This window comes from Anaerocolumna sedimenticola, assembly GCF_009931695.1.
GTDB lineage: Bacteria > Bacillota > Clostridia > Lachnospirales > Lachnospiraceae > Anaerocolumna > Anaerocolumna sedimenticola.
On the sequence record NZ_CP048000.1, the window covers coordinates 5,383,601 to 5,441,271 of the forward strand.

Annotated in this window: 51 protein-coding genes and 3 pseudogenes (2 of these 54 running past the window's edge); 9 read left to right on the forward strand and 45 right to left on the reverse strand. The window is 36.8% G+C overall.

Features of this window, described 5'->3' with window-relative positions; all coding sequences use genetic code 11:
- The 3 genes and pseudogenes from tnpC to Ana3638_RS24035 form a co-directional block, all read right to left on the reverse strand.
- Positions 1 to 625: pseudogene (gene tnpC / locus Ana3638_RS25590) on the reverse strand (IS66 family transposase) (it extends 836 nt beyond the left edge of the window).
- An 831-nt stretch (positions 626 to 1,456) separates the two neighbouring features.
- The gene (gene rlmD, locus Ana3638_RS24030; RefSeq protein ID WP_161840280.1) at positions 1,457 to 2,896 is read right to left on the reverse strand and encodes a 23S rRNA (uracil(1939)-C(5))-methyltransferase RlmD; all 1,440 of its coding nucleotides are present in this window, start codon (positions 2,894 to 2,896) and stop codon (positions 1,457 to 1,459) included.
- Positions 2,897 to 3,327: 431 nt separating this feature from the next.
- Positions 3,328 to 4,371, reverse strand: coding sequence for a PocR ligand-binding domain-containing protein (locus Ana3638_RS24035; protein ID WP_161840281.1), 1,044 nt, complete (start codon positions 4,369 to 4,371; stop codon positions 3,328 to 3,330).
- Between the two features lie 576 nt (positions 4,372 to 4,947).
- On the opposite strand from Ana3638_RS24035, the gene Ana3638_RS24040 reads away from it, so the two are divergent.
- A complete protein-coding gene (locus tag Ana3638_RS24040; protein ID WP_161840282.1) occupies positions 4,948 to 6,201 on the forward strand; it encodes a glycoside hydrolase family 3 protein in 1,254 nt (417 codons plus the stop codon).
- Here Ana3638_RS24040 and pdxR read toward each other — a convergent pair.
- Positions 6,172 to 7,569, reverse strand: coding sequence for a MocR-like pyridoxine biosynthesis transcription factor PdxR (pdxR, locus tag Ana3638_RS24045; protein ID WP_161840283.1), 1,398 nt, complete (start codon positions 7,567 to 7,569; stop codon positions 6,172 to 6,174). The two genes, Ana3638_RS24040 and pdxR, sit on opposite strands and share 30 nt — an antisense overlap.
- 128 nt (positions 7,570 to 7,697) lie before the next feature.
- Here pdxR and Ana3638_RS24050 point away from each other — a divergent pair, with 128 nt between their 5' ends.
- Positions 7,698 to 8,615 carry a DMT family transporter gene (locus Ana3638_RS24050; protein ID WP_161840284.1) on the forward strand — a complete coding sequence of 306 codons (918 nt, stop codon included), beginning with the start codon at positions 7,698 to 7,700 and terminating at the stop codon, positions 8,613 to 8,615.
- Between the two features lie 60 nt (positions 8,616 to 8,675).
- A complete protein-coding gene (locus Ana3638_RS24055) occupies positions 8,676 to 9,362 on the forward strand; it encodes a hypothetical protein (protein ID WP_161840285.1) in 687 nt (228 codons plus the stop codon).
- A 29-nt stretch (positions 9,363 to 9,391) separates the two neighbouring features.
- Here the strand turns inward: Ana3638_RS24055 and Ana3638_RS24060 are convergent, their stop codons facing one another.
- On the reverse strand, positions 9,392 to 9,880 hold the full coding sequence (locus Ana3638_RS24060) for a GNAT family N-acetyltransferase (protein ID WP_161840286.1): 489 nt from the start codon (positions 9,878 to 9,880) through the stop codon (positions 9,392 to 9,394).
- 65 nt (positions 9,881 to 9,945) lie between these two features.
- Positions 9,946 to 11,319 (reverse strand): annotated as a pseudogene (locus Ana3638_RS26675) (aminotransferase-like domain-containing protein).
- Between the two features lie 238 nt (positions 11,320 to 11,557).
- Here Ana3638_RS26675 and Ana3638_RS24075 point away from each other — a divergent pair.
- A complete protein-coding gene (locus tag Ana3638_RS24075) occupies positions 11,558 to 12,811 on the forward strand; it encodes a diaminopimelate decarboxylase family protein (RefSeq protein ID WP_161840289.1) in 1,254 nt (417 codons plus the stop codon).
- Positions 12,812 to 12,834: 23 nt separating this feature from the next.
- Here Ana3638_RS24075 and Ana3638_RS24080 read toward each other — a convergent pair whose 3' ends face one another.
- The 14 genes from Ana3638_RS24080 to Ana3638_RS24140 form a co-directional block, all read right to left on the reverse strand.
- A complete protein-coding gene (locus Ana3638_RS24080; RefSeq protein ID WP_161840290.1) occupies positions 12,835 to 13,122 on the reverse strand; it encodes a DUF503 domain-containing protein in 288 nt (95 codons plus the stop codon).
- Position 13,123: 1 nt separating this feature from the next.
- Positions 13,124 to 13,912, reverse strand: coding sequence for a SagB/ThcOx family dehydrogenase (locus Ana3638_RS24085; protein WP_246240595.1), 789 nt, complete (start codon positions 13,910 to 13,912; stop codon positions 13,124 to 13,126).
- A gap of 264 nt (positions 13,913 to 14,176) precedes the next feature.
- Positions 14,177 to 15,070, reverse strand: a complete 894-nt coding sequence (locus tag Ana3638_RS24090) for an SDR family oxidoreductase (RefSeq protein ID WP_161840291.1) — start codon at positions 15,068 to 15,070, stop codon at positions 14,177 to 14,179.
- Between the two features lie 194 nt (positions 15,071 to 15,264).
- On the reverse strand, positions 15,265 to 15,717 hold the full coding sequence (locus Ana3638_RS24095) for a GNAT family N-acetyltransferase (RefSeq protein ID WP_161840292.1): 453 nt from the start codon (positions 15,715 to 15,717) through the stop codon (positions 15,265 to 15,267).
- A gap of 219 nt (positions 15,718 to 15,936) precedes the next feature.
- A complete protein-coding gene (locus tag Ana3638_RS24100) occupies positions 15,937 to 16,962 on the reverse strand; it encodes a threonine aldolase family protein (protein ID WP_161840293.1) in 1,026 nt (341 codons plus the stop codon).
- A gap of 144 nt (positions 16,963 to 17,106) precedes the next feature.
- The gene (locus tag Ana3638_RS25600) at positions 17,107 to 17,409 is read right to left on the reverse strand and encodes a homocysteine S-methyltransferase family protein (protein WP_330588060.1); all 303 of its coding nucleotides are present in this window, start codon (positions 17,407 to 17,409) and stop codon (positions 17,107 to 17,109) included.
- Positions 17,355 to 17,576: a hypothetical protein gene (locus tag Ana3638_RS25605; RefSeq protein WP_246240600.1), complete on the reverse strand. Its 222-nt coding sequence runs from the start codon at positions 17,574 to 17,576 to the stop codon at positions 17,355 to 17,357. Before Ana3638_RS25605 ends, Ana3638_RS25600 begins: the two co-directional genes overlap by 55 nt.
- 13 nt (positions 17,577 to 17,589) lie before the next feature.
- Positions 17,590 to 18,168, reverse strand: coding sequence for a manganese efflux pump MntP (locus tag Ana3638_RS24110; RefSeq protein WP_161840294.1), 579 nt, complete (start codon positions 18,166 to 18,168; stop codon positions 17,590 to 17,592).
- Positions 18,169 to 18,488: 320 nt separating this feature from the next.
- On the reverse strand, positions 18,489 to 19,859 hold the full coding sequence (gene hflX / locus Ana3638_RS24115; RefSeq protein WP_161840295.1) for a GTPase HflX: 1,371 nt from the start codon (positions 19,857 to 19,859) through the stop codon (positions 18,489 to 18,491).
- Between the two features lie 615 nt (positions 19,860 to 20,474).
- The gene (locus Ana3638_RS24120; protein WP_161840296.1) at positions 20,475 to 22,091 is read right to left on the reverse strand and encodes an ABC transporter ATP-binding protein; all 1,617 of its coding nucleotides are present in this window, start codon (positions 22,089 to 22,091) and stop codon (positions 20,475 to 20,477) included.
- Positions 22,085 to 22,636, reverse strand: a complete 552-nt coding sequence (locus Ana3638_RS24125) for an ATP-binding cassette domain-containing protein (protein ID WP_246240603.1) — start codon at positions 22,634 to 22,636, stop codon at positions 22,085 to 22,087. Before Ana3638_RS24125 ends, Ana3638_RS24120 begins: the two co-directional genes overlap by 7 nt.
- A gap of 35 nt (positions 22,637 to 22,671) precedes the next feature.
- Entirely contained in the window at positions 22,672 to 23,730 is a 1,059-nt protein-coding gene (locus Ana3638_RS24130) for an ABC transporter ATP-binding protein (protein ID WP_161840297.1), read from the reverse strand.
- A gap of 40 nt (positions 23,731 to 23,770) precedes the next feature.
- Positions 23,771 to 24,160: a hypothetical protein gene (locus Ana3638_RS24135; protein WP_161840298.1), complete on the reverse strand. Its 390-nt coding sequence runs from the start codon at positions 24,158 to 24,160 to the stop codon at positions 23,771 to 23,773.
- The gene (locus Ana3638_RS24140; protein ID WP_161840299.1) at positions 24,145 to 24,606 is read right to left on the reverse strand and encodes a helix-turn-helix domain-containing protein; all 462 of its coding nucleotides are present in this window, start codon (positions 24,604 to 24,606) and stop codon (positions 24,145 to 24,147) included. Before Ana3638_RS24140 ends, Ana3638_RS24135 begins: the two co-directional genes overlap by 16 nt.
- 359 nt (positions 24,607 to 24,965) lie before the next feature.
- Here Ana3638_RS24140 and Ana3638_RS24145 point away from each other — a divergent pair, with 359 nt between their 5' ends.
- Both Ana3638_RS24145 and Ana3638_RS24150 read left to right on the forward strand, forming a co-directional pair.
- Positions 24,966 to 25,952 carry a GIY-YIG nuclease family protein gene (locus Ana3638_RS24145; protein ID WP_161840300.1) on the forward strand — a complete coding sequence of 329 codons (987 nt, stop codon included), beginning with the start codon at positions 24,966 to 24,968 and terminating at the stop codon, positions 25,950 to 25,952.
- 72 nt (positions 25,953 to 26,024) lie between these two features.
- A complete protein-coding gene (locus Ana3638_RS24150; protein WP_161840301.1) occupies positions 26,025 to 26,663 on the forward strand; it encodes an SIMPL domain-containing protein in 639 nt (212 codons plus the stop codon).
- Positions 26,664 to 26,695: 32 nt separating this feature from the next.
- Here the strand turns inward: Ana3638_RS24150 and Ana3638_RS24155 are convergent, their stop codons facing one another.
- The 7 genes and pseudogenes from Ana3638_RS24155 to Ana3638_RS24180 all read right to left on the reverse strand — a co-directional run bounded on the left by Ana3638_RS24155 (position 26,696) and on the right by Ana3638_RS24180 (position 34,139).
- Positions 26,696 to 27,181, reverse strand: a complete 486-nt coding sequence (locus tag Ana3638_RS24155) for a GNAT family N-acetyltransferase (RefSeq protein WP_161840302.1) — start codon at positions 27,179 to 27,181, stop codon at positions 26,696 to 26,698.
- Positions 27,182 to 27,323: 142 nt separating this feature from the next.
- Positions 27,324 to 28,522 (reverse strand): annotated as a pseudogene (locus Ana3638_RS24160) (MFS transporter).
- Between the two features lie 111 nt (positions 28,523 to 28,633).
- Entirely contained in the window at positions 28,634 to 28,990 is a 357-nt protein-coding gene (locus tag Ana3638_RS25610) for a fibronectin type III-like domain-contianing protein (protein ID WP_246240606.1), read from the reverse strand.
- Positions 28,960 to 30,801: a glycoside hydrolase family 3 C-terminal domain-containing protein gene (locus tag Ana3638_RS24165; RefSeq protein WP_246240609.1), complete on the reverse strand. Its 1,842-nt coding sequence runs from the start codon at positions 30,799 to 30,801 to the stop codon at positions 28,960 to 28,962. The genes Ana3638_RS25610 and Ana3638_RS24165 overlap by 31 nt, the downstream gene beginning before the upstream one ends.
- Positions 30,802 to 30,985: 184 nt before the next feature.
- Complete coding sequence (locus tag Ana3638_RS24170; protein WP_161840303.1) at positions 30,986 to 31,678, reverse strand: LrgB family protein; 693 nt, start codon at positions 31,676 to 31,678, stop codon at positions 30,986 to 30,988.
- 96 nt (positions 31,679 to 31,774) lie between these two features.
- Positions 31,775 to 32,143, reverse strand: a complete 369-nt coding sequence (locus tag Ana3638_RS24175) for a CidA/LrgA family protein (RefSeq protein ID WP_161840304.1) — start codon at positions 32,141 to 32,143, stop codon at positions 31,775 to 31,777.
- Positions 32,144 to 32,429: 286 nt separating this feature from the next.
- Positions 32,430 to 34,139, reverse strand: coding sequence for a methyl-accepting chemotaxis protein (locus tag Ana3638_RS24180; RefSeq protein ID WP_161840305.1), 1,710 nt, complete (start codon positions 34,137 to 34,139; stop codon positions 32,430 to 32,432).
- Between the two features lie 453 nt (positions 34,140 to 34,592).
- Between Ana3638_RS24180 and Ana3638_RS24185 the strand changes: the two genes are divergently transcribed.
- Both Ana3638_RS24185 and Ana3638_RS24190 read left to right on the forward strand, forming a co-directional pair.
- Positions 34,593 to 34,808 (forward strand): hypothetical protein, encoded by a 216-nt coding sequence (locus tag Ana3638_RS24185; RefSeq protein WP_161840306.1) that lies wholly within the window; start codon positions 34,593 to 34,595, stop codon positions 34,806 to 34,808.
- A gap of 203 nt (positions 34,809 to 35,011) precedes the next feature.
- Positions 35,012 to 35,728, forward strand: coding sequence for a pre-peptidase C-terminal domain-containing protein (locus Ana3638_RS24190; protein WP_161840307.1), 717 nt, complete (start codon positions 35,012 to 35,014; stop codon positions 35,726 to 35,728).
- A 170-nt stretch (positions 35,729 to 35,898) separates the two neighbouring features.
- Here the strand turns inward: Ana3638_RS24190 and Ana3638_RS24195 are convergent, their stop codons facing one another.
- The 16 genes from Ana3638_RS24195 to Ana3638_RS24270 all read right to left on the reverse strand — a co-directional run bounded on the left by Ana3638_RS24195 (position 35,899) and on the right by Ana3638_RS24270 (position 55,280).
- A complete protein-coding gene (locus tag Ana3638_RS24195) occupies positions 35,899 to 36,414 on the reverse strand; it encodes a GNAT family N-acetyltransferase (RefSeq protein ID WP_161840308.1) in 516 nt (171 codons plus the stop codon).
- Positions 36,415 to 36,458: 44 nt separating this feature from the next.
- Entirely contained in the window at positions 36,459 to 38,024 is a 1,566-nt protein-coding gene (locus tag Ana3638_RS24200; RefSeq protein WP_161840309.1) for a hypothetical protein, read from the reverse strand.
- A gap of 190 nt (positions 38,025 to 38,214) precedes the next feature.
- Positions 38,215 to 39,501 carry a glycoside hydrolase family 125 protein gene (locus tag Ana3638_RS24205; protein ID WP_161840310.1) on the reverse strand — a complete coding sequence of 429 codons (1,287 nt, stop codon included), beginning with the start codon at positions 39,499 to 39,501 and terminating at the stop codon, positions 38,215 to 38,217.
- Between the two features lie 209 nt (positions 39,502 to 39,710).
- Entirely contained in the window at positions 39,711 to 41,066 is a 1,356-nt protein-coding gene (locus tag Ana3638_RS24210; protein ID WP_161840311.1) for a family 4 glycosyl hydrolase, read from the reverse strand.
- 2 nt (positions 41,067 to 41,068) lie between these two features.
- Positions 41,069 to 42,016, reverse strand: coding sequence for a carbohydrate kinase family protein (locus Ana3638_RS24215; protein WP_161840312.1), 948 nt, complete (start codon positions 42,014 to 42,016; stop codon positions 41,069 to 41,071).
- 156 nt (positions 42,017 to 42,172) lie between these two features.
- Positions 42,173 to 43,093: a carbohydrate ABC transporter permease gene (locus Ana3638_RS24220; RefSeq protein WP_161840313.1), complete on the reverse strand. Its 921-nt coding sequence runs from the start codon at positions 43,091 to 43,093 to the stop codon at positions 42,173 to 42,175.
- Positions 43,094 to 43,194: 101 nt separating this feature from the next.
- On the reverse strand, positions 43,195 to 44,949 hold the full coding sequence (locus Ana3638_RS24225) for an extracellular solute-binding protein (RefSeq protein WP_161840314.1): 1,755 nt from the start codon (positions 44,947 to 44,949) through the stop codon (positions 43,195 to 43,197).
- A gap of 37 nt (positions 44,950 to 44,986) precedes the next feature.
- Positions 44,987 to 45,940, reverse strand: coding sequence for an ABC transporter permease (locus tag Ana3638_RS24230; protein WP_161840315.1), 954 nt, complete (start codon positions 45,938 to 45,940; stop codon positions 44,987 to 44,989).
- A gap of 463 nt (positions 45,941 to 46,403) precedes the next feature.
- Positions 46,404 to 47,336, reverse strand: coding sequence for a metallophosphoesterase family protein (locus Ana3638_RS24235; protein ID WP_161840316.1), 933 nt, complete (start codon positions 47,334 to 47,336; stop codon positions 46,404 to 46,406).
- Between the two features lie 99 nt (positions 47,337 to 47,435).
- Positions 47,436 to 49,040 (reverse strand): response regulator transcription factor, encoded by a 1,605-nt coding sequence (locus Ana3638_RS24240; RefSeq protein ID WP_161840317.1) that lies wholly within the window; start codon positions 49,038 to 49,040, stop codon positions 47,436 to 47,438.
- Positions 49,041 to 49,042: 2 nt separating this feature from the next.
- Complete coding sequence (locus Ana3638_RS24245; RefSeq protein WP_161840318.1) at positions 49,043 to 50,830, reverse strand: sensor histidine kinase; 1,788 nt, start codon at positions 50,828 to 50,830, stop codon at positions 49,043 to 49,045.
- A 409-nt stretch (positions 50,831 to 51,239) separates the two neighbouring features.
- The gene (locus tag Ana3638_RS24250; protein ID WP_161840319.1) at positions 51,240 to 51,530 is read right to left on the reverse strand and encodes a putative quinol monooxygenase; all 291 of its coding nucleotides are present in this window, start codon (positions 51,528 to 51,530) and stop codon (positions 51,240 to 51,242) included.
- Between the two features lie 85 nt (positions 51,531 to 51,615).
- Positions 51,616 to 52,128: a nitroreductase family protein gene (locus Ana3638_RS24255; protein ID WP_161840320.1), complete on the reverse strand. Its 513-nt coding sequence runs from the start codon at positions 52,126 to 52,128 to the stop codon at positions 51,616 to 51,618.
- Between the two features lie 145 nt (positions 52,129 to 52,273).
- On the reverse strand, positions 52,274 to 53,929 hold the full coding sequence (locus Ana3638_RS24260; protein ID WP_161840321.1) for a SulP family inorganic anion transporter: 1,656 nt from the start codon (positions 53,927 to 53,929) through the stop codon (positions 52,274 to 52,276).
- A 423-nt stretch (positions 53,930 to 54,352) separates the two neighbouring features.
- On the reverse strand, positions 54,353 to 54,973 hold the full coding sequence (locus Ana3638_RS24265; protein ID WP_161840322.1) for an ABC-2 family transporter protein: 621 nt from the start codon (positions 54,971 to 54,973) through the stop codon (positions 54,353 to 54,355).
- Entirely contained in the window at positions 54,894 to 55,280 is a 387-nt protein-coding gene (locus tag Ana3638_RS24270) for an ATP-binding cassette domain-containing protein (protein WP_161840323.1), read from the reverse strand. Before Ana3638_RS24270 ends, Ana3638_RS24265 begins: the two co-directional genes overlap by 80 nt.
- Before the next feature lie 692 nt (positions 55,281 to 55,972).
- Between Ana3638_RS24270 and Ana3638_RS24275 the strand changes: the two genes are divergently transcribed.
- On the forward strand, positions 55,973 to 56,332 hold the full coding sequence (locus Ana3638_RS24275) for a hypothetical protein (RefSeq protein ID WP_161840324.1): 360 nt from the start codon (positions 55,973 to 55,975) through the stop codon (positions 56,330 to 56,332).
- Between the two features lie 6 nt (positions 56,333 to 56,338).
- Here the strand turns inward: Ana3638_RS24275 and Ana3638_RS24280 are convergent, their stop codons facing one another.
- Together Ana3638_RS24280 and Ana3638_RS24285 are read right to left on the reverse strand one after the other, a co-directional pair.
- Complete coding sequence (locus tag Ana3638_RS24280) at positions 56,339 to 57,280, reverse strand: AEC family transporter (RefSeq protein WP_161840325.1); 942 nt, start codon at positions 57,278 to 57,280, stop codon at positions 56,339 to 56,341.
- Between the two features lie 265 nt (positions 57,281 to 57,545).
- Positions 57,546 to 57,671: the final stretch of a valine--tRNA ligase gene (locus tag Ana3638_RS24285; RefSeq protein WP_161840326.1), read on the reverse strand. Its footprint extends 2,244 nt past the window's final position; only the last 126 of its 2,370 coding nucleotides appear in the window; the start codon falls outside the window, past its right edge — the gene reads right to left on this strand; the stop codon is at positions 57,546 to 57,548.

The window sequence follows — 57,671 nt, forward strand, 5'->3', positions numbered from 1 at the left end:
TAGAAAGGGGGATGCTGAATACACTCCCCAAAATCTCATGGGTGCGCTTTATACTTACCATACCTACCGTATTCAATGCCACTGCAAGTGCATTAAGGTTATCACCATACTGTACGGTAGCAGAAACACCTACAGGGAATGCTCCTTGTAATATCTGTCCCTCATGAAATGGACATTTCTTAAATGAATACTTCTGATGTTCTGTCACATGAACAGTGACCACAGCATCAATCACATGGCGCTTTTCTACAACACAAGCCCGTTGATCTATACATTTCGAGATATTAGGGCAGTTTATACAGGCTTTAGGTAAATGCTTTTTTAGTTCGTCAGGATTAGTAGTTATAGCAAGATGATTTCCATCGTGTCCTTGCTGTCCACCAGGCTTCTTGCCAGACTTCTGACGCAGGCTTTTGGTTACTGGTTTTTTTAATCCATCACTAGAAGGTGGTTTGGAGCTATTTTTGGAATTTTTATTAAGCTTTTCGTTTAATTCAGCAATGGTCTGACTTAATTGCTCGATCAAGGATGATTGTTGTTCCATAGAAGTATTTAATGAATGTAATAGCTGTTTTAACTCAGAATTCTCTTTCATTAGTGCCTCTATGAGTTTATCCTTTGACATCCAGACCACCTTCTTTCCTTGATTTCTATAGTATAATTATACTTGAAATTAAGGTAAAAAGCGAATTAGCTAAAAGGGTGTTACCGTCATTTTGACGGTGGATAAGTCCCGTAAAATATGGCTGAAACCTGCTGAAATCAATACATTTCAAAGTGTTATCCACGGTACTCGGAAACGCTAGAGAAGTAATAAGGTATAACTTTTTTATAGTGTAGGAGTGTGTGGATAAATACCTAAAAAGACTAAAAACATGAGTTTTTAAAAAAATAAAGTTCTATGTTTTGCACAAAATTTCATTATCCTGCTGATAGAATAATCAGGGGTTCTGAATAGTTACAATTTATTATAATTTATTTTAATCCTTTATAAGTATAAGCGTTGTTACGCCATAAGTCAATCAGATCCTTTTAATTCTCTCCTAGTCGCTATATACTTATATCAGATAGCTCTAATCCATACATACTTTTGGAGCGCCTACGCTCCTCAGTCATAATTAACACTCAACTGTATATACTATGAATATCACAGGAACAGAGATGCACTGAACCTTGTAGTTGCCATCAAGCAAATCAAAGGTCATGATGCCTTTCAGCTAAACGGGAGGAAACCTGTAAAAGAAAAGGCCATACATTAACAGTTCTCTAGTCTCAACCTACCCTTAAAACAACAGTTCCCTTGTCTCGCAAGGCAAAAAGCAGTTCTGTAGTCTCAACCCTGACTTACATTTTATGTTCCAAGCCATGCTCCCAGGATAAAAAATAAGGTTTTCATCAATCGGTGATTGTTACCGAAAGTTTGAAAACCTTTGATTTTAAGCTATTTAGAGGATATTTACTTATCTTTGCGTGACATCAAGACAACTGTCTCCACATGCACCGTTCCAGGGAACATGTCCACTGCACAAACTCTTTCCACCTTATATCCTCTCTCTTGAAATACAATCAGATCCCTTGCCAGGCTGGTAGGCTTACAGGAGATATATACGATCCTATCCACCCCGTAATCAATAATTTTATCCAATGCTTTCGGATGTATCCCGTCCCTTGGCGGGTCGAGGACAATAAGGTCCGGTTTATCTTCAATCGTATCAATAACTTTTAACACATCTCCGGCGATAAATTCACAGTTATCCAGGTTATTTAATGCCGCATTTTCCCTTGCAGCGACAACTGCCTCTTCCACGATTTCCACCCCGATTACTTTCCTGGCAACTGGAGCTAACAGCTGGGCGATGGTTCCGGTTCCGCTGTATAAGTCAAAGATAAGCTTGTCTTTGGTTTCTCCGACGAATTCTCTGGCTGTGCTGTATAATACCTCGGCTCCCAGGGAATTGGTCTGGAAGAAAGAAAAGGTTGAGATTTTAAATTTCAGGCCGAGTAATTCTTCATAGAAAGAATCCTGTCCATATAAGATATCGGTATGATCGCTTTGGACAACATCAGCCGGACTGTCATTATAGGTGTGAAGAATTCCCACAATCCTGCCGGTTAACTTTAGTTTTAATAACCTTGCTTTAAATTCGTCAATCACTTCCGTCTCTGAAAGCTTTACACCGGCATTTCTACTTTTTAGGTTATCAATATCCGTATCTTCTCTTTCCGATCCAGCATAAGTCCACTGGGTGGATGTAATCAGATTCACTAATATTTCTCCCGTCCTGGCTGCTTTTCTTACCAGCAGATGGCGCAAATAACCCACATGAGACAGCTTTTTATAAAAAGTTATCCCCAATTCGGAGAAGTTATTCAACACGCAGGATAGTATCTGATTATAATCTGAGTCAACAATCTGGCAGCCTGACGCGGTTATAATATCATGAAAACTTCCTTTTTTATGGAGTCCTAAGGAGAGGGGGCCGTCTTTGATTTCATCCCCGAAAGAGAACTCCATCTTATTACGGTATCCCCATTGCAAAGGACTGCCTTTAATACCCTCAAACTTATATTCCTTACATACCGGATCTAACAATCGCTTTACCTGCTCTCCTTTCATCTCAAGCTGGGTTTCATAAGGGATTGTCTGATACGTACAACCCCCACAAGGTCCAAAATGTACACATTTTGGTTCTACGGTTTCTAACGGAGATTTTTCTATCACTTCAATTAATCTTCCTTCACTTTTTCCTTTACGGGATTTATTAACTACAAAACTGACTTTTTGACCCGGTAAAGTGTTCTTCACAGAAACTTTTTCATCCTCTATCTGAATGAGCCCCTTGTTAGGGAAATCCACTCGTATAACATTACCTGTATATTGTATTCCTTTTTTCATTTTACACCATTACATATCACATCTGTTTCCGATATGATACTGCCATATACCCGGCAGCCCTTTCTAAATTTAATTTTCTATAAAACCACTAAATAATCGCATGCCGTCCATAAGTGCCGTTTAGTAATTCTATATAATTCTTTACGATTTAGTTATTATACGATATTTAATAACCTTTTGTCCATCTTTTATGCGTTAATACAAACCGGAAGAAACACGCTTTGGGAGTTTCTCCGGTTCGTGTGCGCGTTCGAATTATTGCAAGCAAGCTTGCTAATTCTCACTTTGCTTTCGAGGAAACCAAAGGCTGCCCTGAAGACATATCTTGATAATGCCATTTAAAGACACCATCAAAATATGTTTTCAGGACAGCCCCATTATTAAATTAATATTATTAACAAATATTAATAAAAATGTCTCATTCTTAACTATTAATTCTCATTAGCCATAACATTAAGTTCATTGGTAAATGACAGAAGTTCTTCCACTCCTGCGGTAGTCTGTTCCACTGCTGCGGACTGCTGTTCCGTATTGGACATGGTAGCTTCGGATAGTTTTAAGGTTTTCTGAACGGATGTTTCTATATCAGCATTTAATTTTACTATCTTTAATGCAGTTTCTTTGGAACTCTGGGAAAGATTTCGGATTTCAGTTGCTACTACACTAAAACCTCTTCCTGCTTCTCCTGCTCTTGCTGCTTCAATAGAAGCATTAAGACCCAGCATTTTCGTCTGGTCAGCAATACTTTTTATGGAATCCAATATTACATTGATTTCGGTGGATATATTTTTAACATTAATAATCTCTTTATTTAGAGCATCCTGGTTATAATTAATATCAACAGCCGTAGCTGCAAGCTCTTCCATGGTATCGGATATCTGTTTAAAACCCTCTAATAAATCCTTGCTCATATTTTTCAGTTTTAACTTTTGATACCCGATCTGTGATAATGAATTTGCAACAATAAAAAGTACTTCGGCCGCCGCCTTAATATTCTTCTCATTGGTAATATTTACTTTATTCACAGCTTCTATGTATTTGTCACCATCAACACCAATTTCATCTGCTACTCGCCGAAATCCTTCTTCCTCGGGTTTTGAGGTAAGTATCTGACCGCCGAGAATGGTTCCGATTAACGTTCCATCTACAATAATTGGTGCGGCAAAATCAATAAGTCCTGCATGACATTTATATATGTAAGGTTTTCCGGTCCTTGCAGCTTCTTCACCGCCTCTTTTATGGGATAATGCACATCGGTCATCACCAGTTTTGGTAGAATGGGTGTAATCAATGCAGAAACTCGTATAAGAACTTGGTTTTGTTACCGGATCTCCATTCACATCAACCGTTACACTTGCTATATCCATACTTTCGGCAAAATTATCCTGGAATTTTTGAAGAAGGTCTATATCTAATACATCCTTTAAGTGTATATTTGTTAAATCGTTTGTTTTTTTAGCTTTTATAGTATCCATTTATGTACCTCCAATCATTGTAGCCCTTCTGAATAAAATTTTACTATTAATCGGCTTTTATCTAATTGAATCTGTCCACCTCCTGCGACTGCATTATGGGTTTGAACCATAAATGAATACCGCCCATATATGAATGTAATTTCTGAATATTTAGCTAAATTCTAATTATTTACAGATAATTAATTAAGTTTACCCCTATATATCCGCCCTATTTTATATATTTATATAATATCACAAATTTTTTACGAAATCAATGTATTAATTTTGTAATAATTTAACATATCATGTTAAAACTTTCACACTAATTTGTATACTTCTTACAATATTTTAAGTTTATCATACAGAATATTATTTTCAGACAATAACAAATTTATCTGATATACTCCAATTGAAACTCTATTATAAATAGCAGAAATTCTACATTTTTATCAACTTTTAGCTATTTTTGTCGACTGTAACACTGACTGTTATATTATACCATACCCATGATATCTGTTTACAATAATACAAGAAGTGTTAAAATATTGTTAGCTGACTTTATCAATTTTTGTTAATAATTTATTTCAGGAGGAAAAAATGAAAATAAATACTTTAAAAATTTTAACCATTTTTCTTATATTATTATTTTTAGCAGGTTGTGAGAATAAACCTGATTCGAATGCCGCAACACCGGCAATTACTCCTGAGGTTACTGATGCTGCTGAAACTTCTGCTCCTCAGCCCACAACTTCTCCTACCCCTGCTGTAACAGAAACCCCTGCTCCGACACAGACACCAACGCCAACAAAAACCTTGGAACCAACCGCTCCGGTCACCAACGAAACGAAAGCGGAGGAAATGCTTAAGGATATGTCCCTGGAGGAGAAAGTAGGACAGTTGTTTTTTGTCCGCTGCATCCGGGAACAGGCTTTATCCGATATAGACAAATATTTTCTGGGAGGTTACATTTTATTTGGAGATGATTTTAAGGATCAAACAAAAAAAGATATAAAAACAACCATTGCGGGTTATCAGGACAAAACCAAAATCCCTATGTTAATCGGTGTGGATGAAGAAGGAGGAACTGTTAACCGGGTAAGTAAATATCCGGTATTCCGGGCTGTTCCTTTTAAATCCCCACAGGAATTATATAAAGAAGGCGGATTTGATTTAATCAAAAGTGATACCATAGAAAAAGCGGATTTATTATTAAGTCTGGGAATTAACGTTAACCTGGCTCCGGTCTGTGATGTTTCAACCGTTCAGAAAGATTTTATCTATCAAAGAGCATTCGGAAAAGACGCAAAACAGACTTCAGAATATATAACAACCGTGATAAGGGCAATGAATTCCAGGGGTATCGGAAGTACATTAAAACATTTCCCGGGTTATGGAAATAATGTGGATACCCATACGGGAATAGCCATAGATGAAAGAAGTTATGAAACCTTTGAAAACAGCGATTTTCTGCCCTTTAAAGCCGGTATCAGGGCAGGAGCAGGAAGTATATTAGTCTCCCACAATATTGTAAAATCCATGGATAAAGATTATCCTGCTTCCCTTTCACCAAAAGTTCATTCTATCCTAAGGGAAGAATTAGGTTTTACCGGAGTCATTATGACGGATGATCTAAGTATGGATGCCATAAAAGAATATACCAATGATGAAGAATCTGCCGTCCAGGCTATCCTGGCGGGAAATGACTTAGTGGTTGCCACGGATTATAACGTACAGATTCCTGCCGTTTTAGCCGCCGTAAAAGACGGCAAGATAACAGAGGACCGAATTAATGAATCCGTTATCCGGGTGCTTACCTGGAAGTTAAACCTGGGGATTATTAAATTTAATTAATTGATGCAGTACCCGGATGCCTTCCTGAATCTGTATATGGTTCAGATGCCCATATCCCATAAGCAGCTTATCTGTATGTTCGGTTTGTGTCAAACAATAACGGGGCAGCGGGGATACTCTAATTCCTGTTTCCCTGCAATCCCGTACAAACTGATATCCAAATTCCATTCCCGGAAACTGAAGTGCCACATGAAGACCGGAGTCATCCCCCCAGGGATGTGCAGAGGGGCCAAAAGTATGTTCTATGGAACTCAATAATATATTTCTTTTTTCACCATAAATCCGCCGCATATGCTGAACATGCTTATCCATTTTCCGTTTTTGCAGGAATTTGGCGAGTGCTGCCTGTTCAAAAACAGGATTTTGAACATCCATGTAATTACGGTAATGCTTCCACTTCCCTTGCAAAGGTTTGGGTATCACCGCAAACCCCAGTCTAAGGGCGGGAAACATCGTCTTACTGAAAGTCCCCACATATATCACATGGGAAGAATCCATGGAATAAATAGGACTGATTGGAGCCCCGGAATAGCGGAATTCGCTGTCATAATCGTCCTCAATTACATAAAAGTTCTTTTCTATTGCAAGACTTAAAAGCATAGCTCGGCGTCTGGCCGGAAGAATACCGCCTAACGGAAATTGATGGGAAGGTGTGACATAAACTGCTGAGATTTCTTTATCTTTTAGTATAGAAATATCTGCTCCCTGGCCGTCAACCGGCATCCATAACAGAGGATATCCTTTATCAGTAATAACTGTGCGGATTCCCGGATGAGAAGGATTTTCCAATGCAAAAGGTTGACCGTCTTTGTGAAGTATTTCCACAAGTAACCGGATTGCCTGCGTAGCACCTGATGTTATAAATATATCCTCGGGACTGACTTCCATACTTCTGCTGCGAAAAAGCCATTGTGCAATTTCCTCACATAAAGGCTCATATCCTTTTGGTCCGCTGTATTCCAGTTCCCTGATTGGCAGTTCACAGGCTGCTTCACGCATGATTTGACTCCAAAGCTGCCAGGGAAAATGAGTTAAATCCGGTTGTCCGGTTTTAAAGTCCCATAAGACCTGCGCCTGTTCTCTTTTCTTATCTTTCGGTGATTCCGCTTTTTTATGTTTAATATGAAGACCGTTTGCAACGCGTGACGGTGCTCCCTGACGGCTTACAATATAGCCTTCCGTCCAGAGCATATCATATGCTTCACAGACTGTATTACGGGAAACTCCTAAACCTTTGGCAAGCTCCCTTGTAGATGGCAGGGCTTCCCCCTGCTTGATTTCTCCTGTCAGAATACGTTCCATAAACGACAGAAAAATCTGACGGGACAAACTGATTTCGCTATTATAGATAAGTCTAATACCCCACATATTGTATCCTCCAACTGGTACTCTGAAAATAAAGCTGTACTGGAACTTATAACATTCCAGTTGCATCGGTATAATTATAACAAATATTGGTCTTGTTGTAATTATAAAGTATAATAAAGAGGTACAAAATGGAACATACGAAAGGGAAAATCTATTTATTGTCAGCTTTTTCTTTGGCTGGAACTTCTGTGATCACAGGTCACATACTTACCGGAAAGTTAAACAGTTTTACAATTACCACCGTCAGTTTGGGTATATTACTCCTGTGTTTATCACCATTTTATTATAGAAAAGTGGTTAAAACAATTCGTCTCCTTACGAATAATGATTGGAAAATGATACTCTTTCAGGCTATCTTTGGAATCTTCCTGTTCCGAACATTCCTGCTTTACGGAGTAAAATTAACAAGCACTGTGGAAGCGGGAATTTTAACCGGGGCAACGCCGGCAATCACTTCTTTGTTCGCCTTAATCTTTTTAAAAGAGCAGCTTTCGGTAAAAACAGCTTTCGGTATATGCTGTACTGTAATGGGTATTGTTTTATTACAGGCAATAAATTTACATTCTCTTCGGTTTTCCATGGAGCATTTTTACGGAAATTTATTGATTCTCTGTGCGGCGTCCAGCGAATCGTCTTTTAATATCCTTTCAAGAAAACATAACACAAAGGTGTCTTATGATAACAGTCTTTCCATTCATCCAATGGTACAGACGCTGCTAGTGTCTGCAATTGCATTCCTATTATCTCTGATTCCGGCTTATTTGGAAAATCCTTTAGAGTCAATTCAAACAATCGGATTGAGAGAATGGGTTGCTCTGGTATGGTATGGTCTTATCGTAACAGCGGTAGCTTTCGTGTTTTTCTTTGAGGGAGTAAAACGCTGTAGTCCATATACAATTGCCGCTTTTTCCGGAATGATTCCGTTTACTTCCATGCTTCTGTCCCTGTTTTTTCTGAAAGAAACAATAGGTGGTATCCAATGGCTGGGAGGCTTCCTTATTATCTTTAGCATGCTGTTAATAGGCACACAACAGAAAACCAAGTGAAGCAAGGAAAATGATGGTGTTAAGGCCCTTAATAAGTCTAAAATATAAAGGAGAAAAATTATGTTTCAATTTGATAAAAATATTGAAAATTCAAATTCGGGAGTTAAGATGGGGTTTCTAATTATGTCCAGGGTTTCTTCCGCTAACCCGTATAAAGAAGAGGAAACGGCCGAATTTATCTCTGTGTTACGAAATAAATTCGGCCGGCTTGATAGAAAAGAACTCAAAAAACTTAATCCCATTGGGACCTACGCAGCTTATTATAAAAAGTTCGGATATAGCTACCCGGTACTTGCACAATTAGAATCCGTAGTGCAGGGAAAAAAATCACTGGATGCCGAATCCGCCTTGTTACAGGTTATGTTCATTTCGGAACTGGATAGTATGCTCCTGACTGCAGGCCACGATCTGGCAGAATTACAGCTGCCCTTACTATTAAAGTCAGCCACCGGCGCGGAATCCTATCAGTCCATCTCCGGAAAAGAAGTAAAGACCGTAAATGGAGATCTGATGCTTTGTGACAGCATCGGTACGATATCAAGTATTTTAAGAGGTCCGGATTACAGAAGCCGTATTACGGCATCTACATCCGACGTTCTTTTCTCCACTTATGCACCACCCGGCATTGACGAATCTTATATCAAAGCTCATCTGGAAAAGTTAGAAAGCAGAATAAAGGCTTTATCACCCTCCGCAACAACCAAATTACTGCAGGTGTTTATTACTTCAAATATTCCTACTGGGTAACACCGCTGTTTTTAATCTCTTTACTTGTATCAACTAATTGCCAATTTATGAAGAGCCTCACCTTTCAGGCGGTAGATTCTCCATCCGCTCCAGTGGATGGCTCCGATACTTTCATAAAACTGTATGGAGGGTTCGTTCCAGTCCAGGCAAGTCCATTCCATTCCCCAACAATCTCGCTTAACTGCTAATTCGGCCAGATATGCTAATGTTATTTTTCCAAAACCATTTCCTCTGAATTCAGGCTTAATATAAAGGTCCTCCAGATAAAGTCCTGGTTTTCCAATAAATGTGGAAAAGTTGTAAAAATACATAGCATACCCTATGGGAATACCGTCATATTCGGCTATGAGCACTTCTGCTGCTTTACGGGCAAATATGGATTCCCTTAATATTTCTTCCGTTGCTGTTACATACTCTGACATTTTTTCATATGCAGCCAATTCTTTAATTAAAGATAAAATAAGGCCTGTATCTTTCTCTTCTGCAAATCTAAGCTTAAATCTTTCCGTATTTTTCATTGAATTTTCTCCTCGTATGTTTTTATGTGTTTCTTTTGTATTTCTTGTATAGTTCTTAAGTAGTTTTATATTATTTTGCTTTTATATCCATTTACTTTTTCTATTTCTCCTTTTATCAGTTTTTCTATTTCTTCTTTAATCAGTTTTACTGCTCTTAATAAATCATCGTCTTCACAGTTACATACACAGAGGCGGATTCCCTCCGAAACAGGAAAACCGTCCAGGAAGCTGCTCTTTATACTATTTAACAAAATATTCTGTTTTGACAGCCTGTTTACTATCTTCTCTGTTATGTTACTTGGGGTTTGGATAAAAGCATAAATACCTGTAGGTGGTATATGGTATATTATATTATCCTGAAAGGTAAGTTCGCAAGCCTTTCTTAAGACATCCATCTTGTGTTTGTAAAACTTTTTGGTCCGTACCACATGGGATTTATACATACTGCTTTTCAAATATATTTCCAGGGCACCCTGGGTCAGGACCGGTGTATTTAAATCTATACTCTGTTTATAAATCGTAAACTCTTTCTTAAGTGGGTCAGGTATAATTGCCATTCCAAGTCGCAGCCCCGGCAGCAAAGTTTTGGAAAAACTCCGAATATAAATGATTCGCTCCTTTTCCCCCATGGCATACAGGGAATCTGCCCGTTCCTTAAGTTCTAAATCCGCCAGATAATCGTCCTCTGTAATATAAACCCCATACTTTCCGGCAAGCCGTAAGATTTCCCGTTTTTGTTTCTCATTATAACTATAACCTGTGGGATTTTGAAATCTCGGCATGGTATAAAAAAACTTTATATCTCCTGCTTTAAAAACCTCTTCCAATTCCTTAATATCAATCCCCTGTTCTGTCCTTCATACGCCTATAACAGGTATTTTATTGCAATTCAGCGCCTTTAGCATAACGGAATAAGTGGGCTGTTCCACAACTACCTTAGTACCGCTTCCGGGAAAAGGCATGGCAGCCAGAATATATAAAGCCTGCTGAGCACCGTTCGTAATATAAATATCCTGTTCTTTTGCAAATATCTGAAAATTCATCAAATACCTGACCAGAGCAGCCCTTAATTCCTCCATTCCCATAGGATTGGCATATTCTAAAAGCTTATTTTTATATATGGAAATAGATTTCTCCATACAATGGTAAAAGTCCTTATAAGGATTAATACTATCCGGCGGTCTGACCGTACTTAAATCGATCACATCCATATTCTTTTTATTCCTGACCAGGGATTTTACCACGTAATAACCGCTTTTAGGAACCGAATAAATAAGATGTTCCTCCTCTAAAAGTTTATAGGCTTTGATTACGGTGTCTGAATTATAACCGGACTCTTTCACATAGGATAAAATGGACGGCAGTTTATCACCGGGCTTATACTTACCCTCATGTATTCTGTCCCTGATAGCATCGGCTGCATTATTATATTTATACATAAATCCTTTCCTCCCCTGTATTCCGTCTCAACTGTACCGGTATAGTTGTTAAATTCAATTCTTGTATTTTCAGTCCTGTTTTATTAGGATTACTATAACACAAAATACAGGTAATTGCGAAACTATTTCGTTTTATGAATATACCATACAATTCATATGAATTTTACAGCTTCAGCTGCCTTTTGGGCATTTTACTTCACAATTACCTGTAGCACATAATTAAAAGGAGAGAATTATTATGAAAAATTTTCCGCTGAGTTTTAATGATTTAAAACAGGTTACGGCAGAATACCCGACACCCTTTTACCTCTATGATGAGAAAGCCATTCGCGAAAATATACGCCGTTTATATAAGGCATTTTCCTGGAACAAAGGCTTCCGTGAATATTTTGCGGTTAAATCCACCCCCAACCCCCACATACTTCAATTATTCAAGGAAGAACACTGCGGTGTGGACTGTGCCTCTGAGACAGAATTGATTTTAGCAGATTCCTGTTCTTTTCATGGGGAGGAAATCATGTTTTCCTCCAATGTTACTTCCGAAAGAGAATTCATGAAAGCCAAAAGTTTGAATGCCATAATCAATCTGGACGACATCTCCCATATAGATTATTTACAAAAATGCACAGGTATTCCCGAACTGATCTGCTTCCGCTTAAATCCCGGAGGGACGATTTCTTACCAGGATAAAATCATCTTAAATTATGACGATTATAAGTTCGGGTTTACAAAAGAACAGTTAATAGAAGGAATTCATTATTTAAAAAGGACAGGAGTCAGCCGTTACGGCTTACATTCCCAGTTCGGCTGTCATAGAACAGAAGCGGACTATTTCGGGGAGAATGCCCGTTTATTATTTCAAAACGCAGTTGATATTTACAAAGAAACCGGTCTTAAACCTCAATTTATTAATTTGGCCGGGGGCTTAGGCATCCCCTACAAAGAAAATTCGGAAAGTGCGGATATTAATGACATAAGCCTTTCCATAAAAAAGGCCTATAATGAAGTACTGGGGGCAGCCGGTCTCACACCGGTTTCTTTATATCTTGAATTTGGTATTTTTATGACCGGCCCTTATGGGTACTTTGTCTCCTCCGTCCTTCATGTTAAAAAGAATAATAAGATTTTTCTGGGTCTGGATGCTTCCACCAACAGTTTTATGAGTCCCTCCAGATATACGGATTATCATCATATCACCGTTGCCGGTAAAGAAAACGAAACAGGTAACTGTATTTATGACATTACCGGAGCCTTATGTGAAAACCGGGACCGCTTTGCCGCGGGCAGAAACCTGCCTCATGCAGAAGCAGGTGATATTCTGATTTTTCACGATGCGGGGGCTTATACCTATTCCCATGCCAATAATTTTAACGGAAGACTCCGTCCTGCCGAACTTCTCCTTTGCCAGGATGGTTCCATTAAGCTTATAAGGCGGGCTGAAACCCCGGAGGATTATTTTGCAACTCTGAATTACCGGATAAAGTATAAATAAACAGAATAAAACGATAGCTCTCCTTATACCTGAATTATTTCCCGCCGGGTCTCAATAATTTCACCCTCCGTATTACCCTCAATAAAATTGATTACATGATCCAGTATACTGTCTGCCTGGGAAGTTTCTCCGGAGGTACAGGTTAGCCCTAATACCGTTATTTGATGAATATCCTGCTCATCAACCTCCGCTATGGATACATTAAATTTGTTTTTTACTTTTGCACATAAACTTTTAACCACCATACGTTTTTCCTTTAAGGAATGTACCCAGGGGGTGTGGATTTTTATTATTAAAGTTCCGATTATCATGTTACTCTTCCTTTTTAGCTACCTTACCAACGGATGCCGCATAGACTACAAATTCATTATCTTCCGCACTGGAAGGGTCTGAATTAAGACCTAATAATTCGTCAGCCAAAGCCTGCTCATAAGCTCCGATGCCGCAGGCTCCGCATCCGATGGACTCACTGGCAAAATATAGATTCTGGCACAGATGCCCGGCATCAACCAAAACATATTTCTGTGCATTTACAGTATAACGCCATTCACTGCGGTACGGGATTACGGTCCAAACAAAACTAACGGCTGCAGTAGCAAAAAAAATCTGTCCGCAAAAGGCTTCGCTAACCTTTTCGGTTTGATTTTCTATGGCGCCCAAATACTCCAGTTTATGTTCCAGGGGTAAATAATGATATAATCCCTGTTCCAATTCTTCCACCCGGTTAACAAAGAGATATGTTTCAAACGGATGTCTTGCACCGGCGGAAGGAACGGTACGAAAGGTTGCTTTTCTCTCCCTTCCAACTACCTGTTTTACTCCCTGTGTCGCCCAAAGAAGAAAAGCTAGTTCCGCTAAAGTAAGAAATTCCTCCGTATATTTGCGTTTACTGGTTCTGGTATTAAGGATGTTTAAAAAATGATTGTTCTTTATTACGGAATCAAAATCTTTAGTTAAGGATATCAATTTATTACTTACACTCGCTTTATTTAATGGCGGCTGGGGTAACCTCAAGTCCTGGTCGCTGGTATACTCTTCGCTCTGGGCTTTCATTATTTCTCTTAATTCCGTAATCATTGTATTTATTTCATCTTTGTTCATAGTTCATCTCCTCTTATTAAGAGAATTTATTAACTTATCCTCGTTAGTTATTATCCTCTTACTGTATTATCTTATTGTTATTAACTCCTTATTAATATTTACCCTTGTGCTTGCGAACTAAGATAGACCTGCTTATACCAAGACTTGTTACTATACTTTGATAATTTATTTAGAACCGGTTGTAAAATACTACATATAAATTATAAACCTTTACCATTTGGATATTCATTTATGATAATAAAAATCAAACCCTATGGCCTAAATTTATCTTGGCAATAAATTCTGGAGTTTTTCACCGGTTATCTTCTCACTTAAGATAAATAATTTCCTGGCTGCCTTTTTACTTTTCGCTGCTTTAGAGGTATTTGTCATCCAGCAGCGATAAAAATATTTCCCGGTAGCATGTTCTACATCCGGGCTGGTAGCAAGATATACCGCCGTACTGGCCCCCATTTCAGGAGTCAGAAAGTACGGTTTTAAAAGCTTCACGATTGTTTTACCAAACCCCGTGTCCCTGTTAATACCCATCGAAGTTGCAACTGCACCGGGATGGCAGCAATTAACCGTAATACCTCTCCCCCTTAATCGCTCTGCCAATTCTCTTGCAAATAAAATATTGGCAAGCTTTGATTGGCTATAAGCGGTGATTACATTAAAACCGTGTTTTAAGTTATAGTTATTAAAATGAATCTTACCGATTTTATGGGCTCCTGACGATACCACTACAATCCTGCTGCCGGGTTTCATTTTATCCAACAGGCGCAGCGTTAACAGAAAATGCCCTATATGGTTTACACCAAACTGTTCTTCCAAACCATCTTCTGTTTCCCGTCTTTCTAAAGAAATAACACCTGCATTATTTACCAGCACATCCAACCTGTCATAGTATACCTTAAATTCCTCCGTAAACCGCCGTATATCCTGCATACTTCCGAGATTACATAACATTAGCTTTAAGTCACGGTCTTTTTCGCTCTGAAGTTCACTTAGAGCTGTTTCCCCACGTTCCCTGCTCCTGCATAACATAACTACCTGAAACCCCTGATCAGCAAGGGCTGCAGCGGTAGCTTTACCCATTCCGGAATTGGCTCCTGTCACAAGAGCTATTTTCTTTTTTACTTCCTGATCCGGATTTGACTTTTTCGTTGCCTCCTCCATACCTGCTCCTTTCTTTTTAAATCTTAATCTAGGTAATTGCGAAACTATATGGTTTTTCGAATGTACCATACAATTGATACGAATTTCAGAGCTTCAGATGCCCTCTGGGCAAGATTCAGCTCTGAAATTGTATTAATTGCATGGTACATAGATACAATATTGGAGTTTCGCAATTGCTTATAAATCTAGATCTTCTACAATTTTATACTCATACAGATACTATTACTGTCTCCGCTATATTGCCCATAATTTTCCATAATTTGAAATCCCAGTTTTTTATATAATGCTATTGCAGTCTTCTGTTTGTAACCGGTCTCCAATATCATTCTTTTATAACCCTTTTCCTTTGCCCTGTCTAATAATTGCTTTACTATATATGTACTATATCCGTGTCCTCTATATTCCTTGTTTACATATACTCTTTTTAATTCTACCGTATTCCCTTCGAATACCTTAAACCCGGCACAGGCAAATGGAACATCTTTTGTATATAAAAGTATGACATCGTGTATACCAGCCAATCCATTGTATGCGGTATATTTCTTTTGTTCTTCCCCGTATAATTCATAAAACTCCTGCTCCACTTCATCTGATAGTATAGCAAAATCCGGATCCGAACCATCTGTAAATTTTATAATGAATTCCATAATTATCTCCTGTTTCTAAAAGGAAAGGAATAAGAATGTTTCAGACCTTTCTGAAGTAATTCTTATTCCTCATGTATATAGTAAATTATGTAACTATTCAGCTGTCTCGAGAAATTTTTTAGAATTTCGAGTTAGCCAGCACCAAAATAATCGTTTATGTTTGTTTCGTGTGTGCATAAACGTATTCATACGCTGCATATTGACTGAATAGTCACCAAATTATTTTATTCCGCGCAAAAACTCACACAAAGCATCTACACTTTTTTGAGTTGTAGCCCAGGAAGTAACAAAACGTACTGCACTATGTGTTTCATCCACCTTCTTTTGGAGGGAGAAAATAAATTCTTTTTCTAATTTTCCTATAGCTTCATCCGGAAGTATGGGGAATAACTGGTTTGTTCCAACCGGAGCAAAGAAAGGATAACCATTTTCTTTTAGGGTATCAGCGATTTGCTCTGCCATACGATTGGCATGGGCTCCAAGTTCAAAAAACAGGTTAGTTTCAAATAAAGCTTCAAACTGAATTCCCACAACAAATCCTTTTGCCATTAAGGCACCTCTTTGTTTTATCAGATAGCGGAAATCTTCCTTAAGTTCATCTTTGCAGATAATTAATGCCTCTCCAAGCAGTGCGCCGTTTTTGGTACCTCCGATGTAAAAAACATCCACCAGTTCAGCTATATCTCTCAATTCCAGATCATTTTCCTTACTGGTTAATGCTGATCCCATACGAGCACCATCCATAAAAAGAATCAGTCCTTTTTCCTTACAGATATTATGCAGAGCAGATAATTCAGCCTTAGTATAGATAGTTCCAAGTTCCGTTGAATTGGAGATATATACCATTTTGGGCTGTACCATATGTTCGTCGGTGTGATGATCAAGAGCTGACTGAATTACGGCTGGTGTCAGTTTACCGTCAAAACAAGGCATGGCAACTACTTTATGACCGGTGGCTTCTATTGCTCCTGTCTCATGTACGTTAATATGACCTGTTTCTGCCGCTATTACACATTGAAAAGGACGTAAAAAGGAGGATATAACCAGAAGATTCGTCTGGGTCCCGCCGGGAATAAAATGAATATCTACATTGTCTTTATGAAGCAGCTTTTTAATGGCTTCTTTTGCTTTCGCCGTATGGATATCTTCCCCGTAACCTGCGTTTTGTTCCAGATTTGACTTCATCAATAACTCTAATACAGCAGGATGTGCACCCTCGCTGTAATCATTCATAAAACTATACATATCTTTTTTCCTTCTATGAAGCTTTTGCAAGATCTTGTGATTGTAGATCTTTTCCTAAAGTATGCAAAAGCTCCCTTTCTTCCTTTCTATCATTATTTCAATCCAGATAATTGGGAAACAATATACTTGTTTCCCAATTGCCTGTTATTTTATCCTTTTTGCCACTTCTTCCATATAAATATGGTCCGTTCCACAGCATCCGCCTAGAATTTTTAGATTATATTCCTGATGTAATTTTATTATTCCATCAGCTAGTTCATTATAATCAGATATTATAATTTCACTGCCGCTCTCTAACTCTTCCGGTGCCATGGGTGATGCATTGGCCTGAATACCACAAAACCTCTTAAACACCTCAGGTACCTGATTAAAAGAACAATTTAGGGCTTTATTTAAAATATTCGGATGTACACGGGATATCCATATTTTAACCCAATTTCTACATATTGGCTATATATTTTTTTAAGTACCGGCCTAATATCTTCCCTATAAATAAGTCCGGCCAGTGCTACCTGTTTGTCCGGATAAATATTATACTCATTTTTTAACCGTTCTCCGACAGCGCCCTCCATTAATATAACCTCATTATTTTCAAAGCATTCTTTAAAATTCATATCTTACTCACCCTCAGCCCAAAATTCCAAGATGCTGTAATAATATCTTAATACCAAGACAGACTAATATAATACCTCCGGCTAATTCAGCTTTTGATTTAAATTTAGCACCAAAGATATTCCCGATTAAAACACCAATTACAGATAAAGTGAAAGTAACCAAGCCGATAAATGATACAGCCGGTATGATATCTACTTTTAAAAAGGCAAAGGTAATACCCACAGCTAAAGCATCAATACTTGTTGCAATCGCTAAAACCACCATATTCTTAAAACTTAAAGAGTTATCTTTCTCTTCCCCGCAGCAGGACTCCTCATCCTTACTTAAAGCCTCTTTCATCATATGTATTCCGATTATCCCTAATAAAACAAATGCAATCCAATGATCAATACTTGTAATTTTATCACTGAATTGTATTCCCAGTATGTAACCGATTAATGGCATAACAGCCTGGAATATACCAAAATACAATCCTACTGTTATCAGATGTTTAGGTGTAATCTTACGAAAGGATAAACCTTTACATACTGCTACCGCACATGCATCCATGGATAGTCCAACCGCTAAAATTAATAATTCCAATAAGTTCATTCTGATTTCTCCTTTGATTAAAATATAAGAATTGTAACATCACATGTAATATTCTCTTTACATCTGGGTGGCTAGTGTGATCCAGTTTTGTTGGACACACCGATAAAAAAAGACCTACCTACAGCCAAAAAGCTGTAGATAAGTCTCGTTATTTAAAACAAAACCAGATAGAAACTATCAGTATGTTGGCTTCGTTACACAAACATGCTAACTACTCCCTTATCACAATAAAAATATAATAGCTTATTGATAAAAGTCTGTCAATAACTTTTTTACTGCAAGGAAATGCTATAGAATAACCGTATTGTTTAAATATTCTGTTACAGGCCAGGAGCTGCTTCGTATACCTTTAGTTTCTCGTAATCCGTTTTCTTACACTCTGCCACTATCCATATACCGTCATTCTCATATTGACTGGACAGAATGGATGCGTGATCATTGAGATACGAAACCACATTTCCGTTTTGATAAGGGATACGCAATTCCAGTTTAACATAATCAGCAAAAACATGTTTCTTAATGGCTGCTATTAAACCATCCATCCCAATCTTTTTCTTTGCTGATATTATGACGGAATCTTGTATTGAAAGCTCTCTGTTTAAATCCAACAGTGTATTAACCATATCTATATTGTCCCCATCAGCATTATCCGTATCCATACCGTCTCTACCCATACTGTCCATATCAGCATTATCCTGGTATCCCTTTGCCAGATCCACTTTATTAAATGCATAGATAACGGGTATTTGATCAGCTCCCAACTCCTTTAAGGTTTCCTGGGTAACCTTCATTTGTTCTTTATAATTTGGGTTAGAATAATCAATCACATGAATCAGCAAATCTGCCTCGGCTACTTCTTCTAAGGTGGAGCGGAATGCTTTCACCAGATGATGAGGCAATTTACTGATAAATCCAACCGTATCCGTGAGTAAAAAGTTTTTATTATCCGGAAGTGTTATATTTCTTACGGAAGTTTCAAGGGTCGCAAATAACATATCCTTTTCAAATACCTTTTTTTCCGCATTCGGATTATAAAGGTCAAGCATAACATTCATGATTGTAGATTTACCGGCATTGGTATACCCTACTAAAGCAACAACGGGAATCTCATTTTTCTTTCTCCATTTACGCTGATTCTGCCGCCTTGATACTAGTAGCTCCAGTTCTTTATTAAGAGCACTGATTCTGTCTTCGAGTTTTCTGCGGTCTAACTCTAATTTCTTTTCTCCTGAGCCTTTGTTTTTTAATCCTGCGCCACCACCCTGACGTCCTAAAGCTTCTGCGGAACCAATCAACCTTGGCAGCATATACTGTAATTTTGCAATTTCAACCTGAAGCTGTGCTTCTTTGGTTTTTGCCCTCTGTGCAAATATATCTAATATTAATACGGTCCGGTCTATTACCCTGCACTCTACGGTTTCTTCCAGGTTTCGTACCTGGGAGGGCGATAATTCATCATTAAAAATTACTAAATCCACACCAATTTCTTTGGCTAATTCGCTGATTTCCAGGATTTTTCCTTTTCCCAAATAATATTGAGCGTTAATTCTGCTTAAATTCTGGCTCACTTCACTTACCGTATCAATATCACAGGCTTCCGCCAGATTTCTTAATTCCTCCATGGAATTTGTAAAGTCTTCGTTATCATTTAAGTTGGCTCCAATAAGGAGCGCCTTTTCTCTTTGTTCCATATAATATCCTCCATACAGATAAATGTGCAGACTTCCGCCTGTGACTGATAAACGGAGGATATTATAATTTTTATTATTATAAATAGTATAATAAAAGTCCCAATAAACTAAATAAAAATTAATTGTCTATTTCATTAGCCCTACCCCAACTTTATATTAATTTAATAAAATAAATTCCGTATTTGTTTCATATCTTTCAAACTTACTATTTTATTACTTTAATTTGCCAAGGGGTATAAAAAAGCATACAAAAAAGAGGGCAGATTATCCCTCCTTTTTCCAATATCCGTATTACATTCCGTAAAAGGTTATCTTAAAAATAGGCAGACCAATCCCGTTTACCCTGCACCAGGCAGAGTCTTTAAGCACTATTAAATTAGTTACATAAAGTTTTAAAACGAAATTTATATAAAAAAATACCCATTTTTAAGCAACCCTCCAATCCTAAAAGTATATATATTATACCATATTCTAAATATAATTCAATCTATTTTTCTGCATGGTTGTGGAGTTTTTTTCCTGTTACTGATTACTATTTCTAACAATCATTTTTGCACCCTAACGGTCCCTTCCTCTTTACCCTATGTATTTCTTCATAACATAACAGAATACTCCTTAATATGCTGTCTTTTTAACAGTGATCACTCTGTCGTACTTTGGTTTTGTATCTTTAAAGATTACATGACTTACATTGATAACCGTAATATCTTTAAGGTTTAAGATCGTATTTTCTATCTCCCTGGCTCTCTCCATATCCAAAGAAGCAAACGCTTCATCCATAAACAGGATACTTGCTTTATTTAATAACGCTCTTGCAATTACGATTCGGCTTCTCTCACCGCCGGATATATTTCGGCCGTTATCATAAATAACCGTATTCAGGCCATCCGGTAGATTTTGTATAAAGCCGTCAAGACCGGAAGCAGTTATTGCGGTGTTGATTTCTTCCTCCGAGTAATCTTTATACAACGTTATGTTATTCTTAATCGTGTCTTCAAAGATAAATACCTGCTGCTCAATATTGGCAACCAGAGAAAAATACTGTTCTTTCTTAATTTCTTTCATATTATAGCCATCAATCAATATATCTCCCCAGGTAGGATAAAAATATTTACGGAAGAGCTTTAATAAGGTAGATTTACCGCCCCCGCTGGGTCCCACGATTAGATATTTACCGTTCTTTTTAAACTCTAAGTTAATATCGGATAAAATGACCCTGTCATCATCTTCATAATGAAATCCCACATTCTGAAATTCAATCGTATCCTTAAATTCCGTAAGCTCTACTGTTTCTTCATGGGTATTGGAATTCTTTAAGGTATCTTCCATTTTCTTAATCAGGTTTCCTGAAGTAAATAGTTTTGGCAGGCTTTCACTGATTTCAAACAACGGCCAGGCCATACGTCCTAATCCTTCCACAACCAATAAGACGCCGCCGGGGGTTATATCACCCTTGACTGCAAAATAACCGATAAAACAAATAACTCCGTATAAGGAACCATTCATAACGAAATTCTCCGTACTGTTTATGAAGGATATCATACGCTCAATCAAAAAGCCTTTATACTGAATCTCATTACTTTTCTTATAATAATCATCTGTTACCTTATCCTGCAGGTTATAATTTTTAACAATGTGAAATGCCGATAATACTTCTTTAATATAAGAGGTGTAACCGTCAAACATATCACTTCTTTCTTTATATGCCTTTTTAAGAGGTCTTGCAGTTGTAACAGATATTAATAGGTTTATGGCAATGATTACAAGAGATAAAAGTATCATTGACCGGTTCACGGTAGATATCAGCCAGATACCTACCAGAAAGCTTACGGTACCATTCCCTACTGTATAAATACCAGCAATCAGATTATTTTCCAGCGTATTAAAATCATTGGTCATACTGGACAGATATTTTGCATTATTTTCTTTCTGAAATTCAGCTATATCTTTATGAAAAACCTTAGTGACATAATATTTTTTAAGTAATACATTTGCTTTCTTTTTGTATAAGTTATTGGTTAATGCTACGGTTATACCAAAAGGCAGTAACGCTGATGCGTTTAATAATAGTACAGGTGTTAAGGCTTTTAAGGTATTCACATCCCCTTTTAAGGCATAATCCAGGATTAACATCATTTTTCTTGAGACCTGCCCGTCTAAAATTGCTGTTATAATTGTAAAACCCATTGCAAGGATAAAATAAGGCAAAACCTGAACCAATTTTTTTACCATGTTATCACCTCATCAAAATACTCTTTCGCTGGATACCTGTTAACCAGGCCGTTTTTTAGTTCGATAACATAATCATAGCGGTCGGTTACTCCCTCATAAAACCTGTGGCTGATGGCAATAACCGTATTATTTAAAGATAAGAATACTTTCTCTATCTCCCTGCCAAGTTCTTCATTTAAGCTGGAAGTCCCCTCATCCACAAATAATATCTCCGCATTTTTAGCAATTGCTCTGGCAATGGAGATTCTTTGGCGTTGTCCTCCGGACAAATTTTTTCCGTTCTCCCTTAACCTTTCATTCATGCCGCCTTTATCCTCAATTATAGGCTCCAACCCGCATACTTTAACAGCATATTCCATCTGTTCATCCGAAATTTCTTTATAAAGACTGATATTATTCCTAATAGTATCCTCGAATAAAAATACGTCCTGATAGATAAATGCTACTTTATCATGAAAGGATTTTTCTTCTATTTCCCGATAGTCCATACTATCTACCGTTATAGTTCCCTCGTAATCATCATTTGCCATGGCAAGCAGATTCATTAAAGTAGATTTTCCGGCACCACTGACTCCTTTGATTAAATATTTTTTCCTTTCTCTATTGTAAAGGAAGCATTTTGCAAAATTGGCTTCTTATCATAGGAAAAGTTAACTCCTCTAACCTCTATCTTATCCTTAAAATCAAAAGTTTTACTGCTGTTATGCCTGCTTTCTTGATAACTCTCCGGTTTTGCAATCTTTTCATAAATGCTGACAGATGCCCTCACCTGATTCCACATCGGAAAAGCACTGATTAAAAAATTGCTGATAGAGCTGCACAACTGAAATGTCAGACCGGCCTCTGCCAGGGACAGCCCTGTCTGAAACTCATTAGCCAGGTAGATCAAAACCACTACAGATACGATGAAACCAGGAACTCGTATTACATTTCTCTGAAATTCATTAAAGACATTGGCTGCATACTTTTTCTGTTCCGTCCGGTTAATAGTACCAATGCTTTTCTTTAAAAATTTTTCTTCGATATTATTTAACTTTAATATCTCAATTCCGTTAAATGTATTAGACATATCCGTAGTAAACCGTTCGTTATATTCGGATACGGATTGCTCCAGGGCAGTCATTTTCCTGGTAAACAAATGGGCTAATAAAAATAATAACAAGGAAAATAAAAACATGCCTGCTGCCAGCTTATAGTCCAATAAAATTAAAAATAATACAGAGAAAACATACATACCCATGTTAATCAAATAATTTAATAAACTGATAAAGAATTTATTTTCAAAGGTATTTACATCGTTAATTAAATTCGATATGTATATTTCTTTGGATTTTTGAGTGAATTGTTTAAATGACAGATTCATAATTTTATCAAACGCTTGTTTTCTTACATCTAAAATCGTATCTCTCATATAACGTATCCGAAGCATTCTTGATAATAAAAAGTTTATCGGTGTATAGATGATGAACACTATTGTTACGATAACTACCGTTTTATAATATTTTATATCGCCCTTTTGAATTGCCCCTAAGATAAGGGCAAAGATACCCATCTGAACAAAATGGTCAATAATAAACAAAAAGGTGGCAAACAGGTATTGTATAAATTTAGATTTTCTCCTTAATAATAATTCTCTCATATATCTTAATCTACTCCCCTTTTATTTTACTTTTATTATTTTATAGAAAAGGTGCCAGACCTTTTATAGCATTAAATCCGTATTTTTTCACTAATTTGTCAGCCAGCTTATGTAAAGTATCCTCTTCCAAAAATGGATATAGTCCCGTACATTCCTCAATATTTCCATTGTCCAGGGCTTTCATAACTACCTTGTCCAGAGTCTCTTCACTTAAAAAAGGGGCCAGGCCAACTAAGTCTTTCATTCTTACCGTACCTGTTTTTACTACTTTAATTACTAATTTATCCAAGGTCTCTTCGCTTAAGTGAGGAGCCAAATTAGATATTTGTGATATATTAACTTCTTCGGTAATTTTTTCTGCCAGATAATCTAACAGATCTTCCTCTAAAAAAGGAGCGAGTTTTACTATATCGTCTATATTGTTAACCACATCAATTTTTTCACCCAGTATTCTAAAAAGTCTTCACTGACAAAAGGTGCGATACTTAGTAAATCTTTTGTATTAAGCAGTTCTTCATTGTCTCTGATAACCGTATCCATGAGATTTTCCGTCTGGCTCGGTTTTAATACCGGAGCCGCAGCAGCCAGGGTTTCAACTGATACTTTCTCTTCTTTAACAAATTGAGCTGCATCTCCTTTTATTACATGCTCCACTAACGCACTTTCTTTTTTATCAGATAAGAGACTATCTATACTACAGCCTAATAACTCCACCAGTTCCGGTAGTTTAGAAATATCCGGCATGGAATTTCCTCTCTCCCAGTTACTGACAGCCTGATAACTGACACCTAATATATCCGCTAATTCCATTTGAGTCATATTTTTTTCTTTACGAAGTTGTGCTATCTTTTTTCCAACATTACTGGTATTAAACATAAAAGATTCTCCTTATTAAATTTATTTTAAGTTTACAAAACGTTTTAAATGTATACCAAGTTTACCGGTAACTTGTGCTTTTATTTTAGCATTCTATGGAAAAATAAAAAGCAACTAATGCTTGAATGCGCTCTAAATCGTTCATTGATACAAATGTAACATGACCTTAAAGGCCTCAAATACTACATGAAAAAGAAACTGCGAAGCGGTTTCTTTTTCATACCAAAATCATAAACTCAAGCATTACTTTAGTTTTTTAAACTTTCATTACTGCTATTCCCATATTGTAACTTTATGGATTTCATTATAATATAGAATCAGGGAAATTAGAATAAACAAAATGGAAAAAGGTGACAAAATTGTCGGATATTACAAATGAATTAAAAGAAAAACTTAATACTATACCTGAACTTCCGGGCATTTATAAATTTTATGATGCAGGTGGTAATATTATATATGTAGGTAAAAGTAAGTGTTTAAAAAACAGGGTAAAATCTTATTTCACAAAATCACCCAAATGGGAAAAAGTAAAAAAAATGATTTGCTTTATACAGGATGTGGAATTTATCGTTACCGATACCCACTTAGAGGCCAGATTATTGGAATGTGAATTAATTAAAACACTAAAACCTTATTTTAATGCACAGATGAAAAACGATCAGAGATATGTTTATCTGAAGGTTGCAGAGTATAACTCTTATAATCCGTTAACCGTAATAGCTGAAAGGGAAGAGTTTTCGTTTGGACCCTTTCGAAGCAGATATACCTTATTGGATATTGTTAATTCCTTAAAAAATATATATCCTATAGCCAAAAAAGACCATACCTATGTATTTGAATATCATTTACTTCCGGTTTCTCTTACCAAAGATGAATTTGAAGAAAACAGAATTAATCTTCTTGAATTATTCTCCGATCCTCTTAAGTTCAGCTTATTTCTTTCCGAATTGGAAGTAAAAATGATGGAAGCGGCCTCTTTCTATAAATATGAAACTGCTTCCATGTACCGGGATATGATGAACGGTTTAAAATATATAACTCACGGAATCAGCGCATATGAAAATCTTTTAAACAGAAGTATACTCTTAAAAATTCCATATCCTGAGGGTACTAAACTATTTTATATCTCCGATGGTAAAGTCGTTTTAAAAGAAAAGTTCTCTATCCTCCAAGGGAAAGATATCAAGAAATTTATTAAAAAAGGAAAGTCAAATATGGAATTAACAAGGACCGTTCCAGACAGCAATTCGAATTTAGAAATAACAGAAAAGAAACACATTGATTTCCGCGATATTTTATGTTCGGAGATTATGGCTTTACCGGAGGATATGGTTATGCTTTTATAAAATTCTTAAATATAACATTTATCTGCAACCCTGTTTCATATACTTATATAAGCATATTATTAGGGGAAAGTAATGTCTAGATTTAATACAGACAGTCATCTGAGATATAAAACCATGACATTAACCGGTCAGGGTCAGATTACCGCTGTCCCGGATATAGCAGTTATCCGTCTTGGGGTTGAAACAACCGGTGATAATTTAATGGCAATTCAGGCGGAAAATGCACAGTTAAGCCAGGCTGTCATCCACGCCTTAAAACGACTTGGCATTACGGACATTAAGACATATCAGTATATAATTGAGAAACGTTATGATTATGAAAATGGTACACAAGTTGACAGAGGTTATGCCGTCCGTAATATTCTGGAGATCAGATTGGATAATATGGAGCAGGTGGGGATGGTAATTGATACCGCCGTAGCAAATGGTGCCAATATTGTAGAATTTATCTCCTTTGAGGTATCGGAGTTAGGAGCTTATTACCAGCAGGCCTTAAATCTGGCTGTTATGAGTGCCATGGATAAAGCAAAATCATTAGCTGAACTATTAGGTCTGCCTTTGGAGCCTTTTCCGGTACATATTATTGAAAACAGTACGCCGCCGATACCCTACTCCCAAAGCGCAGTCACCAGAGAGCGTACCTTTGTAACCCCGATTGAACCCGGAAATAAAATCATTGAAGCTTTTGTGACGATTGATTTTAATTACTGAATGCAACTTTAAAATTTTAATTTGTTCCTATATTAAAAATAATCCGGTATCCGGTTTATTGAGGTATTCTGCAGTTTCAACCATATGATATCTTTACACAATGCCATGCAGACTGCCTTCTTATCTTTTTGCAAATAAGAAGGCAGAATTTTAAAACCTAATCTTTCATAAAATACCGGGTTGATTTCTGAATATAAAAAGATAATGCTGTTTTCTCTATCAATTTTTCCCATGCAATCGTTTAATAAGCTGGTAGCATATCCCTTACCGGCAAATTCCAACGGTGTTAATACGGAGCCAAATCCATATACTTTATAACCGAACAGTTCTTTTAAATTCAGCATAATCAAGGAACTGACGATTTTCCCGTCCTCTTCTATTACATATCTTACACCAAATTCGTCTTCTTTACTGTTATCCGCCTTATATTGTTCAAAAGTCCTGTTTTTGCTCCATTCTTTATAAGCTTCCCGAAATAATTCCTCTCTTTCCGAGAGTTTGGCTTGTCTTATTAGCATGTTACAAATCTCCTGAATTAAAATCTTTTTATTATAATAGTAAAACCTATAGTAATTCATAAAAAATATATGTATTAGACATTTGATTTTACAATTTTCATTCTAAATATATCAAAATATAATCAATCTTACCTTATGCAACCTATAGATCATTTTTCACTTTTATAAATCTGCTATTAAATATAAGTCCCAGAATTAGTATGAACGGAAATATTGTAGCAGCCAGTAAACCATTTTGCAGATTTTCACCCGTTTTTTCTGATACAACTCCAACCAAACCCGGCCCTATAGAGCAACCGATATCTCCTGCCAATGCAAGAAAAGCAAATAATGCGGTTCCTCCTCTTTTTAAAGCTTTTGACGCTAAACTAAGGCTTCCCGGCCACATGATACCAACGGAAAGTCCGCAAAGGGAACATCCGACTAAAGCGAGTATTGGATTTTTAGAAAGAGCTGCCAATAAATAACTAACGATACATAAGATACCGCTGATAAACATAAATCTTTTCAGATTGATTTTTTCACTGTATTTACCGAAAAATACCCTGGTACTTCCCATAAAAAGTGCAAATGCACAGGGGCCGGCCAGATCACCTATCGTTTTAGATACGCCCAGTCCCGACTCGGCAAATGCAGAAGCCCACTGGCTCATACCAAGTTCCGATGCTCCTGCACTCATCATGAGTAATGCCAACAGCCAGAAAATTTTATTACTGAGGAGTTGTTTAATACTCATACTCTCTCCCTCTTCCACCAGTACCTTTATAGGAACCCTGCTAAAAAAGAAACAGTTAAACAAAGGAATGATTGCCCAAAGACATGCTAATATCCCCCAGTTCTTTAGTCCAAATACTGAAAAGAAAACCGTGCTTGCTATTACTACGAATACCTGTCCCCAGCAATAAAAGGAATGGAGTAAACTCATGGCAGCTTCTTTTTTCTCCGTAGGACATGCCTCAACAATGGGCTTACCAAAACTTCGATTAACCCTCCGCCAATGGCATAGAAAACAACTGCTATCAGAATTCCGATATAAGCATCAGGGAAAATATTAGGTAAAGCGGCCAAGCCGATCAGTCCGGCTGCCGCAAAGATATGTGCGGCAACTACTGATATACGATAACCGATTTTATCAATCCACATAACCGAGCAAAAATCAACGGTTAATTGAATTCCAAAATTCAGGGTAACCAGCAATGCAATTTTATCAAGACTGATATGATAGTTTTTGTGAAAGGTTATAAATAATAAGGGAGCAAAATTTACAATAATAGCCTGGGTGATATACCCAAGATAAGCGGCATAGATAGTATAATTATAATTTTCTTTTATCTTTTTCATTGGTTGACCTCGCTGTCATATAAACATGATTAAGTTAAATTTGTAAACGTTTGTTTCATTTTAGACGGATTAAAGCGGTACGCATACTTACCGCTTTAATCCTAAATTCTCTTATTTACTATATTTCATTTTGTTATTGATTTTAATTTTGTGTGTCTCAATTATATCCGCACTGGAAGTAGCGATATATATGGTATATTCACCCGGTTCTACGACAAAACATTTTTCAGTAGGGGAATAGTAGGCAAATGCACTGCCATCAAGGGTTTTGGTGACTCTGCCCCTCTCACCCGGATTAAGGCTGATTTTTTGGAAAGCTTTTAAATCTTTTTGCGGCCGCTCCACCGGTTTTTGCACATTTTCGGCACATCCGGTATAAATCTGTATAACTTGAGCACCTGGAAGTTTACCTACGTTCGTAATGGTTATTGAAACTTTTACCTGAAGTGTCTCTTCTGTCTGTTCCAATCTGACTTCCCCCCGGTAACAGAAAAATCCGTGTAGGACAGCCCAAATCCAAATGGAAATGCCGGTTTTATATGATTGGAATCATAATGCCTGTATCCAATAAAAACACCTTCGGTATATATTATTTCCTTATCGTCCTGGGAAATTCCCGATTGGCAGGCGGGTGTATCAGCCAGTGTCATAGGGAAAGTCTCCGGCAGCTTACCGGATGGATTCACTTTTCCAAATAATATTTCTGCCAGGGCATAACCGCCCTCCATACCGTTATACCAGGTCTGAACCAGGGTATCGGTTTTATCAAGCCAGGCGCTCATATCTACCGGTGAACCTGTCATCATAACTACAATGAGATCTTTCCTGACAGAAAGCAAGTCTAATATAAGAGTATCCTGACCATACGGTAACTTAAGGCTGCGTCTATCCATACCCTCCACATCATAATCATGGTTCAAACCTCCGATATAGATAACCACATCGGCATTTTTTGCCGCATCCAAAGCTTTCTGCCTGTATTCCCTGTTCTTTTCTGCACGTTCAGAATTTTTACTGTCTTCCCTGTTCCAGAATGCAGAATCTTCTTCCAGACTGTTTGCCTGCCAGCCCTCATCCCAAACGTTTCCCACAACAGAAGTATAATAACCGGGTTCATATTGAATTGTAACATTTCCTCCAAGAAGCATATGCATACCAAGCAACGGTGAAATCTCATACAGTGCTTTAATTTCCGCACTTCCACCGCCAAGGGCATGCAATCTATCCCCGTTGTCACCGACGATAAGAATATGTTTTATTTTCTTTTCATCAAGAGGCAGTATATTCTGTTTATTTTTTAATAGAACAATGGATTCTTCTGCTGCTTTCCGAAGTTGTATACGGTCCTCTGTATCATTATAAGAATCTGCTTTTCTTTCACCATCCAGCATATTAAGCCTATTCATAACCCGAAGAATATTTCTCACCTTATCGTTTATGATATTTTCCGGAATCTTCCCCTCTTCCACTAATTTCTTTAACGGAGCAGCCATATAATATTCATCAAAATTATCTGTTACGCTCATCTCCATATCTAAACCATGAAAGGCTGCTTCCACAGTGTCTTTTACACCGCCCCAGTCGGATATGACAAAACCGTCAAATCCCCAGTCTTTTCTTAACACTTCATTAAGCAAATAATCATTATGGCAGCAGTAAGATCCATTCAGTTTGTTATATGCTCCCATAACAGCCGCTGCTTTTCCCTTTTGCACGGCTGCTTTAAACGCAGGAAAATAGATTTCCTGCAATGTTCTTTCGTCTACAATGGCATTTACGGTTGTACGGTTTGTTTCCTGGCTGTTCACTGCAAAGTGTTTTACACAGGCTGCTATATCATTTTCCTGAATCCCTTGTATGAGAGGCACAACCATCTCTGCCGCCAGATACGGGTCTTCTCCCATATATTCAAAACTGCGGCCGCACAGGGGTGTTCTCATCATATTAATTCCCGGTGCAAGAATCATATCTTTACCTCGTCCCCTTGCCTCTTTGCCGAGTATTTTACCAGTTTCATAAGAAATATCCGGATTCCAGGTAGCTGCAAGTGCAGTGTTACTGGGAAGATAAGAGGTATAATCATAATTTTGTCCGATCACCTGCCAGCTGGCTGGTTTATAATCCATTCTGCATCCCATAGGTCCATCGGAACTGATAAACGGAGGAATCCCAAGTCTTTCTATTCCCTTTGTCTGAAATAACTGGTTTCCATGAATCATACCAATTTTTTCATCCAAAGTCATGATACCAATAAGTTCTTCCAGTTGATTTTCTTTCATAATTTTTATCCTAAATACCACACTCTTCTGTGTTTTACCACAGTAATTATTTGTGAAAGCCTATTGTGGTATCCTTTCTAATTTTATTCAGTCAGGCCAATATTTTTAGTCAACAAAAATAGTATACCATAATAAAAGCTATTATGGTATATTTTTACATGCAAAATTCTATTAAGTTTTTATTCTACAGAAAATTTGCAAATATTGAGGCGCCAACAACGGTTAATATACCGGAAACAGCAATAGCCAGACTGCTCATGGCTCCTTCAATTTCTCCTATTTCCATTGCTTTAGCCGTTCCGATGGCATGAGCAGACGTTCCGATAGCTAAGCCGATTGCGATAGGATTCTGGATCTTAAACACTTTACAAATAAGCTCAGCAATGATATTACCAAGTACTCCGGTAATGATAATGACTGCAACGGTAATTGTGGTTATTCCCCCCAATTCCTCTGAAACACACATGCCGATTGCTGTTGTAATGGATTTTGGCAATAAAGTAACATATTGCTCATGATTTAAACCGAATAGGTATGCTAAAGCCAATACACTAATCAAGCTGGACATAATTCCGGCCAGGATACCAAGTATCACTGCTTTCATATTCTTCTTTAATAACTCCAGCTGTTGATACAGCGGAATCGCAAGACACACCGTAGCAGGGGTTAATAAATAACTTAGATATTTCGCACTGGTATTGTAACTTTCGTAATCAACACCCAATAATAATAGTGCTGCCATTACTATAATAATGGAAATAAGCAAAGGATTGAATAAACCGCTTTTAAACTTATTTTTAATTTTTATTCCTATGATATATCCCGCTATACTGATTATTACTCCGAAATAAACGGAATTAGTCAGAAACTCTTTCATTTTTACACCCATTACATAACACATTTGCAGTCTAATGTGTTACTGCCATAAATAAAAATAGTTGAAAGAATCCAAATATGGCACCCTTTCTCTGTTTTATTTTCTTTCAACCTTCCTATCTTTATCCTTACTTATAATTGCCTGTACCGTCTTTCCCGTAACTGCCATAACGATGATTGTTGTTAAAATTGTAATTATTATAATCGTTATCCATATGGATTTTAAATCTTTCCAGGCGGTTAGGAGACCTACTGCCGCAGGTATAAACATTAACGGCATAATTTCAATAAGAAATCCTCCTGTTTGTTTTACATTTTCCACTTTAACAAGTTTAAAATACAAACAGAATAACATAATAATCAATCCATAAATACTTGCCGGAATTGGCAGAGGTATTATACTATGTATCATTTCACCAAGAAACGTAATACCCAGAATAATACCCACTTGATTCATATATTTCATTTCTGACACCATACCTTTCAATTTTTAGTGTTTGAAAAATTAAAAACTTCACAATATATTCTCTTATTGGTAGAACCAATTTAATAACCACAATAATTTTAGTACTTTCGTCAAAATGCGTCAAGTTATAAATTGCATATAACCAGGATTTGCGTGCACATGAGCATCCTGCCGGTCGGGCTTTTTGTTTCATAGGAAAGATTGGAAAACTTTCCTATGAAACAAAAAAGCCGCCATCTCAATGGAATGAGATTGGCAGCCTTTATTAGGTTATTTATTATATGTGTCAAACCTTAAACTTGGAGATTTCCTGTTTTAATTCATTAACATTTTCCTGAGCGTTTATTATTTTATTAAGAACATCCATTGACATACTGTTTATTCCCACAACCTTTTGGGCAATCTCCGTTGTTCCCTCCGAACCTTCATTTGCGGCGATTGCGACACCGTCCATTGTGGACATAATCTGTGTAATAGAGGATAATAACATCTGGGATGTCATTTTAAAATCTGTTACCATATTATCAACAAAATAAGCATCTTCGCTGTATTTACCTGCAACATCAAGGAACATCTTATAATCCTTTTCTATATTGGTAGACATAAACGACAGAAGATTATTGGAATTATCGGATAGACTGTTAACTGACAAAGTCACCTTGCTGGTTATATTCTGTATCTCTTCTACCGCATTTTTGGATTCCTCTGCTAATTTTCTGATTTCTTCTGCTACTACAGAAAACCCTTTACCTGCGTCTCCTGCTCTTGCTGCTTCAATGGCTGCGTTTAAAGCAAGGAGATTAGTCTGCTCTGTTATCTGCATAATGGCATTGGATAATATGCTTATTTTTTCTACAATCTTTGAATCTTGTATGGAATTCTCCAATTTACCTTTCGTACTGGACAATAATGTATAAGTTTCTTTCTGTGCAGCAGTTACATATGCTTTTACTTCATCAGCCCGGCTGCTTATTTCTCCCACTTTAACAGCTCCCTGTACAGATTTATCGGTGATTGTCTGAATGGATTTTACTAATTCCTGGGCAGTTGCAGTCATTTCTTCCGTAGAAGCAGCTGTTTCTTCCATACCTGCAGATATTTCCTCCGTAGTGGCAGAAATAGCCTCAATACTTTCATTCAGTTCTGTCATGTTTATCTTAATATGTTTAATAATGTTCTCCGTGCTGTCAGAGTTATCATTTACGGAAGCGACAATTAATTTTATATTAGAAATGAATTTATTAATACTGCTGGCTAAGTGACTGATTTCATCTTTTGATGGTACTTTTATTTCCTGGGTTAAATCCCCTCCTTTATCAGAAAGAAGATTCAATTCCCTCATTAATATACGAATGGATTTCAAAATGGAACTGATAATGACAGATACAATTATTACACTGAATAGTATTCCGATAATAACAAATACATAACTGATTTTAACTGCAGCGGCATATTGTTTGTCGCCGTCTACTTTCTCCGCATTTGCCTTATTCTTATTAAGCTCTACTAATTTAAGTAAGGCCCCTGAAGCCGCATCATAAGATGTCTTGGAATCCCCGTTCATTATTTGCATGGCTTCAATGGTTTTTAAATTTAAACTAAATTCGATTACCTTATCATGTAAGGATAAATATTGGCTCCAATTTTGCTCCACCGTCTGGATTAACTGTTTAACTTCTTGTGTTTTGGATGTATTTTTATAACTAGTAAGGGTCAATTGTATGGATTTTTTTAATGCTGCCATAGCAGCTTCTTTTTCCTGTTTTACTTTTTTGTCCTGGGTAATAATGTGTTCATATTCCAAATTACGAAAATTAGAAGTTGCCGTATTCAATTCTTCGGTACTGATAATATTGGGTAACATCTGGTTTGAGATAATTTCCGATTTTTCATTTACATTACGGAGAACCATTAAGGAATATAAACTTAGACCAATAATAAAGAACAATAAAATAAACACCAGGAAAATCATTTTACTCTTAATCGTTTTTAACAAATTATAAACCCCCATTCATTCGTGTAATTTATTATAAAAATTTGTAAATTATAGATATATATTACCACAATTTGACTATACATGCAATTTACTTTTTTTACATTTTAATTATTTTATACAATATTTTCACCCAGAAAATGATTTTATTAGACAATTTGCAGTTAATATGAGGAAATTTGTGATTTGATAAGAATATATAGGTATTTAGTTCTATATATGTCAAATTTTGTTGTATTAGGAAATAAAATACAATATAATAGTATTCGTATAAATAGGTAATTACGAGACTATTTATTTTTTGGATATATCATTCAATTGATACGAATTTCAGAGTTTTGGTTGCCCCTGGGACAGATTTGGCTCTAAAACGCATTGATTGCATGGTATATCGATGCAATAATGGAGTTTCGCAATTGCTTATATTTGTATAATAGGGAAAAGGAGATTTATATCATGAAGAAAAGATTTGGATTAGTTTTAGGGATTTTTATGCTTATTTTACTATGCATCCCCTCTATGAAAGCTTTTGCAGCCGGGTATGCGGAGGATCTTGACAGCGGTACTGCCGTTAATGAATTGTCATCTTATGTCGTTAATACCGGAAGTGATGCAGAATTTGACAAAATAAAAACCTATAAAGTATATGTACCGGGGATACGAAAGAAGTAGTTCTGCCGATCACTCTTGATCAAAAGGGACTCCTTATCTGCAGTGCACAGCTCTCTGAGGAATATGTATCCGCATATGGTTATTTAAACATTTATGCTGATGAAGCTTGTACTGAGGAAATCAGTTATAGTTCTTATAACAGTGAAGCAAAAATTCCGGAAAAAGGCACTTATTATCTTAAATTCACAGTAAGTGATTATACTTTGGATGAGGCTCCCGATAATTATATGTTTGCTTTTGCCTCCCAGTTTATTAATGGAAATGACAGAACTTTAAAAGACAAAACCTGGGTGTGTTCCGGTAATACGGATACCCAGAAACCGATTTACTACAAATTTACCGCTCCTAAAACAGGTAGTGTTACCGTTAATGTTGAATCTGAATACTCCAGTTACGTTACACTGTTAAACAGCAGTAAAAAAGCTCTTTCCGACAAAACATATTATTTATCCTCAACCGGCAAAGTTTGTTTTGCTGTAAGTAAAGGAACTTATTACTTAAAAGTTGACAGTTCCTCTGAGCTTTTCCGGGTAAAGTATACATTTAAAGCAATTTCCGACGTAAGCGGTACCACAAAAACCAAAGCTAAAAGTTTAACTGCAGGAAAATCCCTGGCCGGCGTTGTGACTGCAACGGATAAAACCGGTAAGGTTGACTGGTATAAAATAACACTTACCAAAACCCAGGCTGTTAAAATAACATTTACCGGAAGTGTTTCTTCAGGTAATGTAAAACTGGAATTCTACGGCGGCGGAATCAGCGGTTCTATTACGGAAACCTTGGATACCGTAGAAGAAGATGCTTCCTTTGCTGCTGAGACATGGACATCTACTAAACTACCAAAGGGTACTTATTACATTAAGATAACGAAAGGTACAAAAAATACATCCGGTTTTTATAATATCAAATTAAATAAATAAGTTAAAATTATGAACGAATAAAAACCTCCAATAGTGGAGGTTTTAAGGAAAAAAACAGGGCATACGCCATCCCAGGAATATGATAATATAAAGACGGATAACAACTGCGCGGATTAAAAGGCCGTTGTTATCCGTCTTTTGGATTATAAAAACTTTCAGATACTATAAAATTACCCTTTGAAATGTACCCTGTGGGCTAACTCTGCCAGTGCCTGTCCGTCCACACGGTAAACGGTCCAGTCGGACATAGCTTTTGCACCCATCTTTTTATAAAACCGGATAGATGATTCGTTCCAGTCAAGGCACCACCAATCCAAACGCCCGCAGCCACGTTCCATACATATCTTACCTAAACATCCAAACATTGCTTTACCAAAACCATGACCACGGTATTCTTCCTTTATATATAAATCTTCCAGATATAAATTAGCTTTTCCTAAAAAAGTGGAAAAGTTATGAAAATACAAAGCGAATCCTACGGGCAGGTTCTTATATTCACCAATAATTACTTCTGCCTGATGTTTCACAAATAAAGATTCATAGAGAATTTCTTCATTAGCAACTACTTCATTTGATAATTTTTCATATTCTGCCAATTCCCTGATAAAATTTAATATTAAATTTACATCCTTTTCTTCTGCTGTCCTTATTTTAAAATCAGGTATTGTTGTTTCATAAATTGTCATAAATTTAATCTCCTGTAAATTTACAAAGAAAGTTAGTAATATTGTTATTCAAATGTTTCTACTGTTACAATATTATCTAAAAAGGTGTAACGAAACTGTACCACCGTATTATCTTTCTCCACTTTAAAGTAACTTTTATTTGTAGATCCGCTTCTGGGATAGGTATCGGAAGAATAGGTTGCTGATAAAGTCCCATAAGTAGAAATTGCAAAATCATATTCTCCTGCAAAAGGAATAATGACAGAAAGGGTATATGTATTATTTCCTATATAATACATACGGGTTACATCGCTGCCTGAATCATTTTTCACCGCACCGACATAAGGTTGAAAACTGCCATATACCACTATCTTCTGAGGCAGTTTCATTCCGGTCTCTTCATCATATATATTTTTTCCGCCGTATTCAATTAAATCAGAAGGATTTCCCGCTTTTTTACGCAATTCATCTCCCATAGACCAGATTTCCTTCATTGTTTCTTCCTGACTAAATCCCATGGGACATTCCGAACTTTTTGTGTTAATCTGATAATAATCCTGGTAATCCATTTCTCCGTTATCAACTCGTTTCATTCGTACGGCCGCACTATCCAGTCCTCTTCGAAACGGTACCTCAAAATAGGCATTCACATTATTAATCTGAGTCCATTTATAGGTATACTCCAGAAAATGCTTTTGCCCTTCGTTATCCTGATTGGCGAACCATCCGATCTGGTCATAACCCCACCAGTCTTTAAATGCTCTCTCTTCATAGGTACAGGTATCAAAATCACCAGCCACTTTGCCTCCCCAGTTATCGTATTCCATGAGATAAGGCATAACATCCGCACTCCAGCCATTTGGATTTACCCCGCCCTCGCTGAATCCTTCCCGGACTAAGACAAGTTTTTCCCCTTCGCGGTCTAACACCGGATACCTTGTAAAAGGCATTGCATTATAATCGAGCAATAATCTTCCTCGAATACTGATGCCGTGGCTATGGGCATCCAGCAGTATTTTGTGACGTCTTGCATGTTCTTTCCCATAAGCTCGGATCATGTCGATAAGTTCGGACATTTTGACCATTCCCCGGTCATTGGCGGTATACAGGTGGATTTGGCCAAGATGAAGTGCTTCATACCCTGCATCGATATATTTCGTCGCACGGTAATAAAACCACATTCTTGTTTCCAACCGGTTAATATCCGGTAAGGCACCATCCTCTCCCCAGATGAAACCTTTCGGTTCTTCCGGAAATTTCATGGCATCAAAATGAAATCCTCTCTCTTCCGGTTCTAATCCAAAAGCTTCAAAGACATAAGCCGGTACTTTAAAACTTTCAATATGACGATAAACGGCTTCAAAAATACAGGCCTGTAAAATAATCTCTGTATCCACTTCATGTACCCGGTCTGCCAGATATTTTGATTTTCTAAAATGCTCTTCATCATCTGGGTCCGGTGTCCAGATTCCTGACGCCCTGCCAATAAATTTTACTCCCATATTTTTTATAGCCCTTAAATCATCTTCCAGGGTTTTCGTATGAATGAAAAATGCTGCCGTTACGGCCCTGGACAAATAATTCTCCAAAACTTCTTTCTCAATTGTAGTATCAAAGGTATAATTTTTCACTAAATCGCTACTCTCCTTCTATATGTTTATACATGATTTGAGGGTAAAAAGCCATACAAATAATTTACATTCGTTGATTTGTACATTCATAACTTTTATTCACGTTATGATTCATATAGTTTTATGAGTAATTGTGCAAATTGACGAAACCATAATATAAAATTGGCTTTTGACGCTTGAATCATGCAATCTATTTATTTAATTCCATCACAAATAAAGCAAATAAGGAATTCGCCCAGGCAAACCATTCCCTGGTAAATACTTCAGGATTGTTACAGTAAAAGCCCTCGTGCATAACCTGCTTACCACCATCCGTATTAAGTAAAACTTCTAATATACTCTCTTTTTCCGCTTTTGTTTCAGCGGTTAATCCCTGCATGGTTAGAGCTATATGCCAGATATACTGATCAGGAGTATGGGGACTTCCGATTCCTTTCGCCGATGTCCCCTCAAAATAATAAGGATTCTTTTTGCTTAAAATAAACCGTCTGGTATTCTGATATATTTCATCCGAGACATCGGTGTACTTAATCCAGGGAAGAGATAATAAACTGGGCACATTCGCATCATCCATCAGGTTGTAATTACCTAAACCGTCCGTTTCATAAGCGTAAATATCACCAAATTCTTCATGATGAAGTATTCCGTAATTTCTGATACCTGTTTGAATTTCATCTCTTAAACCGGCCGCCTGTTCTTTCAGGACAGAATCCTTAAAAATTTCCGAAGCAAATTCCTCTATATACCCTAGCGCAACCGCAGCAAACATATTGGAAGGAATGAGATAACCGTATTTGCAGGCATCATCACTGGGTCGGAATCCTGACCAGGTCATTCCTGTGAAACCGGTCGGTTCCCCCCGTCCCTCTCTGGTAAGAGTGTCAGACTCCGGACAATTAAGTCTTATAAATGAATATGCAGAGTCCTTATCATGATTCTGTTCTTTCTTCCACTGCTCAATAATTAGTCTGCATACCTGCTTAACTTCATCTGTGAAGATGCTTTTGTCCTTTAATAAAGACCAATATTCATGCAGCAGCCATACGGGATAACATAAGGAATCCACCTCATACTTTCTCTCCCAATCCCAGGGTGTTGAATCTGTTATATCCACATCCCAGCAGTTTCCGTTCGCTTCTTCATTAAAGGCATTGGCATACGGATCAATTAAAATGCAGCGCATCTGCCTTTTGATCAATCCCCGTACGAAATCCCCAATGATCTCATAATCTTTCATAAATGGGAGATAATGGACAACCTGGGCGGAAGAATCCCTGAGCCACATGGCAGCAATATCCCCTGTGAATACAAAAGCTTCTCCGTTATCTAAAAACTTAGTTGTGGTTTTCGCCGTACTCACAAAACAATTCTTGAATGTCTGATATAATTTCTTATTGTCTTTAAACTGAACTGCTATTTTTTCTGCAATCTCTTCCACTGCCTGGTTTAGTTTAAGTTTTTTTTCTTCCAAATTCATAATTCATATACCTCCCAATAATTAAATTTAATTAACAGGTAATTGTGAAACCAGATTCTCGTATTATAACCATGCAATTGATACAATTTCAGAGCTTAATTTTGCTCTAAAGCAACTGAAGCTATGAAATTCGTATCCATTGTATGGTATATTCAGAAAATAAAAGCGGATATTTCAATCCGCTTTATTTTCTGAAAGCCATTTCCTATTTAAAAAATCCCACCATAGGCTTCATCATATTTTCCCACCAGTTCTTTCGCCAAGGAATAAGAATTAATAAGAGGATGCAACGTAAGAGCCTGTATCGCTTTCTCTTTTGATTTGGTTTTAATAGCCTGCACCGTGAGTTTTTCATACAACTTTATGAAACGGATCAACAGATAATTTGATTCCGGTACTTCTCCGATTGGTACCGGCTTTATACCTGCCTTGGAAACCTTACAGGTAACTTCTATGACATCTTCATCCTCAAGTCCTGTGATACAGCCATTATTTTGAACGGATAATACCAGGTAATTACCCTCTTCACTTTGCAGTCCTTCAATACAGTCTAACATAACTCCGGCATAACCCATACCATCCGGTACTTCCAGGTTACCTTTTTCAATTACTTCTTTTTTATCACTTCCGGTTTCGATACTCATATAAGAATTTTCACGAACCGCCATGTAATATAAAAAGATCTGTAAAGCTCCTTCAGGATCCGTATCCATATCCATGGATTTAAGTTCGTCCATCATCCGGATATTCACCTCTTCAATGGTTTTTCCCCTTGTGGCTCCGGATTTTAAGATATTTTCAAGAGCTTTTTCTCTATGATAGTAATAATATAAATATTCATTTGGAAGAAAACCAATGGAACGAAGTAATTCGGGGTCGAACATGGAAAATTCCTGAATGCCCTTTAAGAATTCATCATCCTTTAATAAATCCGGTAAAATTTCAGTTTCGTATTTTTTCACGCTGCGGATCCAGGATAAATGATTTAATCCAAAGAATTCGACATAAAGATCTTTTTCATCTACATTAAGGTGTTTGGCCATTCGGAATTTCGTACTGCTGGGCGCATCACAGATACCGATGATCCGGTCATAACCCGCATTTCTTAAGGCCTGGGTAACCAGACCGGAAGGATTTGTAAAATTAAAAATCCAGGCATTCGGTGCATACTGCTTAATTAATTCGCAATATTCAATCAGAACCGGAATCGTACGTACTGCCATGGAAAAGCCGCCCACACCTGTGGTTTCCTGTCCTATGACCCCTGTTTTCAGTGCGATGGTTTCATCTACTACTCTGGAATGATCTCCGCCAACTCTGAGTGTAGTTACTACATAATCGGCATCTTTAATTGCATCTATGGGATTATCAGCCGTTTCCAGCTTAAGATCTTTATGGTTACGGTTAATTACATGTGTACATAATTTACCGATTATCTGCAGCTTTTCCTGATTTATGTCATAAAGCACTACTTTATCTATATTTAAAGCTTTATAGCGGTTTAGCAGACCGTTAATAAAAATAACTGTCCTTACTCCGGCTCCGCCTATTACTGTTATCTTCAAATTTAACCCAACCTTTCCTCCTGCTCTTTTATGAAGCGCAATAATTCATGTTCAGCAGGAAATCCCGTATTACCGCCTAATTTCGTAACGGATAAAGCACCGCAGCCATTCCCGTATTTTAAACATTCCGTTATCTCTTTACCTTTTATGTACCCGTAGATAAATCCTGCATTAAAAGAATCCCCGGCACCTGTGGTATCGACTGCTGTAACAGGGTAGGAATCTGCCTTATAAGTCTCTCCGCCCGAACATGCAATAGCTCCTTTCTTACCGAGTTTTGCAACAGCAATTCCGGAATACTCGGAAAAATCCTGTATTGCCTCTAAGGCACTCTCTTTTCTACCGTAGTGGATTGCTTCTGTTTCATTCATAAATAAAACATTAATATAGGGAAACAATTCATAGATTCCCTCATACCATTCACCCGTACTGTCCCAGCCTACATCAAAGGAAACCGAAATTTCCTTTAATTCTCTCACTTTTTTCAGTAATTGTAAATATTTATTGTGGTTAAATTTTCCTTCATATCCGGTCACATGTATATGCCGTGACCTTTGTACCTTGTCTAGTCTTATGGAATCCAGATTGATTTCTGCGTTGGTACCCCGGTAAGTTAAAAAAGAACGTTCCTTTTCATTGGTAAAACTGAGTGAAATTCCCGTTTTATTATGTTGGCTGGCGCTTATTAAAGAACAGTCCGTGTTCGTTTTTTTAAATTCCTCCAATATAAACTTTCCGTAACAGTCATCACCAATTGTACCCTGAAACACGGGATTAAGCCCTAGTTTTCCAAGTCCTAAGGTAAAAAGTGCCGCACCTCCGCCTACATAAGTATTCATAATATCAACAACATCTTCCTGCCCAGGCAGAGGAAAATGTTCCACACCCGGGATTACAATATCCACATTTACATCACCATAAATAAATGCATCCCATTTATTTTCTGCCATCCGCTTATACCCCTTTCGAATATCCTTATGCCTACAGCGCTGACCGTCTGAATCGCGGCTTCTTTGCAGAAAATCAGCAATCGTTTCAAACGGACATATACCTGGTTTATATTGTATAATATCTAGAAAATTAAACAAGTTTTTTTGTAAAATTTATCAACCTTTTACCGCACCGATCATGGCACCTTGTGCAAAGTATTTCTGAACAAACGGATAAATACATAAAATAGGCACTGTTGTTACAATTACAGCCGCCATTTTTAAGGAATCCGAGGTAACCGTATTGGCACTATGTGCAATTGCCTGGGATACGGAGGAAACCTCCTGCTGTGCTGCCATTGCTCTTGAGAGCATTTGCTGTAATACCGTCTGTACCGGCCATAACTCGCTTGATTTCATATAAAAGGCACCGGAGAACCAATCATTCCAGTGATTTACCGCTGTATACAAACCAACAACAGCAATAACCGGTTTACTTAAAGGCAGCATGATTTTCGTATATATTTTAAAATAACCGCAGCCGTCTAATTTGGCTGATTCCTCCAGACTGTCCGGTATGGCTTCAAAGAAAGTCCGCATCATTAACAGGTAAGTCACACTTACTAAACTGGGTACAACATAGACCCAAAATGAATTTAACAAATGTAATTTATTATACTGGATATAGGTTGGAATCATCCCACCGCTGAATAACATGGTAAATGTAATCAGTATGGTAATTACTTTTCTTCCCGGCAGTTTTGTTTCTTTTAAGGAATAAGCTGCTAAAGAGGTAACCAGCAAACTGGCCGCAGTACCGATTACCGTACGGGCAATGGTAATTTTATAAGCCTTCATAATACTTCCGTCAGCAAATACTTCCTTGTAATTCGCTAATGTAAAAAGCCTTGGGAAGAAGTATACTCCTCCCTTTGCAGCATCCGCTCCTTCATTAAAGGATAAGGCAAGAACATTAATGCAGGGAAGAAGAATGATGAGGCATAATGCAATCAGTATTACATAAATAATTGCCTGAATTACTTTTTCAGAAAGACTTGTTTTGATCTTACTTGCTGCAGAACCACTTTTTGATTTCATGCTTTACCATACCTTTCTAACGGATTTGCTGCAAAATATACCATTTTAATGCTTCCAGTAATTAAATCGGCAGATTTTGCAGCATTCCATTCACTTAATTCTTATTTTACATAGAAATTCACTGTTGATTTATCTTCATCGTAAAGCTGTTTTAAATAATCTTCAAATTTGTCATTTCCAGCAGCTTTTAACTGTTCACGGAAAGATTCAACAATTTTCTTCACTTCATCATCGGTTGAAGCAAACATAGCCTGTACTAACATTTCCTTATAATTAAGAAGATCCATCTGGCTCTTTACATCTGCCATGGAATCAGCAGACAGGTATGCAGGTGCGTTTAAACCAGGAACTACTTTGTAAGTATGAGGATATTGCGTCGCAATTTCAATTGATCTCTTATAAGTCGTACTTGAAGATGCACCTGGACGGCTCTCGCCAAAATCTGAAACTGGGTCTAAATCAGTTAACATAAATCCAAAAAATACACAAGCTGATAGTCCAAAAGAAGCACCAACATTATTAATTAAATAATCCGTATCACCATCATTGAGTTTTTGTAACGTATCTTCTGTTAAAACAGGTTTACCGTCAACCATGGTATAATTCTCACCTTCTATACCATATTGACAAAGAAGCTGTCCTTCTTTTGTTGATAAATAATCAAAGAATTTAAAGATTTCTTCCGGATTTTTGGCTTCTGATGAAATTGCCCATACACCATTTTGTCCTTTACCGCTTCTAATCTCTGCGTTATTTCCGGTAAAGTCGTTAAGAGGTCCAAGAGGTACCCATTCATCTGATTGATAAACGATATCCTGATAATTATGAACATCGGCGATAATTGCTGAGTTATGTGTTTTTGAAACTTCTCCCGCACGGGTCGCATCCATGGTAAAAAATTCAGGATTCATTAAACCTTCTGCAAGAAGTTTTCTTACATAATTAATTTTGTCATAAACATAATCTGTTTCTGCTTCATGTTTTACAGTTCCGTCTTCTGTAATATTGTAACCTTCACTTACTCCCCAGTTATAACCTGTAGTAACATACTTTAACGCATCTGCAGAGCCCCCCCAGAACTTCGGTCCTAACGGATATACATCATTGCCGTTGTCATCCTTAAAGCCGCCTTGTTTGATCTTAACCAACAGGTCATAAAGCTGATCCTGGGTGTTGATCTTAGTCGGATCAATACCTAACTTGTCTACTATGGCTTTCTGGATATACATACCTCCAAGATAAGCATCCTGAGGATTATATTCCGAGGATCTGTCAACTCTTGCTATGGAAAGCGGAAGCAGATAAGCAGCTCCCTTAAATTCATCACGGAATGTAATATTTTTATAAGCATCGCTTGGAAGATATCCGTCTTCAATGTAATGATTATATGCTTTCGCATTCTTTAAAAACGGAGCAACATCAACAAACATTTCTTCCTGGGCTGCCTTAAGTAATAATGGAAATTCAGGTCTTGTTGAATTATCCAGATAACTGACAATAACATCCGGAATTGTACCGGCTGCTAATTGGGATGCCATAACCGTAGCATCACTGTCCCCGGGTGAATACTGAACATCCAGTTTAATACCGGTTCGTTTGGTAAGTTCTTTCATAACAGCCGTATTATTGATATCTTTCGGAAGAGAATATCCGATATCATCAACATATGCCTGTACGGTAATGGTCCGGTCAGCAATCCAGGTATCCGGTTTGTCGGAAGCTGCCTCTTTCGTATCAGTGCTCCCTGTTTGATTACTTGTTTTCTCCCCTGTTTTTCCGCATCCTGTAAGGCTGATTGCTATTAAAGCTGCTGCCATAGTGACGGAAACAAAACGCTTAAATAATTTTTTTCTCATATCTTCTCCTATCTGCGTGTCTAACACGCCTGAATTGTTACCAAAGTCCTACTTCGGTTACTTTTTTAGATATTCTATTACAAACTATAACCAGAATTAATCCAACAATACCCTGAATTAACCCGATAGCAGTTGCATAGCCGAACTGTCCTCCCTGCAAACCGATACGAACAACAAAAGTGTCCAAAGTATCTGCAACAGACATATTTCCCGGTGTCCTTAATAAATAAATCTGATCAAAACCGGAAGCTAATAATCCACCGACTCCCATAATAAATAGAAGTCCAATTGTTCCCCGGATACCCGGTAAGGTGATATGCCACATTTTCTTAAGTTTCGAGGCACCATCCATATCGGCGGCTTCATATAAAGCAACATCTACCCCGCTTATGGCTGCCAGATAGATAATGGAGTCCCAACCGATATTTCTCCATAAATCCATGGAAAATAATATTTGAAAGAAATACTTTGCATCCATTAAAAAGAAAGTCCCCGGATCGCCGCCTAATTGACCAATGATTTGGTTAATTACACCGGTATTCGGTGCTAATATTCTCTGTATCATTGTGATAATGATAACGGAGGATAAAAAATGGGGCAGATAGGTAATGGTCTGGCTTATTTTTTTAAATTTCATATTGCGTACTTCGTTTAACATTAATGCCAGAAAAATTGCAAATGGAAATTCTAAAATACATTTAATAAAACCAACCGTAAGTGTATTCCGAAGTAAACGAAAGCAGTCATAGCTGGTAAAAAATGTTTTAAAGTACCTGAAACCTACCCAGGGGCTTCCCCAAATGCCTTTCCGAAAGGAGTAATCCTTAAAAGCCAGCACAACCCCACCCATAGGAACATAACAAATCAAAATGTAATAAATGATACAGGGTAATAACATAACATACAGCGGCCAAAATTTTAAGATTCTTTTTCCAAACGACTTATTACTGGTACGCTTTAAGTGCCCTTGTTCTGTAGTCCCGGTTTCCATACCATTCCTCCTCTTTTTTAATTTATTGTAATTAGGCAATTGCGAAACTATGTAGTTTTTTGAATATACCATACAATTGATACGAATTTCATAGCTTCAGTTGCCCTCCTGGCAAGATTCAGCTCTGAAATTGTATTAATTGCATGACATATAGATACAATATTTGAGTATCGCAATTACCTTTAATTTATTGTAATTATAAAAAATTTAAAAATATTGCACAATGGACAAATCTTTTTAAAATAGTGTACATTTCTACGCACCTAGAACAAAGTGTCAGGTTACTGACACTTTCGCGCCTGAGCGGACCCCTGGCAATAAATTTTCTCTCCGCGAGGTGAGCATCCATAGCGGAGGTTTTTATGTAATAGGATGCAATTTCTTATTATACAAAAAGAGTCTGGCTTGCCAGACTCTTTCTCTGATATGCTGTCACTTCAGGACAGTTAATCCCCCAATATTATCATTCCACTTCCGTTTTATTTTCCGGCTCATGTACTTTTTGTTCCTTTAAGACCGTCCCATTTTCCAAGCGTATATAAGTCTGAAAAGAATCGGTATTATCCTCATTAAGCAGAATAATTCTTGCCCCTCTTAAATACCCCTCCTGACCATAGGTATTATAACCGGTCGCTCTGCCATACCCTAGTGAAATACCGTACAAATCCCCTATGTAATCATTGATATGGTCATGACCTACAAACACTGCCTTGGTATGACCTGTTTCCTGCATAGCCGTAAAAAATCCAGAATTAATCTTTGGGCAGCAAACTTCTTCTCTCTTTTCCCCATAACAGGTTTTCGTATCCCAGACCTCATTATACTCTGGTAATGCAATATGCATAAAAATCAATGCGGAAAAATTATCTTCTTTCTTTTCAATATCCTGTACCATGTTCTTAAACCAACGGATTTGGCTGTCTTTTACATAATCATATCCTCCAATCTGAGGCAGTTTATTATATGCTCCCGAATCAACTCCAAACAAGACCCATTTCGTACGGCCCTCCCTGTCTTTTACCTCCAGATAATGATTTCCCATACCATCGATTGAATCATCCGCATTATATGCGGCACAGTTTGGGAGGTTAGTGAATGCGCCAAATAGTTCGTCATACCCCACGCCTTCTTCCGTATCATGGTTGCCAAAAGTAAAACTCCAAGGAATACCTGCACCCGTAACCGGTGCTAATGCTTTGCTTAACAAATTAATATTGTCAGGACCATATACGGTGTCGCCGGTTATCATAATAAAATCCGGTTTCTCTTCCTTTAGAATCTGTTCCATCAATCTTGCCGTACCATGATCCAGTTGATTATCACTGCTATAATGAATATCTGTAAATTGTAAAATCTTAAATGTTCCGTTACTATTAAACTTAAATTCTGTTTTCATGCTCTGCCTTTCTCCTTTTAAGGAGGTAAGTGTTAAAGCTTTAAATAAGCAGACCTGCCCCCGGCCTCAATACTTGCCTCCTGTTGTGTATTTGGATGATCACTTATTCAATTTTCTATACTGTAAAGGTGTCTGCCCTGTGGCTTTTTTAAATACCTTAAAAAAGTACTGGCTGTCTTCATATCCGACTTCTTTTGAAATCTCTACTACGCTTTTACCCGAATGAATCAAATAATCGCAGGCCTTTTTAAGTCTTAGGTCTTTAATATAATTCACCGTAGTCTGGCCGGTCTCCCTCTTAAAGACAGCAGAAAAATAGTTGGGACTCATATTAAACTTATCAGCCAATTCATTTATGGCGATATCCTGGTTATAATTATCATTAATATATTTAATTGACAGTTTAATCTTATTTTTTGAATTAATATCGATATCTCCGGTTGTCTGTATCCCTTCCAGTATAATGGAATACAGATAACTCCTTAACTCGTTCAGGGACTGGAAAGAATCCAAAACTTCAAAATTAAGTACCAGCTTTTCCATATGTTTAGAATCTTTGGAAAAAGCGGTATTCTCTGCTTTTAATAATATACCTATAATTCGAACCCAGAGAATACGGATGTATGATATATTGTATTTTTTAATCTGTTCATCTGAAAAGATTTCATTAATAAGAAATTCAATATTGCCGGCATCATGTCTTTCAATATACTGGCGCAGCATATTCAGTTCAGAAGATGGAAAATTGCTGGTTGAAAGCAGCTTAATATCATTATAGAAATATAAATTAGAATTCCCGTGAATCATTCTCTGCAGTAATGCTTCCTGCGCTTCTTTCGCGCATTCTGCCGATAATATATTTTTTGCTGAACTGATTCCTACCGTGAGAGATATCCCCATCTTTTTCCAAAATGTATTCATTAACTGATTAAATAACCACTCTGCTTCTTTTCTTAAACTATCTTCTCTGTCAGAAGATAAAACTGCAATCAGCTGATTCACATTAACCAGATTATTTACTATAGTTCTGTTGCAATGGGTCTTAAGTTCCATAAAAACATTTTTTACGGAAAATTGAATCAGATCGATATCTTTATACCCAAATTGCTTTTGTTCATAACTGTCACCGTCAATATTAATAATACATACCAATATCCATTTGTTTTTAATGGGAAATTCTTTATCTACGGTATCGTAAACATTATTTTTTTCCGTATAGATTTCTGTTGTTCTCAATAAATCATTTATATTTTTTTCAAAGATATAACTTTTCTTTTCTATAATGGAACGTGCTCCCTCGCTCACTGTCCGGCTGAGCTGCTCCCCTTCTTCTAACTTTTGAAGTACATCTTCAATTGCTTTTTTTAAAGCATCATTAGAAATCGGTTTCAGTAAATATGCTTTCACTCCCAAGCGGATAGCCTGTTCTGCATAAGCAAACTCCGCATAACCGCTTAAAATAATAAATTGTATTTTAGGGTATAAGGGAATTGTTTTATTAATTAAAGTAAGCCCGTCCATATCTGCCATACGGATATCCGTAATAATAATGTCTACCTTATGTTTCTTTAATATATCCAAAGCCTGGAAGCCGTTTTCGGCTTCATATACGGCCTGAGGTTTTAAATCCAGATATTCCAGTCTGGCAATAATTCCCTGCCTGATAAGTTCTTCGTCGTCCACAATTAACATACTCTGATTCATTTCTATTCCCCTCCTTTCTTAACCATGGGCAAGCGAATGATAACGCTGCTGCCTTGGCACTGGGCACTTTCTATGGTAATACCGTATTCATTTCCACAGGCTAACTTTATTCTTTGATTTACATTCCTGATACCGATACTTTGTTTCTTATCTTCCTTTCCTTTACCGCTGCCGTTAATGTATTGATTTAAGGTTTCTACTTTGTCCGGTGACATTCCAATTCCATCATCTTCTATTTTAATGACCAGCATACCATTTTCACTGCTGATTAGTATTTCCAGTGTACCTTTTCCCGTAATCCGGCTTAATCCGTGAGTTATGGCATTTTCTACAATAGGCTGCAATATAAAACGGAGTATCATATTATCTTCTAATTCCGGTTCCACATTATAAAAAACTTCAAACTTATTCCCAAATCTGGTCTTCTGGATATAAACATAGTTTTGGGTATGCTGCAACTCCTGCATGACGGTTACATATTCCCCATAATTTTTTCCTAAACTGTACCTGAAGATATCCCCTAATTTTTCACAAAGTTCACAAATTACAAATGCCTGTTTCACCGCCGCAATAGAACTGATGATCTCCAAAGTGTTGTATAAGAAATGAGGATTTATCTGAAGCTGTAAATTACGGAATTCCGTTTCCTTCTTTTCCAATTGCTGAATATAGTTTTTATGTATTAAGTCATTTAACTTAATAAGCATCTGATTAAACTGTTTATCTAATATTGTAATTTCATCATTACCTTCTATCACTTCTGTAATTGTCAGGTCGCCGGTTTCTGCCACCTTAATTTTATGCACCAGTTTTGCCACTCTTTCAGTAAATCCCCTGGTAAAGATAAAAGCGGTGATAATTATGATTAAAATGATTATAAAAATGACAGGTAATATGGTTTTCTGCATTTCTGCTCTTTTTTCATTCAATTGACTATTATTAAACAGGAAAATGAATTTCAAACCGTAATCATCGATGGTATCACTGTTTACCATTGCATCTTTATAATAATTGATATCATTCTTCTGTAATTGTTCAAAGGATAAATCAGATAATATATTTTCATAATTTTTATTCGAGGAATATATAATGTTATCCTCTTTATCCAGCAAAATAATATCATACGGATATTTAAGCTGCCCTGAGTCGGATGCCGGTTCAAAAAGCTTCTGCATAATAATGTCCAGCTTAATAAATCCGATATATTGCCTTTTAAAAGTTTTGGTATTGATATAAACAATGTTTTGAATTAAGGAAAGGAGATCACTTTTACCATCTACTGCGGAATAAATAAAATATTCTTCCTTGGGCGCTTTATGGTTCAAGTACCAAATTTCGCTTTTTGCACCGTCCGTCATTGCAACTTTGGAGCCATATATTTTATTGTTAGCCATATCGGAGTAAATCATGCAGTTACGAAGCTCTTTATGGCTTTCCAGGCGTAAGGTTTTCGCTACCTCAGTACTGACTGTATTACCTTTTAAATACGGATTGCTGTCACTGGCAGTGTCCATCAGTGTATTTAAAACTATGGTATTATTAGCTATCTGGTTTAAACTGTTTCTATACTGATATAATTTATCTTCAACATTAGACATATATTGAACTACAAGTTGTGAATGTGAATTTACAAGATCTCTGGTTACCATACTGCTTAATTTTTGAAACAGTAAAGTACTTAATAATAGAATGGGTACTAAACTCACTATAATCGTGAAAACCACAAGTTGCGTAAAGATAGTATTAGAATGGAATATACGGTTATTCAGCTGTTTTAATTTAGTTTTCATTCATTATCCTCCAAATAGTAAGTCCCCATATGTATTTTTTATGATTATAACATACTGTTATAATCCGTTGCAAACAAATGAAAATTATAATACAAGGAAAAGTCTGGCTTACCAGAATCCGGCGCAATGTGTTTTCACTTCAGTGACATATTACCCAAAGGATATTATCCTAACGCATACATACGCTTCCTGCCGGAGGGTTTTGTTCTTTCATAGAATAATTCGGAGACTTTCCTAGAAAAGAATAAAGCGAAGGCTACAAATGATTTTTGTACCTTCGCTTTTTATCAGTTGATTAATATTTCGCTTCAAAAGTATTTTCCCTTACTCCGGGTAAAACATCATAAATAGAACAGCCGATTAGATTCTCAAGAATTTTATAACAGTCCCTTAGAAATAAAATCAAATATTACTTAACTACCTGATAAATATTCAGTTCCCCGGGTTTTTCCTGGAATTCAGAAAGAGCAGGTACCATCTCTTTAAAATGTTCAGCTTCCATATGCTGCTTTAAATGTTCGTCACTTTCCCATTCCTCCAGGAAAGTCAGTACCTGGGGGTCTGTAGCATCCTGGTATAACTGGTAATGCAGACAACCTGCATCTTTGTCATTGGTGGCTTTTACTAATTTTTTAGCTAATTCGATATAGTCATTTACTTTGTCGGCTTTCACATAATTTTTAGCTACTATTTTAATCATCTTTAACACCATTCTTTCTTTTAATTTTTTTCATAAGAATTCTTTTTTTTATTTGCTACTTTTTTTTGTTGTTTTTTCTTAGAAATTATTTATTACTCCAGGTCTCATAATGTACTCTGTCCGGTTTAAAACGATCTACAAACTCGTTTTTCTGGTTATCCGGATATCCCACGGAAACCAAAGCAAACGGTTTAATAGATTCCGGGAATTGATACATTTGGGTTAAATACTTTTCAGCAGATTCATTGGTCGCAACCCCCATCCAAACAGCCCCAAGTTCTAAGTGTACGGCTTCCAGCAGAATGTTCTGCAAGGCTGCACTCATGTCCTGCTGCCAGAAAGTAGGATGCCTTAAATCTTTACAATTTGCCACCAGTATAAAAGTTACGGCAGAACCCTCTGCCGGTTTCGAATAAGGTGTCATAAGAGAAAGTTTACTTAATACAGCCTTATCCTTTATAACGATAAATTCCCAAGGCTGTTGGTTGCCTGCTGACGGTGCCTGCATTGCCGCATGAAGCAATTTATCAATTTTCTCATCTTCCACAGGTCTGTCCTGAAATTTTCGCACACTTCTTCGGTTAAAGATTTCTTCCATATAATACCTCCTTTGCTTAATATGATTTAATGATAAATGGGAGATATTCCCTATGTGTAATACTATATCAAAAGAAGCTTTCTGTTGTCAATGTATCTCTCTATTTAAGTTTTCCTGACAGGATAAAATTCGTCCTGCTCTCTTGTCAGGAGGCAATTTCCGCCGCTCTTTCCAAAGCAATATCAATATTATCACAAAAGTTTTCATGGCCGATTTTTAATGCAAAACCTGCTTTCTGCATCATATTTAAGGGTTGTTCCTGTACATGGGATAAAATTAAAGTTATCTGCTTTTTCTTGCATTTTTTTGATATTTCCTCAAGGGCATGTAATGCCGTTACATCCATTGCCGGAACACTGCGCATACGCAGGATTACTACATTAATATGTGAGTCTAAAGAGATATTCATGAATTTATCTGCGGCTCCAAAAAACATAGGTCCGTTAATTTCATATACAAGGGTATGCCTTGGAACTTTTTTCATCCTTATGTTTTCCGTATCGTTTAAATCCTCTTCCTCGGTTTCCTCTTCTATGTACTGCCAACTTTCAACATTGGTGACATCAGCCATTCTTTTCATAAATAATATGGCTGCCAGGAGAATTCCTACTTCTATTGCCACTACCAGATCAAAAGCAACGGTTAAAACGAACGTGGTAACTAGAACTAAAATATCACTTTTGGGTGATCTTTTTAATAATCCCGCAAATTCTTTCCACCCGCTCATATTATAAGCAACCATAAATAATATTGCAGCGATAGCAGGCATTGGTATCAGGGCTGCGTAAGGCATAAGCAAAATCAGGATCAGTAATAACATAACGGCATGAATCATACCTGATATAGGAGTTCTTCCTCCGTTCTTTACATTGGCAGCCGTTCTTGCAATAGCACCGGTAGCCGGTATTCCGCCAAATAAACCGGAACAGATATTACCTGCTCCCTGAGCTATTAATTCCATATTGGAACGGTGTCTGCTTCCAATCATTCCGTCTGCAACTACACAGGATAATAAAGATTCAATACCGGCTAAAATTGCTATGGTAACTGCATCCGGCATAACATTTCGGAGTGTGCTGAAACTAAACTGCGGGATATGGATTGTTGGTGGATTAGCTGATAATTCATATAAACTGCCTATGGTATTAACCGGAACTGAAAATATCTTAACAAGGGCAGAAGCTACGATTACAGCAATTAAAGAGGCCGGGATTTTCTCATTTACCTTCGGCCAAAGAATTAAAATGGCAAGGGAAAGCACACCGATAAGGAAAGCACTATAATTAATTGTGTGTATATTTTCAAAACATGCTTTTACTTTTTCCAGGGTTTCTACAGGTGAATTTTGATAGGTTAATCCAAGAAAGTCTTTTATTTCTCCGATAAAGATAGTTACTGCAATACCAAATGTAAATCCAGTTGTAATGGTATATGGTATAAAACGGATCATACTTCCGAACCGCAGCAAACCAATGATAATTAAGATAATTCCTGCCATTATGGTAGCTACTATTAGCCCCTCCATCCCATCTTCCGCCACGATACCGGCGACTATGGTAGCAAATGCTGCTGTGGGACCGGCAATCTGGACTCGGCTGCCTCCTAAGAAAGATATGACAAAACCGGCTACAATTGCGGTATATAATCCTTTTTCCGGTGTTACTCCGGATGCCAGGGCCAGGGCTATGGATAAAGGAAGGGCTATGATAGCCACAATAATACCTGCAATCAGGTCTTTCGCACACTGTTCTTTGGTGTATGTTTTCATGACAGAAAACAATTTGGGTTTTAATTTGTTCATTTCTATAAAGCCTCCATGTCGTTTGTAAAAAGATATACCTAAAAATAATAGTCTTTATTATTTGGATTTTCAAGTATGAATTGCATAAATATTTTATACTTATTTAGATTCGAGTGTCAAAAGGTCAACTAAATGAATTAATGAATACGAGCGTATCTATATTCAATTTAGCTGCCTTTCCCTCGAACACTATTTTTTTTACATTATATAACCGGAAGAAACACGCTTTGCGAGTTTCTTCGGTTCGCGTGCGCGTTCGAATTATTGCAAGCAAGCTTGCTAATTCTCACTTTGCTTTCGCGGAAATTTAATAAGAGTAACTACCCATAAAAGGAAGCAGTTACTCTTATTAGTTAGTAAATTAATACCCGTTTAAGGCATTTTCTAATGAGTAGTCTGGGAATGTAAATACTAATCTGTACTTTACACTCTGGCACTCATCAGATTACTTGAGGAATATCTTTTTAATCCTTTATAAAAAACGAAAAATGCAAGCCCTATCATAAATATTGTAAATACCAGTATTATTAATAAATACCATAAATGAAAGCTTATAATCAACCTCATGGGAAGATAAATTACAAGTCCTACAGGTATTATGGAATATAACAATAGTCTTACCACTCCTTTAAATATCCCATCCGGATAAGTAGACATATTAAGCATTAATCCAATAAAATTACCTGATATAATATCTCCTTTTACAATCCAGAAGGATATACTGCCCATAACAACTGCAAAAGAAGTTAGTATCAATCCTCCTGTAACTGTTAAAACGGTAAAAAGTATAAAATTTAAAGGGCTGAATCGAAAGATACATAAAATTACATATCCATAAATCATATCTCCTATTGCGGAGGTACTGGTACCTGAAGTTATCACACCAAGAAGTACATTTTTCGGTTGAACCAGAAAAGAATCCAGCTTACCGCCTATAATTAATTCCGGTATATCAAATGCCATATTAAAAAATATATGGGCAAATCCAAATGTACTGGCTGCCAGCCCCCATAATACCAGTCCACAACTGCTCTTTCTGACCAAATACAGTTCCTATCTTGTAAGATAACTTTTTTCTCTTTTCTGTTGGATTAATATCCATTACTGACATGTTACCGTTATCGGGATATAAAATACCTGTAAGCATCTTTATCGTGGTGCTTTTGCCGGCTCCGTTCGGGCCGATAAATGCAAGCATTTCTCCCTGTTCCACTTTAAAACTGATGTCATCTACCGCCTTAATAGTTTTGTAATTTGGTTTTACTATAGATCTTACACTTCCTGCCAAACCCTTTTCTTTCACCTTTACCCGAAAGGTTTTTGATAATTGATTTACTATAATTGCCTCCATAAAAATTCCCTTCTTTCTTTTTATAATCCCTTATCCTATAAAGTTTTTAAACCGGGGGCTGTTGCAAAATTCAAGAAATATAAAAAACCGCCTTGGATAATACTTTCCTGATTGGAAAAAATATTATTCAATGCGGTTTATTTATAAAAATAGAAATCCATCCTTAACCGCATAGACACAAATGAAATGCTACATCTGCATCTACGCCTGCCCTAGATGCAAAAGCTAACATTCCATAAAAAATAAGTGACTAATTGGAATAATAAGGATGGATTTGTTCATGTTGTTTTCTCCTAAAATTTGTTATTTCGAAAAAGTATAACACAACAGTTTTTCTTTGGCAACATTTTTTTGAATTATTTTCCTGTATTTTTCTTAGACGTTAATTGAAATATAATATTTATTTGGGTATAAATTTTTTACAAAAAGCTAAGGATTTATGGTACAATGACTAAATGGATAAAAGTAATTTCGAAAAAGATTTAGTTTCGTATAACTTGAATATTACGGTAGGTAATTGCGAAACTCCACTATTGTATCTATATACCATGCAATTAGTACAATTTCAGAGCTGAATTTTGCCCATAGGGCAACTGAAGCTCTGAAATTCGTATCAATTGTATGGTATATTCGGAAAACTATATAGTTTCGTTATTACCTATGAATAACTACAGAAAAGTGAGGATAAAAAAATGGAATATGAATTAGGGTTTTGGAAATATAAAGAGGGTATATACAAAAATAATCAGAGAGTATATACCCTGTTAAGCAGAGACGAAGAAGTATATGGTATTGATGATTTACCCACCAGTGACATACTTGAGGATTTAAAGGAGGTTTTTAATGATTGGAAACTGGTTGAGGAAAATGAATATGAAAAAGAAAATTCAGGTTTCTTTCAGTTTACGGTGAAGAAAAATTTCGTTCGCTTTGACTGTTATCAAATGGATGAAGACGATATGAACAAATTCATCGACATTATGTATGAATATGATTGTCCTCTCTATGACCCTCAGGAAAATAAACGTTTTGATGAACGTAATGATGAGTAAGGAAAACTAAATCACACCGAATAAATTTCCTAAATAGGTCCAGGTAAATAAGGTAACTATGGAACAAATGGAAGTTACAACAATAATCAAGGCTGCCAATTCACCATTTCCCCCCATCTGATCGGACATGGTAAAGGAAGCAACTGCCGTCGGAGAAGAAAATAACGACATTAAGGCCACCAGCTCCGGTCCTCGAAAACCGATTACGATTGCGACGGGAAGAACAAAAGCAGGAATGATAACCAGCTTACCTAAAGCGCAGGCTGTCAGTTTTATCCGATAACGGGCAAACCCGTTAAAAGTAAAGGTTCCGCCAAGTACAATTAAAGCCAGAGGTGTGGCCATACCTCCTACATCGCTTATAACATCCATTAACATATCAGGAAGTTTTATACCGGATAACAGAAAAAGAATGCCTATGAAGATACCAACCACCATAGGGTTTTTAGCAACTCCAGCCATTACACTTACCACATTCATTTTGGCATCACGATATGACTCAAACAAAAAAACCACCAACGTATTATATATAAATACAGTCAAAGCAGCGAGTAAAGATACCATCCCCAGAACATCGCTATCCGGATAGATGGAACCTACTATGGTTAAACCAAATAAAACATTATTGGATCTGAAAATCCCCTGGACCATAGTTGCCGCATCACTTCTGTTTTTTACAAAATGGGGCATTAAAAAGTATAAAATAAGAAAAGTAGTACAGGTTGCAGCTCCTCCGAAAATCAGTAGCACAGGATTTACATCTGCTAAAAAATCCGAGGTATAGATGTTTTTAAAAAGCACTACCGGCAGAAATATTGAGAAAATCATTTTATTGATCTGTTTTAAAGTTGCATCTGTTAAATGAATCGTTCGTTTTAATATGTATCCCAATGCCATAAGGATAAACATAGGGAATACCACACGAAACGAAAGTAAAAGTCCTTCCATACTTTCCTCCAATTATATATTATCATAAACTTACAGTGATATTGTTTATAAATGAACCATTATAAGTCGAAATCTGATTTTTTTGAGTACCGCGTTTTATCTTATCACATATTTTGGTAAATTAAAAGAGATAAAAAGTAAACAATAGTTTCATTTATGAACGAATCAAAGCAGGAAAAGTACAAAAGTATTCCGGCCGTTCCATTCCCTGCCGGAATACTTTTGCTTTTTTTAACTTTAACTTTACAATAATCCTAAATTCATACTAATTAAATTTGTAGATAATTTCTTTGCTATTGGTACAGGCCAATAAATCTTTTTCTGTTTCTTTAAAATTCCTTTCATAGGTTTTGTCACAGGTAACTGTAATCAATTTCATCTCATCTTTCAT

Excerpts from the sequence above, each read along its gene's own strand:
- Ana3638_RS24235 (WP_161840316.1), bottom strand. The coding sequence starts at position 47,336 with ATGAAAACAGAATTTAAGTTTAATAGTAACGGAACATTTAAGATTTTA.
- Ana3638_RS24185 (WP_161840306.1), top strand. The coding sequence starts at position 34,593 with ATGAAGAAAAGATTTGGATTAGTTTTAGGGATTTTTATGCTTATTTTA.
- Ana3638_RS24225 (WP_161840314.1), bottom strand. The coding sequence starts at position 44,949 with ATGAGAAAAAAATTATTTAAGCGTTTTGTTTCCGTCACTATGGCAGCA.
- Ana3638_RS24095 (WP_161840292.1), bottom strand. The coding sequence starts at position 15,717 with ATGGAATTCATTATAAAATTTACAGATGGTTCGGATCCGGATTTTGCT.
- Ana3638_RS24205 (WP_161840310.1), bottom strand. The coding sequence starts at position 39,501 with ATGAATTTGGAAGAAAAAAAACTTAAACTAAACCAGGCAGTGGAAGAG.
- Ana3638_RS24240 (WP_161840317.1), bottom strand. The coding sequence starts at position 49,040 with ATGAATCAGAGTATGTTAATTGTGGACGACGAAGAACTTATCAGGCAG.
- Ana3638_RS24035 (WP_161840281.1), bottom strand. The coding sequence starts at position 4,371 with ATGGATACTATAAAAGCTAAAAAAACAAACGATTTAACAAATATACAC.
- Ana3638_RS24270 (WP_161840323.1), bottom strand. The coding sequence starts at position 55,280 with ATGGAGGCAATTATAGTAAATCAATTATCAAAAACCTTTCGGGTAAAG.
- Ana3638_RS24085 (WP_246240595.1), bottom strand. The coding sequence starts at position 13,912 with ATGAACAAAGATGAAATAAATACAATGATTACGGAATTAAGAGAAATA.
- Ana3638_RS24075 (WP_161840289.1), top strand. The coding sequence starts at position 11,558 with ATGAAAAATTTTCCGCTGAGTTTTAATGATTTAAAACAGGTTACGGCA.
- Ana3638_RS24170 (WP_161840303.1), bottom strand. The coding sequence starts at position 31,678 with ATGAAAGAGTTTCTGACTAATTCCGTTTATTTCGGAGTAATAATCAGT.
- Ana3638_RS24255 (WP_161840320.1), bottom strand. The coding sequence starts at position 52,128 with ATGGAAGAAATCTTTAACCGAAGAAGTGTGCGAAAATTTCAGGACAGA.
- Ana3638_RS24060 (WP_161840286.1), bottom strand. The coding sequence starts at position 9,880 with ATGAAAAATACGGAAAGATTTAAGCTTAGATTTGCAGAAGAGAAAGAT.
- Ana3638_RS24220 (WP_161840313.1), bottom strand. The coding sequence starts at position 43,093 with ATGAAATCAAAAAGTGGTTCTGCAGCAAGTAAGATCAAAACAAGTCTT.
- Ana3638_RS24100 (WP_161840293.1), bottom strand. The coding sequence starts at position 16,962 with ATGTATAGTTTTATGAATGATTACAGCGAGGGTGCACATCCTGCTGTA.
- Ana3638_RS24230 (WP_161840315.1), bottom strand. The coding sequence starts at position 45,940 with ATGGAAACCGGGACTACAGAACAAGGGCACTTAAAGCGTACCAGTAAT.
- Ana3638_RS24280 (WP_161840325.1), bottom strand. The coding sequence starts at position 57,280 with ATGGAAGGACTTTTACTTTCGTTTCGTGTGGTATTCCCTATGTTTATC.
- Ana3638_RS24150 (WP_161840301.1), top strand. The coding sequence starts at position 26,025 with ATGTCTAGATTTAATACAGACAGTCATCTGAGATATAAAACCATGACA.
- Ana3638_RS24055 (WP_161840285.1), top strand. The coding sequence starts at position 8,676 with ATGTTTCAATTTGATAAAAATATTGAAAATTCAAATTCGGGAGTTAAG.
- Ana3638_RS24275 (WP_161840324.1), top strand. The coding sequence starts at position 55,973 with ATGGAATATGAATTAGGGTTTTGGAAATATAAAGAGGGTATATACAAA.
- Ana3638_RS24260 (WP_161840321.1), bottom strand. The coding sequence starts at position 53,929 with ATGAACAAATTAAAACCCAAATTGTTTTCTGTCATGAAAACATACACC.
- Ana3638_RS24155 (WP_161840302.1), bottom strand. The coding sequence starts at position 27,181 with ATGCTAATAAGACAAGCCAAACTCTCGGAAAGAGAGGAATTATTTCGG.
- Ana3638_RS24175 (WP_161840304.1), bottom strand. The coding sequence starts at position 32,143 with ATGAAATATATGAATCAAGTGGGTATTATTCTGGGTATTACGTTTCTT.
- Ana3638_RS24215 (WP_161840312.1), bottom strand. The coding sequence starts at position 42,016 with ATGGCAGAAAATAAATGGGATGCATTTATTTATGGTGATGTAAATGTG.
- Ana3638_RS24050 (WP_161840284.1), top strand. The coding sequence starts at position 7,698 with ATGGAACATACGAAAGGGAAAATCTATTTATTGTCAGCTTTTTCTTTG.
- pdxR (WP_161840283.1), bottom strand. The coding sequence starts at position 7,569 with ATGTGGGGTATTAGACTTATCTATAATAGCGAAATCAGTTTGTCCCGT.
- Ana3638_RS24080 (WP_161840290.1), bottom strand. The coding sequence starts at position 13,122 with ATGATAATCGGAACTTTAATAATAAAAATCCACACCCCCTGGGTACAT.
- hflX (WP_161840295.1), bottom strand. The coding sequence starts at position 19,859 with ATGGAACAAAGAGAAAAGGCGCTCCTTATTGGAGCCAACTTAAATGAT.
- Ana3638_RS24090 (WP_161840291.1), bottom strand. The coding sequence starts at position 15,070 with ATGGAGGAGGCAACGAAAAAGTCAAATCCGGATCAGGAAGTAAAAAAG.
- Ana3638_RS24130 (WP_161840297.1), bottom strand. The coding sequence starts at position 23,730 with ATGAGAGAATTATTATTAAGGAGAAAATCTAAATTTATACAATACCTG.
- Ana3638_RS24120 (WP_161840296.1), bottom strand. The coding sequence starts at position 22,091 with ATGGTAAAAAAATTGGTTCAGGTTTTGCCTTATTTTATCCTTGCAATG.
- Ana3638_RS24040 (WP_161840282.1), top strand. The coding sequence starts at position 4,948 with ATGAAAATAAATACTTTAAAAATTTTAACCATTTTTCTTATATTATTA.
- Ana3638_RS24250 (WP_161840319.1), bottom strand. The coding sequence starts at position 51,530 with ATGATTAAAATAGTAGCTAAAAATTATGTGAAAGCCGACAAAGTAAAT.
- Ana3638_RS24125 (WP_246240603.1), bottom strand. The coding sequence starts at position 22,636 with ATGAATCTGCTTGCCATGGCAAATGATGATTACGAGGGAACTATAACG.
- Ana3638_RS24245 (WP_161840318.1), bottom strand. The coding sequence starts at position 50,830 with ATGAAAACTAAATTAAAACAGCTGAATAACCGTATATTCCATTCTAAT.
- Ana3638_RS24110 (WP_161840294.1), bottom strand. The coding sequence starts at position 18,168 with ATGAACTTATTGGAATTATTAATTTTAGCGGTTGGACTATCCATGGAT.
- Ana3638_RS24195 (WP_161840308.1), bottom strand. The coding sequence starts at position 36,414 with ATGACAATTTATGAAACAACAATACCTGATTTTAAAATAAGGACAGCA.
- Ana3638_RS25605 (WP_246240600.1), bottom strand. The coding sequence starts at position 17,576 with ATGAATTTTAAAGAATGCTTTGAAAATAATGAGGTTATATTAATGGAG.
- Ana3638_RS24140 (WP_161840299.1), bottom strand. The coding sequence starts at position 24,606 with ATGTTTAATACCAGTAATGTTGGAAAAAAGATAGCACAACTTCGTAAA.
- rlmD (WP_161840280.1), bottom strand. The coding sequence starts at position 2,896 with ATGAAAAAAGGAATACAATATACAGGTAATGTTATACGAGTGGATTTC.
- Ana3638_RS24165 (WP_246240609.1), bottom strand. The coding sequence starts at position 30,801 with ATGAAAGAAAATCAACTGGAAGAACTTATTGGTATCATGACTTTGGAT.